Here is a 57671-nt window from a genome sequence, read left to right on the forward strand (position 1 = left end):
TTTTGATGAGTATGTTTGAATTAGGATTTACTTTTGATGTGGGAAAAAGAAACGCATTGTATGCCGCAATGTTTCTTGAAAATGGTTACGGTTCTATTCTGGATCAGGATAAAGATGAATCGTATATAGGATACAATCCAACCTCAGTTACAGAAAGAAAAGCTAATGGATTATATAGTACAGATAAGGATGCAAATATTCGGCCTCTAGCATTTGGTATCACTTTAGCATGGAATTTTAAATAAAGCTATTAGTAAATTTATATTTAAGGAAGCCGGATCAAAACAGATTCGGCTTCCTTTTTTTTGGTAATATAGTCAAAAATGGTTCGGATTTATTCGGTTGAAATCACGCACCAAACCCTTCAAAATCAATTATTTTAAAATTTTTATTCTTCTAATTACATTCCGAAATGCCCTCTTATTTAAGATATTTCTAAGTTCTATATTAACTCCTAGCCGTTTATTTTCAGTTTACATATTAAAAAATATCTCAAAAATACTTGACTTGATTGTAATCGTAATTAATTATACTTATTCGATTATTTTAAAACTCTTCAACATAAAAATCAAAAAGAAAAATACTAGGCATTTTACAACTAAAATCAGTCTTTTTTATCTTAAAAATTCGATACAAACAAAAAAGAAATCTTTTTCTTTCTTTTTTTAATTTAAAATGTATTTCATCGATATTTAAATACTTTTAATCGATTTTATTCGAAAAATAAATACTTTTACATTGTAAAAGACCCCAAAAAATCTATGAATTAATTATTGCTTCTGGATTGTCTTTAAAATACTATAAATAAAATAGTTATAATCTTAAATTCAAACTATGGAACAACTTTACCTAAGCAAAACAAATAAGCATTTTATACACCTGATTATTTTTCTAATTTTATTAGTAAAAACAAACAGCATTACTGCTCAAACAGTTACCGCTCCGCAGGTGAATTTTACGCAAAGAACTTCCACTGCAACACCTTCAAAAGTAATTTATAATATCAAAGGTGACTTTACCATGTTAGGGAATACTAACCTTACTCTCGTAAATTATGGTAACACAACAAACAACGAAAGTAACTTTATGAAGTACGTAGATATTGATGGCGATAGTGATACATGGAATTCCTCTAAGGCTACACTGGAACTTTCTAATGGAGGTGAAAACAGTGCCAACCCTGAATGTTCGACCGTAATTTATGCCGGATTGTATTGGACAGGAAAGTCACAGGATGCGGATACTTTTACTGTATCTAAAGAATCTTCTCTTGAAACCTCAAAAAATGTTACTCACAATGCAACTACAAACATTTCGAATACTAATTATAAATTAACAATAACTAGAGGAGGCTTATTGAATGATTATTATCCTATATACACTTTTACTAACTCCTCAGGAAACACTTATGCTTTCCATTTCACTAATAATAATGGAGGAAATAGGGTTAAACTTTCTATAAACGGTGGAACATTAAATAACATTTCAGTCAACCACAACTCAGGAACAGCTACATTTAGCACGCCTTACTCATTACCTTTAGATGGTACTATTTTAAAAATCAACAGCATAACAAGAAATACATCCCAAACATTAACCCAAGCAGAATACCAAGGTAATTCTATAGCAAACGTCCAAGTTTTTAATTCGATAAACAAAAACTACGACAAAAAAGTAATTTCATTAAAAGGTCCAGGTGCTACTTCCTACACAACGGTAACAGCAAATTCTAATGTTCTATTTCCAGGATCTGCTTACAGCGGCATATTTGTTGGTTATCAGGAAGTCACTGATTATGTTAAAGCACATGGTGCAGGAGCTTATACCGTTGCAGATATTGCCCTAATTGAAGGATCGAACACTCTTCCTGGTTATTCAGGCGGTTGGTCGATGGTCGTTATTTATGAAAACCCCGTAATGAAAAGCCGTGCTGTCACTCTTTTTGATGGTTATGCATACGTAGATGGACAACGTAGTGGTGGTGGTGAATTTGGAAACATTCCTATTTCCGGATTTACAACTGTTCAAGCCGGACCTGTAAATATGAAACTGGGGGTTATGGCTGCCGAGGGAGATGTAGCAACAAATTCCGGAAGTGATTATCTGGCCGTGCAAAAATTAAATTCAGACCCAACTGTTTACAATAGTACCAACTATTTAACCTTAAACCATGCAGGAAACACAACCAATAACTTCTTTAATTCTTCTATTTTTCCAGTTCCGGCATCTGGAACCAGCGATCCTATTTTGCAAAACAATACCGGAGTCGATTTTAGCATGTTTACCATACCTAACGCGGGAAATACTGTAATAGGAAACAATCAAACTTCTACCACTTTTAGATTTGGATCCACTTACGAAGTTTATACCATCTTTGGTTTCGCAATGTCGGTGGACTCTTATGTTCCAGACCCGCAGGGTTTAATTAGTGTCAATTCTATAAACAATGTTACTAATCCTACTGTTTTGAATGCTTTGCCGGGACAAGCAATCAATTTTTCGCTAAATATTACTAATGAAGGGACAGAAGCCACTAACAATACCATTGTTTCTATACCTATTCCTCCCACCGCTATTTTTGACACAGGAACTAATATTACCTATCACACCTATAATGGGTTTACTACAAGCAACATCCCCTATTATGACTCAGCTACCAATGCAATTGTTTGGGATTTAGGAACTTTACCCATCACTGCGAATCAACCTGATTTAATTTATGCTGATTTAAGTTTTGATCTCAATGTAACTACCGATTGTGCTATTTTATTAAGTGCAGGTTGTAATCCCGAAGTCTCATTAGAAACGGGAACAATAACAGGTACTGGTGCCACTTCAGGTACGGCATTTACCAACTATTTTTTCCAGGGTTACGACAATACCATCTGCCAGCAACCTATTGACGGATCCATAAAAGTAGCTATTGACAATAGTTCTTGTTTATCCAGTTTAGCCGGTCCTGATCAGCTAACTTATTGCGGAGGTGAAACAGTAACATTAAATGCCTCCTCAGATACTACAGGCTCATGGTCTATTGTAAGCGGTCCTTCGGGTGGTGAAGAAATTTTCTCTGATAGTACAAGTCCAACCTCTACTTTCTATAGCCCTAACATTGGTACTTATACTTTAATATGGACTACTAGTTGCGGAATCACAGATGATGTTCTGGTTACTTTAGAACTTTGCAATGTGGTTAATTTTGACGGAGTGGATGATAATATCAACTTTAAAAATAAATTCAGCTTAAACAGTGGTAACTTTAGTATGGAGGCCTGGGTAAAATCAAATGCTGCCAACGAAAATACTCAAACTATTCTATCAAAACATCTTAGCCCTACAGCTACTGATGGCTATGATTTAAGAATAACAAATAACATTGTTTCTTTCCATTGGAATAACAATTCTATTGCTGCCACGCATAGTATTGACACGGACAGATGGTACCATATTGCGGTGACTTTTGACGGAAGTAATTATAATTTATACATTGACGGAATACTAGAACAAACAACTTCGGGTACCAATCCGGCAATCAATAATGTTGATTTTATCATTGGTGCAATGAGCCAAAACACAGATGTTCCTTATAATTATTTTAACGGATGGATTGATGAACTTCGTATCTGGGATACTCCTTTATCTGAAGATCAAATCCGAAGAATGATGAATCAGGAAATAGAAAATGACGGAAGCGATAACGTAAAAGGAGCTGTCATCCCTAAAAACATCAGCGGATTGAACTGGACAAATTTATCCGGATACTATCAAATGAATAATACTGACGATGTAAGCAATGGCTATTTAGTCGATAAATCCGGAAATAATAATACCGGAAAATTAAAAGGAATCTATCTTCCTGAACCTGATACTGCCCCTATTCCTTATACTTCCGGAGCAGACGGTGCATGGGAAACTGATGCAACCTGGACACATCATGATGTTTGGGATCCTCCGTATAGTCTGGGAATTGACAACACCACAGTGATCAATTGGAACATTGTAGAAACATCGCATACTATTACTTCTGCGGGAAACAAAACTGTTTTAGGATTATTAGTAAACAACAATACAATTAGTGCTAACAATGATTCTAAAATTGAAATCTCGAGTTATCTGAAACTAAATGGAAAAATAGATTTGGTTGGAAAATCACAATTAATCCAGACCATGGACAGTGACTTAGAGGTAAGCAGTTCAGGTTCTATTGAAAGAGATCAGCAAGGACAATCCAATTTATTTAACTACAATTATTGGAGTGCACCTGTTGGCGCAATCAGCACCACTGCTAATAATGTGAATTATTCGGTAGGAAGCGTCATGAAAGACGGAACAACTTCCACTCCACAAAACATTCAATGGATTGGTGGATATAATGGTTCACCTACAACACCTATCAGTATTGCACGGTACTGGCTTTATAAATTCGATAATTATACCAATGCTTATGCTAATTGGGTACAAATGAACGAAAACTCATCCGTGAGAGTTGGACAAGGCTACACGATGAAAGGTAGTGGCGCCGCATCCAGTACTCAAAATTATACTTTTGTTGGAAAACCAAATAATGGATTAATTACTTCTAATACGGTAAGTGCTAATCAATTATTACTGGCAGGAAATCCCTATCCTTCTTCACTGGATAGTTACGCTTTTATTAATGACAACCAAAATTCAATTAACGGAACTATTTATTACTGGGAACATTATGCCAGCAATAACACCCATATATTGAGAGATTATCAGGGAGGATATGCCACACGTAACTTAACAGGAGGTGTTGCTGCTTCATCAGCAAATGTAGATTTTATAAGCAAATTAGGAACACCATCCAGAGGAATTCCTAACCAATTTATCCCTGTAGGTCAGGCTTTCTTTGTAATTGGAAAAGCTGATACCGGCGGAACAATAATATATAACAATAATCAAAGAGCTTTTCATAAGGAAGATGATGCTGCTAATTCTAATGTAATGTATAAAATTACAGCTCAGACTAAAGAACTATGGCAAAACAATAAAAACGATGAAGTAGTTGAGGAAAAGTATAAAAAAATCCGATTAGGATTTACTTCTCATAATGATTATCATCGTCAGATATTATTAGGATTCATAGACGAAAAAGCCACTGACGCAATGGATTTTGGTTATGATGCTTACAATATGGACAGCCTTCCTAATGACATGTTTTTCTTAATTGGAGCAGATCAATTTGTTATTCAGGGCGTTGGAGCTTTTGATAAAAATGCTTCCTACCCTATTGGAGTAAAAACAAATGCCGAAGGAATTGTAAAATTTATGATTGATGAAACCGAAAATTTTGATGACAATCAAACCATTTATATTTTTGACAGCGAAACCAATACGTATCATAATATCAAAAATCAGAATTTTGAAATTAACCTGCTTGCCGGTACAACTACTACCCGATTCTCTTTGCGCTTTTATAATCCTGCAGATGCACCTATTGAACCGGAAGAACCAGTAGAAATGCCTGAAATTAATTCTGATATTACCATTACACATATCCAAAAATCAGACAATATCAATATTAATAACCAAATTAAAGATTGTAGTGTTACCAAAGTGAGACTCTATAACGAATCAGGAATTGAAATTGAAAATTGGAAAATTCAGGAAAACCGAAACCAGTCAAATATTCAGGTTCACATCAAGAAAACAAAATTAGGAGTGTATATTGTAAAAGTAGAAACTACTGCAGGTGATTTTACTAAAAAAATAATTATTCAATAAAAAAGTTCTGTTATTTACATTCTAAAATAATCCCATAAAAACATCCCAAATTGATTCTTACATCAGTTTGGGATGTTTTTTTTCAAAAAATAACAGAGAACAAAACTCTGAAATCTCGTTTTTATTTTTACATTTGCACTATTTTTATTTATTCTAAATAGAATAACATAATTAAACTAAAACCTATAAATGTTTATCTAATCGAAAAACGATACCATAATGAAGAAAAATCTATTTGTTTCGTTAGCCCTGGCTGCTACTTTTCTGGCTTCGGCTCAACAAAAAAATTCGTTGTTAGAGCAATCTTTCTGGAAAACATCTCCGGATGTTGCAGCTGTAAAAGCAGCAATAGCTAAAGGAGATAATCCCTCAGAAAGTACACAAAATGCTTTTGACGCTGTTGTTTATGCTATAAATAATGAGGCGCCAAATGAAACTATTCAGTTTTTATTAGAACAACCGGGCAATTCTGTCAATAAATCAACTCATGACAACCGTATTTATCTTCACTGGGCAGCATACAAAGGAAATGTTGAACTAGTAAATCATTTGATTGCTAAAGGTTCTGATATTAACCTGGAAGACAGCCACGGTACAACTCCTGTAACTTTTGCTCTTAATGCGGGACAAAAAAACACGGCATTATATGATGCTTTTTTAAAAGCAGGATTAGATGTAAACAAAAAATATAAAGATGGTGCTACTCTTTTACTTTTGGCTGTGCCAAATGACCCCGATTTAACCTTAACCAATTATTTTATTGCTAAAGGATTATCATTAAAAGATACCGATAAAAATGGAAACACTGCTTTTAATTATGCTGCAAGAACAGGAAATATTGCACTTTTAAAAACACTTTTACAAAAAGGAGTAAAACCAACAGATAACGCTCTTATTATTGCTGCTCAGGGTTCGCGCCGTGAAGCAAATACAATTGAAGTTTTTAAATATTTAACTGAGGATTTAAAATTAAATCCGAGCGTAGTTTCTACAGATGGAGAAACGGTTTTACACAGTCTGGTACGTAAACCTAATCAAACTGAAATTATCAATTACTTTTTAAGTAAAGGAATTGACATTAACAAAGCAGATAATGATGGAAATACAGCGTTAATGAATGCTGCATCCGGAAGAGATACGGAAGCATTAGAATTAATCCTTTCCAAAGTAAAAGATGTAAATGTTCAAAATGCTAAAGGAGAATCGGCATTATCAATAGCGGTACAATCCGGAACTCCTGAAGCAGTAGTCCTTTTATTAAATAAAAAAGCTGACATAAATGTCTTGGATAAAGACAACAATAATCTTGGTTATTATTTAATTCAATCCTATCGTCCGCAAATGATGGGAGGACGTGGTCCGGAAGCTGGCGAGGCTCCTAAAGAAGATCCATTTGCAGCAAAATTAAAATTATTACAAGACAACGGATTGAACTTAGCTCAGGCTCAAAAAGACGGAAATACACTCTATCATTTTGCTTTACTGAAAAATGATTTAAATCTACTTCAAAAAATTGCTCCTCTAAATATTGATATCAACGCTAAAAACAAAGATGGATTAACCGCTTTACACAAAGCAGTTATGATTGCAAAAAATGATACTCTGATAAAATATTTACTGGAATCAGGTGCTAAAAAAGACATCAAAACTGACTTTGATGAAAGCGCTTATGACTTAGCTAAAGAAAATGAAACTTTAACCCAAAACAACATTTCAGTTGAAATTTTAAAATAACAAAATGAAAGCTATTATTAAAACAGCCTTAACAGGCGCCTTTATCCTTCTTCTTTCTTTTCAGGCTACTGCACAAAGCAGTAAATACAAATGTATGCTTCAAATGTCTAATTATATGGGCGAAGGTGCTTATGTAGTAGTTTCTTTGATTAATGCTAAAGGAGAATACGAAAAGACACTTTATGTAATGGGTGATGATAAAAAATGGTACAACAGTTTGAAAGAATGGTATAAATTCAATTCAAAAAAACCTTCTAATATTAGTGCTATCACAGGAGCTTCGGTTACTGGTGGTGACCGTAGTATCACAACTATAGAAATAGAAAATTCTAAGATTAATCATGGTTACAAATTGCGTTTTGAATCGGCTGTAGAAGACCAGAAATACCATGTTAATGATGTAGAAATCCCTCTTACTACAGCTGGAATTGCAGCAAAATCAGAAGGAAAAGGATACATCCGTTACGTAAGATTAAGCAAAATTTAAAAGTATAGCTAAATGACTCTTTCTTTTTGGCGGTACTCACATCTCGCTTTGGCGGTATTTTCTGCTGCATTTTTAATTATCGCATCCGTTACCGGTACTATACTTGCAGTAGATGCCATACAGCAGAAAATACCACCGCATCGGGTGGAAAATTTTGAGAATATTACATTGGGGCAAACCCTGGCTGTACTTAAAAAAAACTATCCCGAAATAACCGAAGTAAGTATCGACCACAATCAGTTTGTAACTTTACAGGCGATTGATAATGATGGAAACGATGTCAATGGATATATCAATCCTGCAACAGCGAAAATCATAGGCACTCCGGTTAAAAAAAGTGATTTTATTAATTGGGTTACCGGGCTGCACCGCTCTTTATTTCTACATGAAACAGGACGATTATTTGTAGGAATCAATTCTTTTTTATTAGTACTAATTGCTATTTCAGGTTTTGCCCTTGTTATCAACAGACAAAGGGGTTTACGTAACTTCTTCGCTAAAATTATCAAAGAATATTTCGCCCAATATTACCATGTTTTATTGGGGCGTCTGGCATTAATTCCTATTTTGATTATTGCAATTTCAGGGACTTATTTGTCTATGGAACGTTTTCATCTTTTCGAAAATAAAAATGAAAACCAAACAGAAACACCAACCACAACTGCTGCTAAAAAAACATTCGATTTAAAAAATACTTCTTTAGCCGAGGTTACTAAAATAGAATTTCCTTTTTCAGAGGATCCTGAAGACTATTATATTTTCGAATTAAAAGACCGTAAAATTGAAGTCAATCAATATTCTAACGAAATTATTTCAGAAGAACTTTTCTCCACAACTCAGTTATTATCTGATCTAAGTCTGGATCTGCACACCGGAAGAGCAAACGGCATCTGGGCATTTATCCTTGGATTAGCATCATTAAACATCCTATTTTTTATCTATTCCGGATTTGCTATGACCTTTAAAAGAAGAGCAAGCCGCATCAAAAACAAATTTACAGCCCAGGAAAGCAAATACATTTTATTAGTAGGTTCCGAAAATGGAAGTTCGCTTCGTTTTGCCAATGCTATTTTGAAACAAATCATTGATAATGGCGAAAAAGCACATTTGGCACAATTGAATAATTATACTAGCTATCCAAAAGCCGAGCATTTACTGATTTTCACTTCCACTTATGGTTTGGGCGATGCACCTTCTAACGCAAGTAAATTTGTAAGTCTTTTAGAAACAAACAACCAACAACAACATATTAATTATTCCGTTATTGGTTTTGGATCCAAATCCTATCCTGATTTTTGTGGTTTTGCCAAAGAAATTGATACTCTATTAGAAACTAAAAACTGGGCCAATCGCTTGTTAGCATTGCACACCGTAAATGACAAATCAGCCGAAGAATTTGTAAGCTGGGTAAAATCATGGAGTGCTCAAACCGATATTCCCCTTAGCACTACTCCATCGGTTTACAATCATATCCCAAAAGGTTTACAGCAAGTAATGGTTTTAGATAAAACTACTGTTTCCGAAAAAGAACAAACCTTTTTACTGACTTTAAGAGCCGGAATCCGAAGTAAATTCACCTCCGGAGATCTTTTAGCCATTTATCCTGCTAATGATAATCGCGAACGCTTGTATTCTATTGGAAAGCATACCGGCAATATCCAGCTAGCCGTCAAATTGCATCCTAACGGTTTGGGTTCAGCGTTTTTATACAATTTAAAACCAGGAGACACCATCAAAACTCAAATCATCAATAACCACGCTTTTCATTTTCCGAAAAAAGCGAGACAAGTGGTTTTAATTTCCAATGGAACAGGGATTGCTCCTTTTCTGGGAATGATTGAACAAAATAAAAAGAAGACTGAAATTCATTTGTATTCCGGCTTTCGCCAAAAAACCGAAATTACAGCACATTACGAAAAATTTGCCGCTGAAATGAGGCAAAAACAGTATTTATCACAATTTCATTTGGCTTATTCCCGTGAAGAAAACCACCATTATGTAATGGATTTGATCCAAATGGACGCTGATTTTTTTGCTATTTTATTGCAAAATGACGGCGTAATTATGATTTGTGGCGCACTGGCGATGCAATTTGATGTCGAAAAAGTATTAGATACTATTTGTATTGCTAAAAACAATACCACTCTTTCTGAATATAAAGCTAAAGGTCAAATCCTGACGGATTGTTATTAATTTTACAACTGTCTTATCCATCATTAAGAATAGGTGCACAGATGAAACTGATTTTAACGGATAATCGCAGATTATGGTTTACAAAAGCTCTGAAAAAATCCGTTTTTTATCTGTCCAATCAGTATCATCTGTGGGCTGTTTTTTTATTTAATTCTCTTTTTGCAAACTGTTATTAATTTATACTCTATTTGAATGAAAACCAAATCCTTATCAATCGTAATCTTTTTTACTTTTCTATTATTTGGTTTGTCTTGTCATTCACAAGTTTTACGAAAAAGAACCACTATGCTAATGGGTGGACGTTTTGATATTAGCATTATTGCTAAAGATTCTCTTGCTGCCGAACAAAATATTGATTTTATTATTACCGAAATCAGTCGAATTGAAAACTTAATCTCTGACTGGAAACCCACTTCACAAGTTTCTGAAGTCAATCAAAATGCCGGAATTCGTCCTGTAAAAGTAAATCAGGAAGTATTTGACTTAACAAAAAGAGCGCTCCATCTTTCAAAAATTACCAATGGAGCTTTTGATATAAGCTTTGCAGCAATGGACAAGATTTGGAAATTTGACGGTTCGATGACCGAAATGCCTTCGGCGGAAGCCATAAAAAAATCAGTCGAAAAAGTAGGTTATACAAACATCATTTTAGACAGTGTTAATTCGACTATTTTCTTAAAATTAAAAGGAATGAAAATTGGATTCGGTGCACTTGGCGAAGGCTACGCCACCCACAAATGCCAACAAATGATGCTTGCCAAAGGAATTGAATCCGGAATTGTAAATGCAACTGGTGACATGAGTGTCTGGGGAACACAAATGAACGGGAAGCCATGGAATATTGGTATTACTAACCCTTTCGAACCAAGCTTAATTTTAGCTACAATTTCATTAAAACAAGGCGCTGTGACCACCTCCGGCTCTTATGAAAAGTTTGTTGTTTTTAATGGAAAACGTTATTCTCACATCATCAATCCTGCAACCGGCTATCCATCAACAGGTTTGTGCAGCGTAACGGTTTTTGGTCCTAATGCTGAAACAGCCAATGGTTTTAGTACTTCGGCAATGGTTCTTGGTCAAAAACAGGCTATTCAGCTTCTGAAAAAATATCCTGACTATTATTATATTATGTTTACCGACTCCGGTAAAATGATAAAATCTGAAAACTTCCCTAAACACCAATTAAAAAGGTACAAAACAAAACAAAAATCCAATTAAGAACGGATTATTCATTTCCGCCATTTGGAATAATAAATGCAATTAATCAAGTAGTAAAAATCGTATTTTTTCTGTAAAAATAACGTAAAACAATACTTTCAAAACAATTCACTTCAAATTAAATGTACTTTATCGAGTTATACTACACATCATCGATTAAAGTATAATTACCAAGGTGTAATATCTAATTTTACATTGTTACTTAATAAGTAGACATCAACAAATTGATCCTAAATGTTTTATTGGATTTTACATTTATAAAACATCGCCTTTTCCCTAAGAAGTGAGAATTATTTTTATCTATCTCTTAACACATTTACAGGCTAATTAAAGCCTGTGAATTAAAAGTTGTTTTCTGAAATTTAATCCAATAAATTATGAAACAAAAATACCTACTATTACTATTTATCGTATTTAATTTAATTGGTTCTTATGCTCAGGTCAATGGTGATTTCAGATCTAAATCTTCCGGAGATTGGGAATCAGTATCCTCATGGGAAACATGGTCTGGTGGTTTATGGATTAATGCTACTAGTTATCCGGGTCAAATAAACGGAACCTATGCGATTACAATTAACACAGGCAATACTATTACGGTTACTACAAATCTGGTTACCGCTTCTATGGGGGATTTAACTGTGAATGGTGTTTTAAATTTATTAGCGGGTTCCAATCCCAAAAAAGTAGATTTAAAAACACCTCTTTTGTACCTGAGTGCTAGCGGTATTTTGAATTTTTCCAACCAAAAAACACAATTGTATTTACCCAACAATGGAATCATTAAAATCGATGCAGGCGGTACTATATCAGGTGCATGTTCGAATAATACTGAAATGTACATTGATAATAAACTTATTGCTGTTTGCAATGGATCAGGAAATAGTGATATTTTAACATTTGGAGAAATTGTTGCCGGTTCAGGAACATTAAATGCCAACATTACAACACCCGTTGGTTTTTCTTCAACTCTTTGTAATGGAACAAATATAGTACTAACCGGAGGATATACCGGAACTCCAAGCGGTGCCGTTACTTATCTATGGACAGTAAAAGATCCTGCTAATGCCGATGTTGTAATCGCCAATAATACCTCAACTTCAACTTCTTTTACTCCCACACTTTCTGGACTGTACAGCATTTCATTTACAGTTACTGATGGAACTGCTTTTTCTAATATCGAAACAAAAACAGTCACACTACAATCAGTTGTTAGTCCGGGAACTATAGGAAATACACAAATGATCTGTAGCGGAACAGCTCCTGATCAGCTTACTTCTACTATGGATGGAACTGGTGATGGAACGATTTCTTATGAATGGCAAACCAATGCCAGTGGTAGTTTCCAAACTATAGGAGGAGCAACAGCAGCAACCTATAGTCCTCCTGCATTAACTGCTACAACAACTTACCAAAGAAGAACGGTTGCTACATTAAACGGAGTAGCTTGTTATTCAGACTATACAACTCCTGTAACAATTACTGTTGGAGATACCACCAACCCGGTTTTAACTGCCGAAGCCAATCAGAATGTAACGCTGGATGCAAATTGTTCAGTTACAATTCCGAATCTAGTGGACGGTTCTTCTGCAACTGATAATTGTATTGGAACTACCATTACTCAAAGTCCAGTGGCGGGAACAACTCAGGCTGCCGTTCACAACGGAACTATTAATGTTACCGTAACCGCTATCGATGCTGCCGGAAATACAGACTCTGAAATTATTGTCATTACTGCAAAAGATTTGGCTGCTCCTGTTTTAACTGCCGAAGCCGCTCAGAATGTAACGCTGGATGCAAATTGTTCAGTTACAATTCCAAATCTAGTGGACGGTTCTTCTGCAACTGATAATTGCATTGGAACTACCATTACTCAAAGTCCAGCTGCCGGAACAACTCAGGCTGCTATTCACAACGGAACGATGAATATTACCGTAACCGCTACCGATGCTGCCGGAAATACCGATTCTGAAATTATTGTCATTACTGCAAAAGATTTGACTGCTCCTGTTTTAACTGCCGAAGCCAATCAGAATGTAACGCTGGATGCAAATTGTTCAGTTACAATTCCGAATCTAGTTGACGGTTCTTCTGCAACTGATAATTGTATTGGAACTACCATTACTCAAAGTCCAGTGGCGGGAACAACTCAGGCTGCTGTTCATAACGGAACGATTAATGTGACCGTAACTGCTACCGATGCTGCCGGAAATACCGATTCTGAAATTATTGTCATTACTGCCAAAGATTTGGCTGCTCCTGTTTTAACTGCCGAAGCTGCTCAGAATGTACCTTTAAACGCAAGTTGTTCAGTTACAATTCCAAATCTGGTTGACGGTTCTTCCGCTACTGATAATTGTCTTGGAACTACCATTACTCAAAGTCCAGCGGCGGGAACTACTCAGGCTGCTGTTCAAAATGGAACTATTAATATTACCGTAACCGCTACCGATGCTGCCGGAAATACAGACTCTGAAATTATTGTCATTACTGCAAAAGATTTGGCTGCTCCTGTTTTAACTCCCGAAGCCAATCAGAATGTAACTTTAAACGCCAGTTGTTCGGTTACGATTCCGAATTTGGTTGACGGTTCTTCCGCTACTGATAATTGTCTTGGAACTACCATTACTCAAAGTCCAGCTGCGGGAACTACTCAGGCTGCTGTTCACAATGGAACGATCAATATTACCGTAACGGCTACCGATGCTGCCGGAAATACTGATGCTGAAATTATTGTCATTACTGCAAAAGATTTGGCTGCTCCTGTTTTAACTCCCGAAGCCAATCAGAATGTAACTTTAAACGCCAATTGTTTGGTTACAATTCCAAATCTCGTTGACGGTTCTTCTGCAACTGATAATTGTACCGGAACTACCATTACCCAAAATCCAGCTGCCGGAACAACTCAGGCTGCCGTTCACAACGGAACGATTAATATTACCGTAACCGCTACCGATGCTGCCGGAAATACTGATGCTGAAATTATTGTCATTACTGCAAAAGATCTAACGGCTCCTGTTTTAACTGCCGAAGCTGCTCAGAATGTAACTTTAAACGCCAGTTGTTCGGTTACAATTCCAAATCTAGTGGACGGTTCTTCTGCTAGCGATAATTGTATTGGAACTACCATTACTCAAAGTCCAGCGGCGGGAACAACTCAGGCTGCCGTTCACAACGGAACGATGAATATTACCGTAACCGCTACCGATGCTGCCGGAAATACTGATTCTGAAATTATTGTCATTACTGCAAAAGATTTGGCTGCTCCTGTTTTAACTCCCGAAGCCAATCAGAATGTAACTTTAAACGCCAATTGTTTGGTTACAATTCCAAATCTCGTTGACGGTTCTTCTGCAACTGATAATTGTACCGGAACTACCATTACCCAAAATCCAGCTGCCGGAACAACTCAGGCTGCCGTTCACAACGGAACGATTAATATTACCGTAACCGCTACCGATGCTGCCGGTAATACCGATTCTGAAATTGTTGTCATTACCGCAAAAGATTTGACAGCTCCTGTTTTAACTGCCGAAGCCGCTCAGAATGTAACTTTAAACGCCAGTTGTTTGGTTACAATTCCGAATCTGGTTGACGGTTCTTCTGCAACTGATAATTGTACCGGAACTACCATTACTCAAAGTCCAGCGGCGGGAACCACTCAGGCTGCCGTTCACAACGGAACGATTAATGTGACCGTAACGGCTACCGATGCTGCCGGAAATACCGACTCTGAAATTATTGTCATTACTGCAAAAGATTTAGCTGCCCCTGTTTTAACTGCCGAAGCCAATCAGAATGTAACTTTAAACGCCAGTTGTTCAGTTACGATTCCAAATCTCGTTGACGGTTCTTCTGCAACTGATAATTGTACCGGAACTACCATTACCCAAAATCCAGCTGCCGGAACAACTCAGGCTGCCGTTCACAACGGAACGATTAATATTACCGTAACCGCTACCGATGCTGCCGGTAATACCGATTCTGAAATTGTTGTCATTACCGCAAAAGATTTGACAGCTCCTGTTTTAACTGCCGAAGCCAATCAGGATGTAACTTTAAACGCTAGTTGTTTGGTTACAATTCCAAATCTGGTTGACGGTTCTTCCGCAACTGATAATTGTATTGGAACTACCATTTCCCAAAGTCCAGCTGCCGGAACAACTCAGGCTGCCGTTCACAACGGAACGATTAATATTACCGTAACCGCTACCGATGCTGCCGGAAATACAGACTCTGAAATTATTGTCATTACTGCAAAAGATTTGGCTGCTCCTGTTTTAACTGTTGGTGGAAACCAAACAGCAAATACAAATGCTGGTCTTTGTACTGCTTCGGTTGCGGTAACTAACGTCACTTTCTCTGATAATTGTAGTGGCGCAAATCTTTCCTATAGCCTTAGCGGAGTTACAACAAAAACAACAACCGCGGGTCAAGTAGGGACTTACATCTTTAACAGAGGAGTAACCACCATTCTTTACACGGTAACTGATGCTGCGGGAAACAGTACCACCGGATCTCAAACAATAACTGTAACCGATAATATCAAACCTACAATAACAGCTCCTCCTGCAATTAATACAACTACAAATACCGCTTGTACTGCAACCGGAATAGTTTTAGGTACTCCTGTAACAGCTGATAATTGTGCCGTAGCAACAGTAACTAACAATCACCCATCAACAACTTATCCGTTAGGGAACACTACTGTAATTTGGACAGTAACCGATACTTCCGGAAATACTGCAACAGCTAATCAAATTGTTACCGTTACAGATACTATTCCTCCAAGCATTACTTGTCCCGGAAACATCAGTGCGAACACAAGTGCAAACGGAACTGGTGATTGTTACACAACTGTAAACATTGGTACACCTGCAACAAATGATAACTGCGGCATTGCCTCTGTAATTGCCAGAGTATCCGGAACTGTAATCGATACTGCTACTTATCAATTCCCAATAGGCAATACCACTGTAAACTGGACAGTTACTGATAATGCAGGATTAACTGCTTTTTGTAACCAAACCATTAGCGTAGTTGATAATGAAAACCCGTCTATAAGTTGTCCGGGAGATCAAAATGTGAACTACAATGCTAATTGTGCATTTTCATTACAGGATTATACCTCACTTGCCACAGCTTCAGACAACTGTGATACAAATTTAACTATTACTCAGACTCCTGCTCCCGGAACATTAATTACTGCTGCAACGACTGTAGTAACACTTACTGCTACCGATGATGCCAACAGAACAAATAGCTGTACCTTTAAAGTTAGCGCAATAGACAACATTGCACCAACAGCCGTTTGTAAAAACTACACCGCTATTTTAAGCAGCAACGGTACAGTAACCATTTCAGGATTGAATTTAGATAATGGATCATCTGACAATTGTGGAATTGCCAGTATAACTGTAACTCCAAATTCGTTTAATTGTAGTAATGTAGGCGATAATCCGGTTATTTTTACTGTGTATGATAATGGTGGAAATAGTGCCAGCTGTAATGCAATTGTTACTGTCGCTGACAACACAGCACCAACAGTAATATGCAAAAACTATGTTGTAGTGGTGAATGCTATTACACGGATTGCAACCATAAAAGCCTCAGATGTTGATAATGGTTCCAATGATGCCTGTGGAATTGCATCATTAACAGTCTTCCCTGCTACATTTGCCGAATCGCCTAATGTTTATACAACTACAACCACTTTGACAGCTGTTGATACTAATGGAAATTCAAATAGTTGTACAGCTACAATTACAGTGGAACCTCCTAAAAATCAATTTACTTATTTAACCGGGGTAATCGTAAATCCTGTGCCTGATAATCCACAACCGGCAAGTGCATTAGTAGAAGTCACAGCTTGTCCTGGTGGAATTACAGTTCCTAAAGACATCCAATTTACATTACAGGCTATTGGCACTTATAACTTGCAAGCTTCTGATGTTATTAATTGGGAGTACTCAAATGATAATGGTGAAACCTGGATTGTAATCCCCAATACTGCTGGTTTACTAACTTATACTTTAATTGGATTAACAAGCGATACCTTTGTTCGTTTAAGAATTTATGACAATACAAGTGGCACTCCTCAAATAAAAACTTCTGCCGAAGCTTATGCGAGATTCTTACCTCCTGATGAACCTCCTATCATTGTTAGTCATACGGCTTTAGATATTTGTCTGGGAGATTCAGTAACTGTAAATGCAGAGAGTTTTTACGATCAGCCCGAAGGCCAATTTGGTAAAGGAGGAAAATTTAATTATGCCCAACCTGACGGATGGCGTGTGGATGGTTTAGACGGATTTTTTCCTGCCAGCGGAAATACCAATAGTCAACCTACCTGGAAAGAAACCAATTCAAACAGCAATCCAAATACAACCTTTAGTGGCATTAATTACGATACTTCAGACAATACTAAATTTGCTATTGCTCATGCAGCTCAGGCTAACAGAACTACAACATTAGAAACACCTGTATTCAGCACGATAGGTATGACCTCCAGTGAAGCAATATTAACTTTTTACACAGCTTACTATTTTTGTAATGGTGGTTCCGGGAAAATCGAATTATCTTTTGACGCTGGAAATACGTACACAGTGACATTAAATACAATGCAAAATGATGTTTTAACAGCTGGAAACACTACAGGTGTACATACCTACAAAGGATCAAATTGTACCAAACAATATCCTGTAGCTGATGCGTTCCGATACACCTCCCTTAATCTGGGACCTTATGCTGGTCTTGCAGGATTGCGCGTTAAATTTACCTTTAATTCCGGTCCAAGCGGAGGAAGCTGTAACAATGTAATTTTTCCAAAACACGCCTCTAACAACTGTCCTACTAATCAATCTTTCAACGTAGGTAGTGGATGGGCTATAGATGATGTTGGTTTTACTTTTGGAACTGTTGATGATGAGTTAGAATGGACAGATGAAGACGGTAATGTTATAGCTAAAGGAACAACAGCAACTGTTACTCCTGTTACTCCCGGTATTAGAGAATATGGTGTAACTACGCTGGTAAATGGCTGTAGAACTGATAATGATGCCGGAACTAATTATGTTAACATCAATACAAGTTTAGCTTATGCAGGTGAAGATTATACACCACTAGCGAGTAATTGTGGAGAAAATACAATCCAGTTAAATGCTTACGACAACACGAAGTCAGCAGTAACTAATTACACTAAAGGAGCCTGGAAAACTAATCTTTATGTAGTTCCTGACACAGCTTCGGGAGATACTGATTATCCCGGAACAGGAATCACAGGAACATGGAGCATTATGAGTGCCAGTTCCAGTTCTTGTGGTAATTCTGCTGTTTTTTCCAGTGCAACCGATCCTGATGCTGTTTTTACAGCTGATCCCGGAAGCTACACCTTAAGATGGACGCTTTCTAATGGTTGCTTTGATGAAAAAAATATTACTATTATTGATTGTAAATCGGTGGATTTTGATGGTAGTAACGATTATGTTTCATTCAAAGACAATTACAATCTCAATAGCAATTTTAGTATTGAAACATGGGTAAAACCAAATTCTATCAACGGAATCCGAACTGTTTTCTCCAGAAAAAATGCTGGTGATAATACTAAAGGTTATGACTTAAGCATTGTAAATGGTCAGGTACAATTCAATTGGTATACCGCTTCCGGAGCTAATACTATAACAACCGGAAGTTATGGCATAGCTACTGACAGATGGTATCATGTAGCGGTTACTTTTGACGGATCAACGTATAAACTATATATTGATGGTCTTGAAATAGCGACTAAAAGCGGAGCTGCTCCTCTGCAAACATCAGCCAATGTGGAAGCGCTCTTAGGAGCAATGGATCAATTATCGACTAACATTCCGGTCAATTATTTTCATGGATGGGTTGATGAGGTTAAAATTTGGAATAAAGCTTTAGCTGTTGAGCAAATAAGACAAATGATGAATCAGGAAATTGATGCCTTAGGAACTGATGTTGGAGGTGTTGTTATTCCTTTACGAATATCGGGTTCTGACAATGACAATAATGGCGTTGAAGACAGTCCTTTATTATGGGCAGATCTTTCAGGTTATTACCGTATGACTACAAATTGTGGTAATCTGGATGCCTTCAAGGGAGTTAGTGGCCGACTTCACAACATCAACACCAGCGAACAACAAACCGCTCCTATTCCGTACACCTCAAGAGTTTCTAACCAAACCTGGAATACGGATAACACCTGGACCAATTTTGATGTTTGGAATTACCCTAACAGCACAGGTATCAACAACCAGCCTATCAATTGGAATATTGTAAAAATCAATCATAAAGTAACTTCAAACACACAAGATCTAACACTACTGGGGCTAATTGTGATGTCTAATGAATTAATTATTACTAATTCAGGAACACAGGATGAAAATAATATCGGACACGGATTATGGATTACACATTATTTAAAATTAGACGGCAAAATTGATTTGATAGGCGAATCACAATTAGTACAAAAACGCTATACTGCTTCTCAATTTAGTGAAAGTATTTTTGAAGAAAACAGTACCGGATTTATCGAAATAGACCAACAAGGCAAGAAAAACAGTTTCAATTATAATTACTGGTCTTCTCCTGTAAGCAATCGTGGAGCTGCAAATAATTCCTCTTATTCGATGTCAAATATTTTAAGAGATGGTACCGATACTGCTAATCCAAAAACAATCACTTTTGGTGATGGTGCTTATTTTGCCGATGGTCCATTGTCCAGTCCTATCAAAATTAGTAATCGATGGATTTGGACTTATAACTCTCTCAGACCGGAGTCTAATACACATTGGGAAAATTACTACCAATGGCAATACAAAGCCAATACAGGACTTATAGCTGCCGGCGATGGAATTACCATGAAAGGAACCGGAGGAACTGCCCCAATAAATACTACCCAAAACTATGTATTTACAGGAAAGCCTAATTCAGGAACCATCAATAAATTTATGGCCTTGACTCAAACTTATTTAATTGGAAATCCGTATCCAAGTGCACTGGATGCCGATGAATTTATAAAAGATAATTTAAAAGATTGTAGCGGTTGCCGAGGAACTATCAACTCATTTAATGGTGCGCTTTATTTGTGGGATCATTTTGGATTGTCTAATAATCATATTCTGGCACAATATGAAGGAGGCTATGCAGTCTATACATTAACGGGTGGTGTAGCAGCTATTGCTAACGATCCTCTTAATGTAAATAATGGCGCAACGGGATCTAAAATCCCGCAACGGTATATGCCTGTTGGGCAGGCATTTCTGATTGATGCAGCTCTAAACAGTACTGTTCAGGGTGGAACTTTTACCTTTAAAAACAGTCAACGTGCTTTTGTTAGAGAAACCTCAGGAAATTCTATTTTCATGAAAGTTGCCAACGATAAAAATTCTTTTGCTGCTAGAGAAACATTGGATAAAAGAATGAAAATTCGATTAGGATTTGATTCTGCCATTGGTAACCACCGACAAATTCTGGTAGGAACTGACCCCAACACAACTAACAAATTTGATTTGGGCTACGATGCTAAAATGATCGAAATTAAAGGCAACGACATCTACTGGGAATTAGAAAACCTACCGCTAATCATTCAGGGGATTCCTAATTTTGATACCGAACAAATTATTCCGTTTGGTGTAAAAATCACTGATGAAGGAAAAGCAACGATAAAAATTGATGCCTTAGAAAATGTCCCTAATAGTCTTGATATTTATATTTACGACAGTACAACAAAAAGCTATTATGATTTAAGAAAAGACAATTTTGAAATTTCACTTACTGCCGGAGAATACAACAATCGCTTCTCTTTGCAATTTGTAAACAAAACCAATAGTATCAACGAAACCAATGTTGAAAACGGTATTATTTGTTATTATACGAATGAAAATAAAATGTTGAATATCAAAAACTACTTGTACGATACAAACATCGAATCGGTTTCTTTGTTCAACATCAACAGACAAAAAATAGGCAGCTGGAAAATCACAACTGAAGAACAAAGCTTCCTTCAGATTCCAATAAATAATGTAAGTACTGCTGTTTATATTGTCTTAATTGAAACCAATAAAGGAGAATTCAGCCAAAAAATAATTATCAAATAAGTCCAAAACCAAACCCTGGAAACCGGAAACACTTTCATGAAACTTTTTCATGGAAGTGTTTTTATTTTTTCAATTTAATGGTCCATTCAAAATCCATTTCAGAAACGGCTTCTCCTTTTTCATTTGTTCCAATGGATTTTAACCAAAAAGTTTGTCCTTCTCCTGTACTTATCGTTTGGCTGATTGCATTTTCAATTTCATTGTTATTTTGACATGTAAAAGTAATTCTGCCTGTTGCTTTTTTAGAAAAACTGCTTTTATTAGCAGCCACCAGCATGGCAATATTTTGCTTACTATTTTGAATATGCAGCATTACTAAGGCTCCGGTAGATAATTCGGCAGCCATTGCCTGAACAGCAAAATACATCGACTTAAACGGATTCTGGTTTATCCATCGGTGCTTTACTGATACGACACATTTGTTATATACAATTTCTTTCACCCGCACTCCGCAAATAAATGCTGAGGGTAATTTGAATAATAAAAAACGATTAAAATTGGCCGCTGTGAGTTTCATTGTCTTTGATTTTGAACCAATATACAAAATAATCACAAGCTTTAAAAAGTTAAAATAATGTTAATTTTAAGTACTTTGCAATACATAATACCTTCTTAAAGATATATATTTGTATAAGAAATTACTAAAACCTATAAAAATGGAAACCAACAGTAACAAAACCACTGCAGCAATAACTCATTTGAGCGCTTTAACGCAATACTTTATCCCTTTTGGAAATTTTATTTTTCCAATTATAATTTGGAGCAGCAAAAAAGAGCAATCTGAATTTATTGATTATCACGGCAAACAAGTGCTTAATTTTCAATTGAGTATTTTTATTTACTCCTTAATTCTGGGAATTATTGCCATACCGGTATTGCTTTTTACCATTTTCAACGGAGTTTCATTAGAGGCTCTGATTAATGACAATGATTTTATATGGTCTCAACTGGATCTGGGTAATTTAATAGGCGAAATAACTTTTGGAATCCTACTCCTGATTGCTTTTTTTCTATTAAAAGTATTTGAATTTTTCTTAATAATCATTGCTGCTATAAATGCTTCAAACGGAGAAAGATACAAATACCCCATTACAATAAATTTCATCAAATAAGGCGCTCATGAAATCATTTTATATCAAAAAAACAATCAAATTCAATAACAAAATAAAATCATATGAACATTGAAAACACAAAAGCCCAGATGCGAAAAGGTGTTCTCGAGTTTTGCATCTTATCTGTCTTAAAACAGCAGGATGCCTATACATCCGAAATATTGGAAACCTTAAAAAACGCAAAACTGTTAGTCGTAGAAGGAACTATTTATCCCTTATTAACACGACTAAAAAATGACGGATTGTTAAATTACCGATGGGAAGAATCCACTTCAGGACCACCCAGAAAGTACTATGGTCTCACTGAAACAGGACAGACTTTTCTGGACGAACTTAATGGAACCTGGACCGAATTATCCAATGCCGTAAACCTAATCACAAATCAAAAAACGGAGTCATGAATAAAACTGTAAACATCAACTTAGGCGGAATGTTCTTCCATATTGACGAAGATGCATACCAAAAACTATCTCGCTATTTTGACGCAATTAAGCGCTCACTTTCAAATTCATCCGGAAAAGATGAAGTAATCAAAGATATTGAAATGAGAATAGCGGAGTTACTGAATGAAAAACTAAAAAATGATAAGCAGGTAGTTATTTTAAATGATATTGATGCCATTATTGCTGTGATGGGACAACCCGAAGATTATATCATTGAAGACGAACCACAATCATTTGAAAACACACCATACAACACTGCAATTAAGTCTAAAAAACTGTACCGCGATAGCGAAAAAGGAATGATTGGTGGTGTTGCTTCCGGATTGAGTTATTATTTTGGGATTGATGCAGTCTGGATTCGAATTATATTAGTGCTCTTTATCTTTGCCGGTTTTGGAACAGGAATTATCGCCTATATTATTTTGTGGATTGTAACTCCCGAAGCAAAAACTACATCCGAAAAACTGGAAATGACCGGAGAGGCTGTCAATATTTCGAATATCGAAAAAAAAGTGAGGCAGGAATTTGAAAACGTTTCAGAAAAAATAAAAAATGCCGATTATGATAAATATGGAAATCAGATCAAAACAGGTGCTAACAGAGTGGGAAACTCATTAGGAAATCTTATCATTGGTTTTTTTAAAATAATCGCTAAGTTTCTGGGGCTTTTCTTAATCATTGCAGGGCTTAGTACGCTGGCATTTTTACTGATTGGTGTTTTTACTTTAGGAACAAATTCTTTTATTGAACTGCCGTGGCAGGGATTTGTTGAATCAGGTAATTTTACCGATTATCCTATTTGGGTCTTTGGATTACTGATGTTTTTTGCAGCAGGTATTCCGTTCTTTTTCCTTACTTTGTTAGGATTTAAACTATTGGCTCCTAATACAAAATCGATTGGTTCTATTGCTAAATATACCTTGCTGGCTCTTTGGATTATCGCTATTTCCTTAGTAATTGCTCTTGGTATCAAGCAAGCCTCAGCCTTTGCAATGGATGGTCGTGTTGTTAAAAAAGAAACACTTACTCTGGCTGTAAAAGATACTTTGCTTGTTAAATTTAAACACAATGATTTTTTTGCCAAAGACATTTATGATCGTTCTGAATTTAAAATCACGACTGATTCAACTAATAATGATATCATCTATTCGAATGAAGTGCGTTTTCGAATAAAAAAATCAAACGAGAATTATTCTTATATTCAAATCGAAAAAGAAGCCAAAGGAAAGTCTTTTTCCGAAGCCAGAAAAAATGCGGATCAAATTCGTTACGAATATAAAATAATTGGAAACCAACTTGTATTTGACAATTACTTACTGACCGATTTAAAGAATAAATTTAGAAATCAGGAAGTTGAAATTACCTTATTTCTAACTGAAGGAACTGTTTTTAAAGTGGATTCTTCCGCTAATGATTACGATCGATCAGATGATGATTTCTTTGATTTAGATCACGACATGAACGAAGCTCTATATAAAGTGAATGCTTTTGAAGTATCCTGTTTAAATTGTACTGATAGCAACTTGGAAAACGACAACGAATCTGCTTCAGTAACTGTTAATGAAGATGGAATTACAGTAAAAAAAGATAGTGTAAATGGGGTTTCTAAACTAAAGGTAGATAAAAACGGTATCATTATTAAAACCTATTGATTATGCTAAAAACCAAATTTCATCCCTGTCTTTTGCTCTCATTTGTGATCCTATTATGTACTACTTCCTGTATCAACTATGATAGCAATGAAACCATAAAAACCGTAAGATCATCAGGAAATATAACTCATGAAACCCGACATTTTAACGAAGATTTTAATAAAATCAATGTAAGCAGCGGAATTAATGTAATTATTGAACAGTCAGATAATATTGAAGTTACTGTGATTACTGATGAAAATTTTCAGAAAAAAATAAAGACAAAAGTAGAAAACGGGACTTTGTATGTATCCAATACTACTAATACCACTACGTTCACCATTTTTGGCTACAAGCGTACTAAAATCTACGATGCAGCTACTAAAAAAGTGATTGTAAAACTACCCGTTATCAACAAACTGGAATCCAATTCGGCTTCAAAAATAGAAAATAAAGGGATTTTAAGAGGAAACCATATTACTTTAAATTCCTCCAGTGCAGGGGAAATAAAACTGAACTTAGAGTTTGAAAAAATTGAGTCCGAATCCAGCAGTGCCAGTAAAATTGATCTTAAAGGAATGGCTCTGGATTTACAGGCAAATACATCAAGTGCCGGCAGGATTGATGCCGAAGATTTACTTGTAAACAATGTTATCGCAGAAGCATCTTCCGGCTCAAAAATAAGTGTACATCCTATCGTGAGCCTAAAAGCAGATGCCAGCAGCGGAAGTAAAATTGAATATGATATCGCCCCTAAACAGATTGAAAAAACAAGCAGTTCCGGTGGAGAAATCAGCTTTGAAAGCAAATAATCAGATTAAAACAGAAATCGTCTCCTAATAAAGAGGCGATTTTTTTATATTTGTATATAAACATCTTATCAAACATGAAAAAAATCAGCATTGTCCTTTTAGTATTTTTATCGACAACCATTCTTTTTGGACAAAAGAAAGATAAAATAAGTGGCTCTAAAACAGTAGTCAAAAAACATAAAAACATAGGTAATTTTAGCAGTATTGAAGTCGAAGACAACTTAGAGGTCTCCTTGGAAAGAGGCGAATTTGCCGGAGTCGAAATTGAAGCCGATAACAATTTAATGGAAGTTATCGCTATTGAGGTTACCGATAATGTTTTACGCCTTTCTACATCTAAAAGAATTATAAAAAGTAAATCATTAAAAGTAAAAGTTACTTATACCGCCCAATTTAATTCGGTTATTGCTAAAAACGAAGCTGTTGTAAGTGCCATTCAGGAAATTATAACAGATAATTTCACCATCAAAACCTTTGATGATTCGAAAGTATTAATGAATGCCAGTACGAAAGCTTTTGCTTTACAGGGAGATGGTGATTCGGAAATTGAGCTGAATTTAAAAAGCGAAACATCAAAAATTGAACTGTCTAAAGATGCTGAATTAAAATCTTTACTAAAAACAGATAATTTAGCGCTGGATTTGTATCAGGACACAAAAGCGGAGATTGAAGGTGAAGCCAATACCGCTGTTATTCGCTTAGCTAACGATTGTGAATTAGAGGCTTCTAAATTAGAGACAGGAAAAATTGAACTGATTACAGAAGGAAAAAGCAAAGCTATCGTAAATGCTAAAAAAGATATTGTTATCAGTGCCAGCGAAGACACAGAGACAGAACTTTACGGAGAAGCAAAAATTGAAATGAACAAGTTTACGGATAAAGCAAAACTTTCTAAAAAATAAGCATCCAAAAAACGCTATTAAAAAAGGCTGTTTTCAAACAATGAAAACAGCCTTTTTTATGTTTTAATTAAAACGAAATTATTCTTTAGCAGCCAAATATCTTTCGGCATCAAGAGCAGCCATACAGCCTGTTCCCGCAGCAGTAATTGCCTGACGGTATACGTGATCAGCAGCATCTCCGGCTACAAAAACACCTTCAATATTTGTTTTAGATGTTCCCGGTGTATTGATAATATAACCTGTTTCGTCCAGCGTTAAATACTCTTTAAAAATATCAGTATTCGGTTTATGACCAATAGCGACAAAGAAACCAGTTGCAGGAATATCATACGTTTCATTAGTCGTTTTATTCAATACTTTGATTGCTTCAACCACCTGACCATCTCCTAAAACCTCAACAGTATCATGATTTAATAAAATCTCGATATTCTCGGTTTTACGTACACGTTCTTCCATGATTTTAGAAGCTCTGAACTTTTCGCTTCTTACTAACATAGTTACTTTTTTACAAAGTTTAGATAAATAGTGTGCTTCTTCACAGGCAGAATCTCCTGCTCCAACAATTACAACTTCCTGATTTCTATAGAAAAAACCATCGCAGACAGCACAAGCCGAAACTCCGCCACCCATTTGTAAATAATGTTGTTCAGAAGCTAATCCTAAATATTTAGCCGAAGCACCTGTTGAGATAATTACGGTTTCACAATGTAATTCAATCGCATCATTAATCCATACTTTATGAATACCTCCTGAAAAATCAACTTTAGTAGCCCATCCGTCACGAATATCAGCTCCAAAACGTTCTGCTTGTTTTTGTAACTGTACCATCATTTCGGGACCGGTAACTCCATCAACATACCCAGGGAAATTTTCAACTTCATTAGTGGTAGTTAACTGACCTCCGGGCTGCATTCCCTGGTATAAAACCGGATTCATATTGGCTCTGGCCGCATAAATTGCCGCAGTATAACCTGCAGGCCCGGAACCTATAATAAGGCATTTTATTTTTTCGATTGTATCAGACATAATAAATTGAGTTTAATTTTAAAAACACCACAAAAGTAAGTTTTTATTATTGGAAAATTAAACTTGAACAATCAGTTTTTATTATGTTGAAATAGACAGCTGTTTTCTTTAAAAAACGGATTTTTTTGAAGAAATGGAATTGGATTAAAAAAGAAAAATAGAAATTGGCTATAAATCAAAGCCGTAGGCGAATCGTACCATAATTTGTCCTAATCCATTATCAGCTACGCCATCTTTAATAACAGGAAAGTCTTTTAGAAATTCATATCGTACACTCATATCTACGTATTTAGTAGCATATCCCAGACTGGGACAAAAAAGAAGAGAATTGTTATTATAGGCTTTTGTAGTTGAAAAAGCACCACCAAACTCACCCATAACATAAAATTCATTACTAAAAATAAAGGTTTTATATCCAACTTTTACAGGAACATAACCAAAATTTGTTCCTTCATCCTCTACAAACAAATTGTTATAACCTGTTGTAAAACAAATAGAGTACGTTTCGGATATATTGTATTGAAGCCTGGCATCGGCTCCCAGATTAAAATTATACGGATCATTGAAAGGTAAACCCGCGTTGAGTCCAAATCCTAATTTAAAATTACGTTCGTAATTCTCTGATTTTAATTGCGCTACAGCAAAATTACTAAAAAGGAATACCAATAGTATTCCTAAAATATTAATTGATTTTTTCATGTTAATTAGGGATTAGGATTTGTTTTTTTTGCAATAAAAGTTGTCATGCCATATTGTAAAAGATAGCCGGCAATTTTTTTAAAAAAGGAATTTGATTTCCCTAATACTAGTTTTTTAGATAAATAACCACCTGTTATACTCACTAAAATTTGTAATAAATTGTTTTTTACATCAGGTGCATTATTAAAATCTTCCATTGATTCCCTTAGTATATTTACAGGTTTTATACTTTCATAAGTGAGGGATAACTGCTCTTTTAATTCTTCCAGTTTCAAGTCTCTATCCGTTTCTAAACGAGCAATTGCTTTATCTAATTCGGTATTTTGATTTTTATAGACTGCCATCTTGATTAGGATTAGAGTGTTTTAAAATTGATTTCTTTTTTAATAATTTTGCTATAACAACATTTGTTAAAGGCTCTTTTATTATTTTATCCCGATAATAATTTAAGATTATTGCAGCCAATAAATAAATACCGGAAACAATTAAGAATCCCAGATAATCTTGTCCCAGCAACTCTCCTAAATACAAGCTTAAAGCAATACTGAAGAATAAAACAAATATTGCAACAATCATAATCACTACTAATCTGGCTAATATAGAGGAAATCACATCGGCGGTTTTATCAACTGCATTTAGCTTTGCTAATTCGATATTAATTTCGGCATAATCTTTAGCTTTTTTATAAAGCAGTTCTATGTTTGTTGCAATTGTTTCCATTTTTTATACTATTTAATATTAGCTTTTGCGGTATCAAACTCTTTGTTTACAGTATTCATACCATTTACAGCCATATCTTCTCCTTTATGCAGTAAAGAATTGCATTTTTCGGATACATTGTCTAATAATCCGCTTAAGCTTTCGAACGCTTTGTTTTTAGCATCGTTACTTTTGTCAGCAATTTTTTTTCTGGTATTAGTTCCTTTATCAGGAGCAAATAAAATTCCTAAAGCAGCTCCAATTGCAACTCCGCCTAATACACCGATAATTGTTTCATTTGTTTTCATCTTTGTTGTTTTTTTAATTTAACGAATGTTTATTTATAACTGAACAGAATAAACTTAACTTCCTTTTTACCCATTAGTTTTTAATGGCCAAATCGTGATTTATGTACGTGATTTATTCTAGTTTGCACCTCATTGAGATAGTAGTTATGTGTTTTACAAAGATGCGATTCATTGACTTTAAGTTTCTTATAAAATATTTTAGATTTTTTACAGAATTTGCATTTTTCACGTTTTAGCAGGTGTTTGAGTTACAACAATTAAAATAAAACCCGTAGGTTTGACATACAAACAACAGATAAAAATGATTTATGATTTTAAAAAACAATAAAAATATTAAGATAATAATTCTTCTGGGAAGCTTTTTTGTAATAGGTTTTTTCGTAGCCCAATGGTGGGCAAAAAATTATATCAAAGATTTTTTGTCTAACAAAACCTCGTCGTTGTTTACCGTTCAATATTCTGATTTAGAGCTTAATTTATTACAGGGTACTATAGTTTTATACCGTCCGTCTGTTGCAATTAAAGACAGTGTTACATCAAAAAACCATACTTATTTAAAACTGGAAAAACTCCAGTTGAAAGGGATTGGGTACTGGGACTTATTATTTAATGAAAAGGTGTCTTTAAGAAATTTAACTTTAATAAATCCAAAAATTAATCACTATCCTTATCAACGCAGTAAATCGGAAAAAGATAAAGAAAAACAGCTTGAAAAAGGATTAAAAACCATAAGTATTGGGGAACTAAATCTTATTAATGGAGATTTGAATGTAATGAAAAACAAAGCCGATTCTATTTCCATTTCTGTTTCAGCCTATGATTTAAAAGCTTTAAATCTTAAAATAAATTTACAGACATTAGCCACTGTACCTGTAGTTTATAAAAACTTTCATGTAAAGGCAAAAAATATCCTGCTTAACCACAGTGATTACGAAAGCTTTAAAATTGACAGCATCAACACTAATAAAGAAGAGGTTGTTATAAAAAATCTACAACTCGTTCCTAAATATACTAAGCAGGAACTTTCGAAACATCTAAGTAAGGAACGGGATCATATGCAATTAAAAATTCCGGAGCTTGTTTTAGAAAAACCTGATTTTAATTATGCCAATAAACGTTTAGGAGTTACAGCAACAGCTGTTAAAATCACGGATCCAAAATTAGAAATTTACCGCGATAAATTAGTTCCGGATGATCTTACCATTAAACCATTATACAGTAAATCATTAAGAAAATTAAATTTCGACCTGAATATTCGTAAAACGCAAATCAAGAACGGATATATCTCTTATGCAGAGTTAGTGGAAGCTGATAAAAGCGCCGGTAAAATATTTTTTAAAAACGTAAATGCTGTTGTCAATAACATTTCTAATCTAAAAGATGCTAAAAAAACGGACATTCAAATAAATTCCAGATTTATGGGTGTAGCTCCTCTGGAACTCAAATGGAGTTTTGATGTAAACAATCAGGCAGACGCGCTTTATGTGTCAGGTTCAGTAATAAACTTGCCTGCTTCTGTTTTAAATCCCTTTTTTAAGCCAAATTTAAATGTCATTACCGAAGGTACTCTTCAACAAATGTATTTTACCTTTAATGGTAACAATAGTAAGTCATCAGGAATCATGAAAATGAAATATGATGATTTTAAATTCAATATATTGCGTAAAAAAACCTCTAAAATCAATAAGTTTCTCACTGCAATAGGGAATATTTTTATTAAAGACGGAGACAAAAACACCAATGTGGAAGGGTTTAGATACGGTACTATCGAAGCCGAAAGGGATCCCACCAAATCTTTCTTTAATTACCTGTGGATTAATGTAAAAAGTGGCGTGATTAGTACGTTAACCGGAGATGGCAAAAAAGAATAAAAACATATAAATCACTTTGAAAAACTGATTTTAATGATTAATAAATGAAAGTCGGTTTTTTATAATCACGACTATCATACTCGCCCTAAGTTTTCTGTTTTACAAAATACATTTTTTACTTTTTCTGCCTCTCAGTTTCATAGAGCAAAACTTAATCTGATTGGGTCAACAAATTTCTCTTTAAGGCTAATGACAGTTTTTTTTTATATATAACTTAGCTTTAATGGATTAGAAATCCATTGTACCCCTTAATCTAGCAACAACTCTATTAAAAACCTATTAAGATGGTGTAACAGTAACAAATTTTTTGAAATCATGAAACGTAATACAACTATAAGAACCAAGGCGAGTATTAAAGCCTTTAAAGAAGAAAACTTAAAAAACACTACTACTTTTAGCAAAAGTTCCAAAACATTACCTAAAATCCAATTTATAGCTACTTATCCTCCAAGAGAATGCGGAATTGCAACTTATACGTATGATTTGAAAAATACGCTGGAAAATAAATTTGACCGCTGTTTTGATATAAAAATTTGTGCAGTAGAATCCAATACCGAAAATCATAACTACACTACAGAAGATGTCAACATGGTTTTGAATACCGATAATCAGGAGTCCTTTAAGAAGATTGCTGAAAAAATCAATTCAGACAAAGGAACTAAAATAGTGATGATTCAGCATGAATTTGGTTTATTCAAAAACAATGAAGAAACATTTATCGATTTTTTAAAAAGCCTTACAAAACCGATCATTATTGCTTTTCATACCGTATTACCTCATCCTAATAAAGATTTGGAGAAAAACGTAAAAGACTTAGTTGCTTTGGCAAAAATGGTTACTGTTATGACGCAATCCTCTTCAGATTTATTAAGCCAGACTTATGGAGTTCCATTGGATAAAATAAAAATAATTCCGCATGGGACGCATTTGGTAAAACATCAGGAGAAATCCTTTCTTAAGGAAAAATATAATGTATCTGACAGAAAAGTTATTTCGACTTTTGGTTTTTTAGGTCCCGGAAAAAGTATCGAAACCACATTAGATGCACTACCTGAAATTATTAAGGAGCATCCTACTATTATGTTTTTTATAGTAGGTAAAACGCATCCTACACTGTTTAATAGCGAAGGAGACGCTTACAAAGATTTTTTACAACAAAAAGTAACCGCACTTCAATTAGAGAACCATGTAAGTTTTATAAATAAGTTTGTGCCACTATCGGAATTATTAGAATACCTGCAACTTTCAGACTGTTATGTTTTTACTTCTAAAGATCCTAATCAGGCTGTAAGTGGAACTTTTTCTTATGCTGTGAGTTGCGGATGTCCTATAATCTCCACTCCTATTCCTCATGCTAAAGAAGTCTTGCAGCTGGGTAACGGAGTATTATTTGATTTTGGAAATTCAGAACAACTGGCACAAAAAGTAAAGGAACTATTAAATGATGATGCCTTAAGACAGGATATGAAAATGAAAGGACTGCATACCTCGGCAGCGACTTCCTGGGAAAACTCGGCAATCTCTCATGCACATCTTTTCTCTGAATTAATGAAAAAAACGTTCCGACTAAAATATAAAAAACCGCTGATAAATCTCAGTCATTTGCAAGCAATGACTACAGAGGTAGGTGTGATACAGTTTTCAAAAATTAATACCCCGGATATCAACTCCGGATACACATTAGACGATAATGCAAGAGCATTGATAGCTGCCTGTGACCATTATAAAATAACACAACGCGAGGAAGATGTCAAACTAATAGAAACCTATGCTAATTTTATTCTGAAATGCCAGCGTGACAACGGACTGTTTTTAAATTATGTAGATAAGGATAAAAAGTTCACGAAACAAAACGAAGATGAAAACCTGGAAGATGCTAACGGAAGAGCTATCTGGGCACTGGGTTATACCTATTATCTGATGGAAGAAGACCTGGACCTTGATGCTACTCTGCTTCAAAATATATTGTTTGCCATCACGCAATTTAATTTAAAAATTCATTTATTTAAATCTCCTCGTGCTCTGGCTTTTACCATAAAAGGATTGTACTTTTTTAATGTAAAACTCAACAATACTAAAATCACCGGAATTATAAATGACTTAGCCAGTAAACTTGTTGATTTATATAATTTCCATTCAGAAGAAAACTGGAATTGGTTTGAAAACTACCTCACTTATGCGAATAGTGTATTGCCTGAATCGCTGTTATATGCCTGGAAAGCTACCGGAGAATTAAAATTTAAAGCGATAGCAAAAGAGACTTTTGATTTTTTACTTTCTAAAATATTTCAGGAAGATTCTATTCGGGTAATTTCTAACCAAAGCTGGCTCATCAAAGGTTTTGATGAAAAATTAGTCCTGAATGGCGGTGAACAGCCTATTGATGTAGCCTATACCATACTGGCGTTAAAGCAATTCCATCAGGCGTTCCCTGCTGAAGGTTATGATGACAAAATGGAAATTGCATTTAGCTGGTTCCAGGGTAATAACCAATTAAAACAGATCATTTACAATCCCTGTACCGGCGGCTGTCATGATGGTTTAGAAAGTTACAATGTAAATTTAAACCAGGGTGCGGAGTCTACCATAAGTTACTGTCTGGCACGATTTGCGTTTGAAGATATTGTTTAAGTGAAAGGGCTGTTTAAAAATTTTAAACAGCCCTTTTTTTATTATCACTCTTCTTTATAAAATCATTTTTCTTTAAGTGCAGCCAATAAATCATCCATATTTACAGTAACGTATGAAGATGCATAATCAGATACGGCATAAGGTAAAATTAAATGATTGTTGTGTATAATACTCCCGCAGGAATAAACCACATTAGGTACATATCCTTCTCTTTCCTCTTCTAACGGAGAAAGTAACGGCTCTTTTAATCGGCCTATTTCGATAGTAGGATCTTCTAAATCCAGTAAAGAAGCGCCGATACAATAGCGTCTCATAGCTCCTACTCCGTGCGTAATCACCAGCCAGCCATGCTCTGTATAAATAGGAGAACCGCAATTCCCTATTTGGGTGAATTCCCATGGATATTTAGGTTCCTGAATTTTAATGGGATTATTCCACAATGTAATCCGGTCAGAATAAAACAGATAATTATTTACACCGTCAATTCGGGCTAACATGGCATATTTCCCTTTAATTTTTCTTGGAAAAAGAGCAAAATTTTTATTTTGTGCACCATCACCATGCATCGGCATAATACGAAAATTGATAAAGTCTTCGGTGGTAAGCAATTTTGGAAGTATGGTAAAACCGTCATAAGCGGTGTAAGTAGCATAAATTTTTTCGGTTCCGTCATCTTCTCTAAAACGCACAAACCGGGCATCTTCAATTCCGCGACTCTCCGCTGAGGAAATTGGAAAAATAACCCTGCCGGAAATTTTAGAATTTTCATTAAATTCCACATCATAATAAGAATCTACCAACCAGGTCATTTCTTTAAGCGCTTTTCGCTTTGATTCGTCAATATCCATTTTTAATATACTTCTCACGGCTTCTTTTAATTCATAATATTCAAATCTGTCCGGCAAAGAATCCATAATAGGTAATGAATATTCTTTTGGAATATGCATCTCCTCCATTTTTTTTATAAATCGCTTTTTATTGTAGGCTTTTTTCTTTTTTATTGTCGGAAGGTGAATAAATTTATGGACTTCCATCATTTTTAAGTTATTGGAAGCATCCAGAATTCCTTTTCTAAAAACAATCGATGATAAATGTCCTTCACCTGTAGCTCTAAAAGAGATGATGACTCTTTTTTCTCCTTCAGCTAAAAAAGACTGATCAAAATCTTCTATCATCGAAGGATTAAACAGTGCCGCAGACTCAATTGAATACTCCATGGTACTATAAGACCCAATTAAAAGACGCCGTTCTAAAGAAAGGTCTTTATAATTGATTCCTATAGCCTCTTCAATAAGATTTTTATAGTTGTCAGCATGTTTCAAAAAAATCTCCGAAATATTCCTGTGCCTTCCTATAAATCCTTTAAAAGTAATGTCGAGTTCGTGCATCACTTCTGCTTCAGACAAGCGCATAATCCGGTTTACTAAATTAATAGTCCGGGCATCGCCATTATTGAAAAATCGGGCTACTACCCTGCTGGAATCTGGTTTAAAATATATTTTTTTTCGGGTTACAGGAACTGACATAGTATCTTTAATATTAAAGTTATTCGCTTTTTTAAGTATAAAAACAAATTAATTTACTCAAAAACAAGACTTTATAAAATTAAAAACAAAAACTGTCTATAAACAGTACAGGATTATAAAACCTATAAATTTATAGACAGTAATCGCTATTTAATTATACTTAACGAATGGTGTATTCATCAATTTTGCTTTCGGCTAATTTGTTCCGGTTCATTATCCACATTATATTTTAATGTTTTTTTCTAATTATCATCTTAAAGGTATTTTAAACAAAAGCAGGAAGTTAACCTCAAAAATAAAATTCTTAACGCAAATGATAATTTTAAAAAAAGAAGATAAAAATGCCGTATTCAGATTAGCAATACGATTATTTTTTTCTCTTTTAAAGTTAAACAAATAGTAAAGAGAGAATTAAATTTGGTATAACTGTACAAATTCCCACCCTTAGATATTACATAAAAGACACCAAAAATGATTGCTCACACAGATCCCTTCCAACAATTAATCACCGGACCTGAAAATATTATATCTCAATACAATCTGGTGTATGCCCATGAAGAAGATTTTTGTATTATCAGAAAAAAACAAGGCAAAAGCTTCTGTTATCTGAAGAATGGTATTTCAATTAAAAAAAAGACCGATTTACAACGTATTAAAGATTTAGTGATTCCGCCCATGTGGGAAAATGTTAAAATCAGTCATCTGCAAAACAGCCATTTACAAGCTGTAGGCAGGGATAATAAAAACCGAAAACAATATCTGTATCATGAAGACTGGAAAAAAATAAGAAACAATACCAAATTTTACAAAATGTATTCTTTTGGCAAAAAACTGCCTTTAATAAGAAAAAAAGTAGATAAAGATTTAGAAAAAAAAGGATGGCCTAAAGAAAAAGTGGTTGCCTTAATTATCCGCCTGATGGAAGAAACCCACATTCGTATTGGTAACAGCTATTATGAAAAAACCAATCGTACTTATGGTCTTACTACCCTTAGAAAAAGACACATTAACATTTACAAAGACAAAATGCGGATTGAATTTGTAGGTAAAAAAGGAAAGGAACACAGTGTTACGGTTCGCAACAAAAAGCTGATACGATTAGTCAATCGCTGTGAAGAACTCCCGGGTTGGGAATTATTTAAATTTATAGACGAAAATGGAGAGCGAAAAACCATCAAGAGCAATCATATCAATGAATATCTGCAATCCATTTGCGGAAAAATTTTTACTGCCAAAGATTTCAGGACCTGGTCAGCTTCTTTATCTTTTTTTAATACTTTGCTGGAACTCGACAAAGCTGAAACCGAAAAAGAAATAAAAGACAATATTTTAAAAGCTTATGAAATGACTGCTTCGGCTTTAGGAAATACAAAAAACGTCTGCCGGAAATATTATGTACATCCCATAATTGTTCAGGCCTATCAGGATAAGCAGTTGTATAAATCATTCGACAGAATAAAAAAAAGCAACAGCAGTAATCCTTATTTTTCACCATCAGAAAAAGAAATCCTGAAACTTTTTAAAACCTATACCCCTGAATTTGAAACCGGAGAACTATCTTAAGTTATTTCATAAAAAAACAGAGATGAAATCATCAGGATTCATCTCTGTTTTTATTTTTATAATTTTCATAAAATGCTCCTCAGCAGCAATTCACTTTACAGAAGATAAATAATTATTCATCCCAACAAAAGTTGCCTCAGTGCTATGTACTTCTTGATAAATAAAGCGTATTTTTATCCAATTATCTTCCTCTGATTATTGATATCAAAAACAATATAATGAAAATAAAGAACAAAACTTTTGCAATACTTGCAGCTCCTGCAGCTATTCCACCAAATCCTAAAACACCGGCAATGATAGCTAAAACGATAAATATAACTGTCCAACGTAACATAATTTCTATTTTTAAAAGGTTAATACTATTCAAAAAAAATGTTTAATTAAGAAAATTCTTTTTGACCTATTCTCAAATTTAGACTATAAAAAGGAATATAGTTAACTCTAATAAGAGAAATAATAACCCAAATAAATTAATATGATATTACTTTATAATAAAAAAGAGGAAAAAATTGTTTTTCCCCTTTTTGTTTAGCTGCTTCTTAAGCATTTTCTCTTAAATCTTCCAGTTTTTTTATGGCACTGAGACCGTTTTCAATTAATTCCTTGTGGCTAAGCAAAACAGCACGAATACCAATAGGCAGTGTGTCTTCACTTAGAATAGCATTGTAATCCTCCAGCAACACTTTCTCTCCATTAATAGCTTCTTCCAGCATAGACTCGTCATTGTCAAAAGAAAATAGTGCTTTTATATCCATCCAGGTTCTGTGGGCTGCACCGACAATACTTCCGCTGTGGTCATCATGAACCTCGTAGGTATTGATTACGTTATTCAGTTCCTGACTGAATTTTTCTCTTTCCAGAGACTTTTTTTCAAAATACCTCCTCAAAAACTGATGATCAGTATGTGTAGAGGCTTTTCTAAAACCTTTTTCACCATCATGAATTCTTTCTAAAAGATGGTTTAATTTATTATTCAAATGGGCTGTATATTTTTCCATGATTTCTAATTTTTAAAGATTATTTAATGATTGTTTATTTAAAATTACGTTTACTAACCCGTTGTGGGTGTAATTATTAAAAACGTCTGTTCGAGTGTTTTTTGTGCAGTCCCGACACTTCGGGACGAAACAAAAAATGTATCGAGAACCGTTTTTAATAAAATTTTTCTTGTTCTCGATACAATCCCGTCCGAAAACGGGATCATTCGAACTGACGAAAAATTATCATCAAAAACTAATTACACCCAACGGGTGTTTACTATATTTTTTTTAAACAGGAATCTTTTTTACCTCATCCATTCGATCCCAATTTCGATGTTGGGCAATAGCTTCAATAAAAGCCTGAGCTTCCTGATTAATGCTAACCGCTTTGTCATTTTTACAACTTACCACATAAGTAGCGTCCAGTAAATCCTGTCCTTGAGCATCTGCAGCAATTGCTTTACAATGCATAAAGGCTTCGTTGATGAATTTTATAAATTTAGCTTCTGTTTTTAATGTTGCTATTGATTTTGTCCCTCCGGGAATATATACGGCATCGTATAAAACGCTTTCGGTAGTCAGTATTGCGGCATCCACTTTATGTTCCATGTTTTCATCACAAATTACTTTTCCGCCATGAGGTGCTATAATTTTAACCATAGCCCCTTCCATTGTAAGGGCGTCACTCATTTTTCTGAAATTTTCCATTGAAAAACCATCCGCAACCAGAACGGCAACTTTACGGGTAGCAATGCTGTCAAACTTAGTATTAGCCTGACTTAAGCTTGGGGAAGCATCCAGATAATTTTTCTTTTGAGGTGGTTGGTGTTTTTCTACATCGGCATCAGCACCAATGGCCTGATTTATGGGTTGCTCAATAGATTTAGGCACTTCAAGACCTAATCCCTTGGCTACTTTTTGTGCTAAACCCTCATCGATTTGAGCAATAACCCAAAGCATTCGTTCCTGAATAGGCTGTTGCATGCATTTGCCCAATTCAAAAGTATAGGCATCTGCTACGTGCTGTTGTTCCCATTTTGACAAACTTCTGTAAAATAAGGCCGGTTGAGAAAAATGGTCATTAAAACTTTCGCTGCGGGTTCTGATTTTTCTGGCGTCAATTCGCTCTTCATAAGAAGTAAAACCACCTTCAGCCATTTTAGCCAAATGAGGGCATCCTGCACTGATACTATTTGGGAAATAAGCGGTTTGTCCTTTAGGAATTTCTGTTTGCATCATACCGTCACGCTGATTGTTATGAGTGGGAACTACCGGACGATTAATAGGAATCTGATGAAAGTTAGGACCGCCTAATCGCGATAATTGGGTATCACGGTAAGAGAATAAACGTCCTTGTAATAAAGGATCATTGGTAAAATCAATTCCCGGAACAATATGACCCGGTAAAAAAGCTACCTGTTCTGTTTCTGCAAAGAAATTTTCCGGATTTCTGTTTAGGGTCATTTTTCCAATAATTTGTACCGGAACTAATTCTTCAGGAATCAATTTAGTAGGATCCAACAAATCAAAATCAAATTTAAATTCGTCATTTTCCGCAACTACCTGAATTCCTAATTCCCATTCCGGATATTGGCCTGCTTCTATAGCGTCCCATAAATCTCTTCGATGAAAATCAGAATCGGCACCACTTATTTTAACGGCTTCATCCCATAAAACGGAATGCACCCCTAATTTAGGTTTCCAATGAAATTTTACAAAATGAGATACCCCTTCTTTATTTATTAATCTAAAAGTATGAATCCCAAAGCCTTCCATCATACGATAACTTCTGGGAATAGCTCTGTCACTCATTAACCAAATCTGGTTATGAAGCGTTTCAGTTGAATGAGATACAAAATCATAAAAAGTATCATGAGCTGAAGCTGCCTGAGGAATTTCCCTGTGAGGTTCCGGTTTAACCGAATGTATTAAATCAGGAAATTTCATAGCATCCTGAATAAAAAAGATAGGCATATTATTCCCTACTAAATCCCAGGTACCTTCATCTGTATAAAATTTAACAGCAAATCCACGTACATCACGGGCTAAATCAGTAGAACCCTTAGAACCTGCAACCGTAGAAAACCGCACAAAAACAGGTGTTTTACGACTGGTATCATTAAAAATTCCTGCTTTACTGTATTGCTCAATGCTATCATATAATTCAAAATAACCATGAGCTCCGCTTCCTCTGGCGTGAACTATTCGTTCCGGAATACGTTCATGATCAAAACTTGTAATTTTCTCTCTTAACAAAAAATCTTCCAGTAAAGTAGCACCTCTTTCACCTGCTTTCAGTGAATTATTAGTATCATTTACTTTTAAACCCTGATTTGTGGTCATCCCAGTATCTTTTATCTCTTTGTGATACGCTTTTAAATCTTCCGTTTTTTTAGTTTCCGGTTTGCTATTTTTTTCCTGATCCATGATTTTATTTTTTAAAATTTCTAAATAATTTAAAAATGAAGTCCATCATTTAATGAGAAGCTTCTACACGAAAATCCTAATTTTCAAATACATATACTGACGCTAATCATAAAAAAAAATGCCTCTAAAACAGAAAGTCTTTTAATAACAAAATGAGTACAGCCCATTCTGATAAAAGAATGGGCTGTACTCATTTTGTTGTAACTATAGCTAAAAAACTAACTGCTACAAATAAGACAAAACAGGAAGATTATTCAGGTAGTTTTGATAATGTTTAGGACTGCAATTGTACTTTGCTTTGAATATTTTAGAAAAATAACTTCTGCTGGTAAGACCAATGGTGTAAACAATTTCAGAGATATTTAACTCCGTAGTTCGTATTAGATTTTCGGCTGCTTCTACCCGTACATTTCTTATAAAATCAGTTACGGTTCTATTGTGCATTATTTTAAAACCTTCTTGCAATTTAAAAGGGGACAAACCTGATTTTTTGCTTAAATATTTTAAACTGTATTGAATTTCAGGATAGTTTTTTATAAATTCTGAGATGTCTTTTATGGCTTCCATATCAGCTTGCGAAAGGGAACTGCAGTAGGATTCTGTATGGATTAAATCGTATTTATGCTGCTCAATTTCTAAAGCCAGAATAAGATACACGGTGCTGTTAATTAATAAATTTCTAACCAGACCATTTTGACTAATGGTATTAAGATGTTCGATTTTTTCGGCAATTTTCAAGTTAAAAGAGCCTACGTATGAAAAGTCGTTATCCTCTTGTGTGGTTTGAAATATATTTTGCAATTGTGTTCTTAATTCGATATCAGAAACAGATAAAATATCTACGGTAATTATGGACACTTTGACTTCTTCATTCTTTTTAAAAGTTAAAAGAGTACTGGTTTCCGAAGAGCCTGAAAAAATCCCTGTCTGAAACTGGCTTAAATGATTTTGTATACCATCTTCACCAAAACTTTGTGCCATCTGACCTTTCGAACAATACCCAAAATGAATCAGATTAGAGTTTTGAAGTTTTCCTTCAAATGAAACATTTTCTTTAAAAAAAATATCATATTCCAAGTAGGCAATCGCATTTTCTATTGAAACTCCTGAAATAAAACCTTTAGCAATTTCATTATCAATCACCAGTTTGTATTCTTTTGATTTTATTTCAATTTTACCTCCTAGTTGTAGTTGCATTTGTTTAAAAATAACGGAGAGATTATTGGATGTTATTGATATCTTTTTCATTTTTTGTTTTTTAGGTTTATTAAAATTAAAGCTAAGGGGCTAACTTAGTTTGTGGGATTTAGGTGTGTTTTTTTCGTTCTAAAAAACCACTGTATCAACAATAATATTTAGCAGTTTTTGAGACAAAAAAGGCTTTTTTTAAAATAAAATAAGCTTCTGTTTTAAAGTTGACTTTTTCATCCTGACTGTGATTTAATACTATTATAAATTACTGTGGTTTACAAAGTTGCAATAACAACAGCCCTGTGTTGTTATATAATTTTTTCATTGTGTTATATAATTATAATAATAAATGATAAATGTGCTGAAAGCGACAAATTTTACGGGGATGTGACACTGTTCAATTTCCTTTTCAAATATTTAATTCAAACTGTTACAGTAAGTTATAATTACAGTAATCATTAAACAGCTGTTTTTGTGATTACGCTAAAAATTGTTTGCATTCGAGTTAAACTGAGCTGATTATTCCATTTAATTTTACCCTAAGCAGTTCTTTAAACAAAAAGCTGTCTTTAATAAAACCAACCATTTCAACAACCATTAAAATTTTAATATTATGAGAAATATTCTTTGGCTAGTAGCCGTAATCTGCATTATTATCTGGATTCTTGGATTTTTTGGATTTGCAGCCGGAATGGCAACAGGAAATTTAATTCACATACTGTTAGTAATTGCTATAATTGCCATCTTGTATAATATAATTTCAGGAAGAGGCATCTAAAAAAACGTAAAACAATCAATTTATAAATCATAAAAAATTTAGAAGATGAAAAGATATAGCACCGCCGTGTGGAGTGGCACTTTAAAAGAAGGAAATGGCTCTTTAATTTCAGAAAGCAGAGCATTGGAAAACATGCAATACTCGTACCACAGCCGATTTGAAGAGGGTACAGGAACTAATCCCGAAGAATTAATGGCTGCTGCACACGCTGGTTGCTTTACCATGCAATTAAGTGCCGATTTAACAAAAGCCGGTTTTACACCTGAAGTTTTAGAAACAAAATGTGAAATTACTTTAGAAGATGGTGCGATAACAAAATCAAACCTGACCCTTAAAGCAAAAATACCTGAAATTCAGGACGACCAATTTCAGGAAATTGCAAAAGGAGCTAAACAAAACTGTCCTGTAAGTAAGGCTTACAGCAGTTTAGAAATAAGTCTGGATGCCAATTTAGAAAAACACATACAATAATTTTCTTCACATTTAATCCATAAAAGTAATGATGACCTATAGACCACTCTTAATTTATCTAGCAGATGACGATCATGAAGACAGCATGCTCTTTGAAGAAGCGTTAACCGAAATTGACAGCAAAATTTGCATCGAAACATTTGATAATGGCGTAACGCTTATGGATGCGCTTTTAAATTCGCATAACGCCTTACCTGATGCCATTTATTTAGATTTAAATATGCCTTTAATGAATGGCGAGGAATGTGTGGAAGACATTAGAAATGAACCCAAGTTTTCAAAAATTCCTATAGTAATCTATTCGACCTACATTGATAATGAAATGGCGGAGAGATTAAGAGAAAAAGGAGCCAACTGGTATTTGATAAAACCCAACACTTTTACAGAACTAAGAAACCTGCTGGGGAAAAGTCTGGATTATGTTTATACTGATTTACAAAAAACATCCGATAGCCAATTTATAATAAGTACTACAAACTAGTTATAAATTGGCTATGCTGATGGTATAATTTGTTTTATATTCTAAAGTTTTCCTTTGTCTTCTTCAGCATATTCTTTTCGATAAATTCGAACAATAAGTAAAAACAGACTAATGAGCAAAGGACCAAAAACCAGACCTATAAAACCAAAAAGCGGAATACCTACAATAACTCCTAACAGCGTAATTAACGGATGAACATCATCTAATTTTCGAAGTACGTACAAGCGAATGAGGTTGTCTGTAATTCCTACTACTATGAATCCATAGAGTAAAATTCCCCATGCCTGAAAAGTATCTCCATTAGATATTGTTAATATAAAAACCGGAATGATTCCTAACATGCTCCCAATGAAAGGAACCATGGAACCGATGGTTACTACAATTCCCCAAAAAAACGGACTTTCAACATCAAAAATCAAAAATCCTATTAATGCCACAATACCCTGAGCAATAGCAACGAGCGGAATACCTAAAGAGTTAGATCGAACAGAGGCATGAATTTCCCTGCCTACTATTTTAAGATTCTCTTTGCTTATGGGTATATATTCCATCAGTGTATCCCGAAACTCTTTGCGGTTTGTAAGCATATAATAGAGTAAGAAATACATAATTGAAACTGCTATAAAGGTATTAACAGCACTTCCCAGGACACTAGTAATTCCATTTGTTATTCGATTAGAAATTGAAGATGCATCAATTTGATCTGTAATATTGTACCCTAAATGATGTTCCCAGCTTTCCATTTGGGTTTTTACTGCTTTTACCACTTTTTCTGAATTTTGAGCTGCTTTGCCTATTTTATCTCCCAGCATTAATCCGGCTCCCGCTATAGGGATCAAAATAGCTATAAAAGAGACAAACATTAAAAATCCCGCAGCCCAGTTAGGCTTCCAGCCTCTGTTTACCAGTTTGCTCATGGCTCCTTTTAGCAATACATATAAAGTAATAGCTCCTAATACACCTGAAAAATAGGGTGTCATCTCATATAATATCATACCTCCGGTTAGTAGAATTAAGAGTAGAGTAAAAATTTGACGGATTATTTTTGGGTTTATAGTGTTCACAAGTATATCGATGTTATTTATTTTAATTATTTCTCAAAGCATCAATAAGTGCTTCTTTATTCATTTTAGACCTTCCCGGAATACCTACTTTTTTAGCTTGTTCATACAAGTCTTGTTTATTCCATTCTTCATAAGCTTTGCTCTTTCCTCCTTTTTTTCCAGCATTAGGAGTATTAGCAATTCTTGCTGATTTTTCTTTGCTGTAACCTTTATCACGCAGTGCTTCATATTGCTTTTCATTTTTGACCGTTGGAATATCCATAATTTTCAATTTTTAGAATTATACTTCATTTTTCATATAATTCAAATATGCCTATAAAACAGAAAATCACTTGACCTTATCACACAATATATTGACTTAAAAAACACAGTAGCTTTTTTAAATGCATCAATAACACTTTGATTTGAGTTAATGAAACACTATTAAATCTAGTACTTTTATTTAATAATAAAAAACATTCTTTAATTTAAAATTTAATATCATGAATACAGATCAATTAGAAGGAAAATGGAAACAGATTAAAGGTACCTTTAAACAAAAATATGGCGAACTTACCGATGACGATGTAACTTATTCTGAAGGGAAATTTGACGAAATGTTAGGTCGAATTCAGGAAAAAACCGGAAAAAAAATGGATGATTTGAAAAAAGAAATTAATGATTGGCAAAATTCCTAATTAGTATTAGTTCTAATCATTAGTAATCAAACCCTACTATGCGGCTGCTTTATCAATAGATAGAGCAGCTTTTTTTTGTCCTTTCGAAAATAAAAAAACTGTTTCTCAGCATTAAAGAAACAGTTTTTACAATAAAATATTTTCGAAAAAAGAATTTTGTTCCTTATTTAAAAGGGTGGTATTCAAATTTTTGACCTCCCACAGAAGCATCCACCATAAGTCCGGCTTTAGGCAAAGCAAAAACAACAACACCATCTTTATAATTAGCGTTTTCTGCCTGACCTTTATCTGCTGCAACAGCAGACATTTCTGCCGAAAATTCATAATTTCCCTGTTTAAATTTCGCTAAAGCTGCATCATTCTGGAAAAAGATAACTTCAATTAAAGCCTGTCCGCCAGCCTGAAGCCCAATGTTGACCTTTTTTAAAGAAGTCATCCCTATGGCAGTTCCGTTTTCATAAACTACTCCGTTACCGCTTGCTCCGCCAATAACAAAACCACCTTTCCCCACATTGGGAAAAATAGCATAACCGGATGCGTCTTTAAAGAATTTTTTCAACCCCATATCTTTACTTAAAAGGGTTTCTTTAGCTCTTTCGGCATCGTTTATTACCTTCTTGTCTTTGGTGTTTTGAGCCACTATCCCTACTGTTACGAACAGTAAAGAAGTCATTATTATTTTTTTAAATGTTTTCATGATTTCTATGCTTAAAATTTAGAATAAATTTACAGCAATTGCTTTTTTCAAAATACCTCAATCCTTTAGATTATTAACTCAAAAAAGCTTGGTTTAAAAGAGGACTAGGTTATTTCTTTTCGGCGTTCTTTTCAGCTGCTTTTTCCGCTGCTTTTTCAGCCTCTTCTCTTGCTTTTTCTTTTTCTCTTTCTTTCTTTTTAAAATAACCTCTTAAAAGAAAATTATGCTTTGCGGCTTCCATATTTTGTTCTAAACCTTTAGATCCTTTTCTTAAATTTTCCATGGTTCTTTCCATGTCTTTCGCCACTTCATCATCATTTAATAATTTACCTAAAGTTCCTTCACCATTATTAATTGATATGAGTGTGGTAGCTAATTCATCGGTAATAATTTCGGCATTTTCGGCAGTAACTTTAATGGAGGAGAGAATATTATCAAACTCTAATGGCTCCACCGATTTGATAGAACTGCCATCTTTAATTTCGGCAGCTTTAGCACTTCCCTGAGAGATTACCAGAATTTTATCTCCAATAACACCTTCTGACGCAATAGATGCTTTACTGTCTTTTTTGATAAACTTTTTAACTTTGTTGTCCATCATTGCCATGACATTCACAGTAGAATCATTAATTATTTCTATATTTTCAATAGTTCCTACAGCAATTCCTAAAAAACGAACCTGTCCGCCCACATTTAATCCGCTCACGTTTTGAAATTGTGTATTTATCTTGAATTTTGAGCTGAATAATTTTTGGTTACTACCAATAAAAAAAATAATTACAAACAGAATTAATATCCCTAAAGACACAAAAATGCCCAGTCTTATTTTATATGCGTGAGTATTTGTTTTCATGATTTTTTTATTTAAAAAATGATTTAATATAGGGATCCTCGTCATTCAGGAATTCCTCTAAACTTCCTTGTTTATAAATTTTACCTTCTTTGATCATTGCAATTCTGTCGGCGACTGTTTTTACACAGTCTATATCGTGTGTGATTATTATAGACGAATTGCGAAATTTGGCTTTTGTTTCGTTTATCAAATCACTTATTTCTCTTGAAGTAACGGGATCTAAACCTGTTGTGGGTTCATCAAATAAAATGATTTTCGGGTTTACGACTAATGTTCTGGCTAAACCAATTCTCTTTTTCATTCCTCCCGATAATTCCGAAGGCATTTTATCAATGGAATCCGGTAATCCTACATTTTCTAAAGCTTCCATAATTTTTTGGTCTGTTTCTTCTTTAGAAAATTCTTTACTGAGTCTGGAAAGTGCAAAAGCCAAATTTTCTCTTACTGTCATCGAATCATAGAGAGCGGCACTTTGAAAAAGGAATCCAATTTTTTTTCGAACTTCGATTAAATCATCTTCTTTGATATCAGTCAATTCGTGTTTACCTACTTTAATACTTCCCGCATCGTGTTTTAATAAATTAACAATGCATTTTATTAAAACTGATTTCCCGGAACCCGACTTTCCCAATACCACTAAATTTTCTTCTTTATGAAGCTGAAGCGTGATGCCATCAAGCACTTTTTGATCTCCAAAACTTTTCCTGAGATCTTTGATATCGATAACTACCTTATCATTTACTTCTTTTTTCATAATAAGTCGGTTATTTGTACGGCAATTAAGTCTACAATAATTAATAATAAAGAAGAGGTTACTACGGCAGAATTTGCTGCAATACCTACACTTTCGGTTCCTCTTCCTGCATTAAATCCTTTATAACATCCCACTAAACCGATTACGGCTCCAAAAAAGAAAGATTTTATTACCGCCGGAATAATATCTATGAACTCTACATTATCAAAAGCCTGAGTCATAAAAAGTTTTAAACTCACATCATCTTTGATATTCACACCTAACCAGCTGCCAAAAATCCCAATAGCATCAGCATACAGCGTAAGTAACGGAATCATAAATGTTACCGCCAGTAATCGGGGAATAATTAAAAAATTTATCGGATTAGTATTAGACACTTCCATAGCGTCAATTTGCTCTGTAACCCGCATAGAACCTAATTCGGCTCCCATGCTTGAACCTATTTTTCCGGCACAAATTAAGGCTGTAATTACAGGTCCCATTTCTCTGATAATAGAAATAGCTACCATACCTGGTAACATTCCTACTGCCCCAAATTCTACTAAGGGAGGTCTGGATTGAATGGTTAAAACCAGTCCTACAATAATTCCTGTAATCGAAATTAAGCCTACTGATTTATTCCCGCATTGATAAGATTGTTTTAAAAACTCCTGAAATTCAAAGGAATTGGTAAAAAGGTTTCGGACTATTCTCTTTAAATAATCCACCACATTGGCTACGTCAATAAAAAACGCAACACTTTTTTCCTTTATAAATGTAAAAAAAGAAGACTGCTTTGCAAGCGCATTTTCAGATGGATACGTAGTTTTAGACATAATTTTACTGTTATGATATTTCAATAAAATTACATCCTTTTCTTAAGGTTAAGTTTACAAGATTTTAAGATTTTATTATACAATACCAGCCGTTAAAAAGGATAACCAATGGCAAGATTAAATATCAGATTTTCTTTTCTCCAGCTTCTGTCACCAAAATTAATATCGTCAATTACCCATTCCTGCCCTTTAGGCAAATAGGGTTTTCTTAACGGAAAAGCCAAATCAGTTCGAAGAACTAAGAAATCAAAATCAAAACGCAAACCAACACCTGTCCCAATAGCGAGCTGATTCAGGAATTTACCGCTAAACTTAGCACCGGGTTTATCGCTGTTTTCATTCAGAAGCCAAATATTTCCGGCATCTACAAATACAGCGCCTTTGACTATTTTATATATTTGCCCTCTTAACTCAGTACTGAATTCAAATTTAATATCTCCGGACTGATCAGGCAAAAATGTGTTGGATGTCTGACTGCCATCAAAAGTTCCCGGTCCAATTGACCTTGCTCTAAAAGCGCGAATACTACTGGTTCCTCCTATAAAAAATTGCTTGATAAAAGGAAGTTCTTTTGAATTTCCATAAGGAATTCCGGCACCTATAATAATTCTGCTGGCTAATTTTGTTTCCTTGTCAAAGTTCAGATAATGACGAAATTCCACTTCGGCTTTGGTATATTGGCTAAAAGGAACACTTAAAATATTTTTAGGATTATTGTAATCATTAGCACCTAAAATCAAGCCCAATGAATTTCCGGATAAATCTATTCCTCCTTTAAAATAAATATTGTGTTTTTTATTTTGCACCATCGTATTAGTATAGGTATACGAATAAGTGGTTCCAAAAATTAACTGTTTATCAATTACTCTTTGCAAAGAAGGATTAGCTGCTATTTGTTCCTTGTACAAATCAGACACATTATTGGGGGAAGTATACGCTATATTAAGAATATTAAGATTATGTTCCTTTCTTTCGTTTTCTTTCCAGATGTAACCAAAAGATGCATTTAATGTTTTTAAGGAATATAATTTAGTTCTCAGTTGATATTCATACCCAATAGAAGCTTTTGTATTAGGAACATAAGCGCTTCCGGAGTTCATCCTGAAAGGAGAAATAAACCGTGGCCAGATCAGGCTGGCATCTCCTCCAAAACGGTATACATTAAAACCATTATTTTGTCCGGAAACCTGAACTTCTAAACCGGCAAAAGCGGATATTTTTAGCAATTCAGCACCTTTAAAAGTGTTGCGGTTACTCCAGTTTATGTTTAATTCGGTTCCTGAATAATTAGCCGAGTTTGTTTTAGCTAAAGTTTCCACCTGAATGGATTTTTTAGGTAACGGAGTTAAATAATAATAGGTATCCAATTGATTTTCTATAGAATCATTTACTCCGAATTCATTTTTAACAAACTTGAAAGTTCCCAATGTAATTAATCGGTTTAAGGACAAGTTATGAGTGGTTCTGTTGTACAAATCGCCTTTATTAAACAACAAGGTTTTATCAAAAATAAAAGGCTTGAAAACAGTTTTGTTATCAATAACTTTTAAATCCTGATACTTAATAGTGTCCTGTTTTCTTCGGGCAATAGTATCTCTTCTTAAATTAAAACTGGGATAAACAAAAATATCATTGATTCGGTATTGTTTTTTGGCATTTTCCGGAGTCTCCTTTTTTATTTTTACAAATAAATCTACTTCATGATTGGCAACCGTACTGTCTACCTGAATTAATAAATAATTTTCGTTAAAATAGTAAAACCCTTGTTCTTTCAGATTAGCATCAATACGCACTCTTTCGTTTTTAATATCTTCCAGATCATAGGTTTTTCCCACTTTTAAAAGGCTCTTTTCTTTTAACTTATTAATTTCCTGACTCAGAACCATGGAATCTTTTGGAAAAACAACCGACTTTATTTTGTATTGATTGTTAAGTTTAACCGTATAATTAGCTTTGGCTTTTTTACCTCTTGTTGTAGAATCCGCTTTTGTTTCTGCATTAAAAAAACCTTTGTTTTCTACATAATTCTGAACCACCTGTTTGTTGTATTCTAAATCCACTTTACTCATTAAAACAGGTTCTGCTCCTAATTTGTATTTGACCCAATACTTAAATCCTTTTTCTTTTTTTACTTCTCCAATCAAATTATAAAAAAAGATTTCCGGACGCATTCCTAATATCGATTTATTAGGTACAGGCCGAATCAATCCATCCAGTTCTGACTTAATTTGTTTTCTTGTTTTTTTAGATTCCTCGCCTTTTTCTATGTCAATAGTATGCCCAATATACAATAAATCTCCTTTAGGAATTTTACCCGTTCCGCTACAGCTCAATAGTATTGAAACTGAAAAAAACAGCAAGATGTAATTATTTAGTCTCATTTCGTTTATTGTCTTTTCTGTTGTCTCTTTGTCTGTTTTTTCGTTTTTTATGAAATAATTCTCTAAACTTATTGTAGTCCATCGTAATAATAAAGGCTACACCCGTTTCAATAACCTGACCTTGCAAAGCTACCTGATAATTATTTTTTCTATAGGCTCTCAATTTATAACGACCGTCTTTGGTTATCAGATAATCGGCTGAAACATCTCCTGCAATGTTTGTAGATTGCTCGTTTTGCTGCGGAGCTCCTTCCAGACCAAAACTGCTTCCCACAGTAACTTTTAAACGGTCATTTAATAATTTTTTAGAAAGCCCCACATTCAAATCAGTACGCTCTTGTTTTTGTCCTGAAGTATAATTTTCGGTCGCTTCAAGATCAAAATCCAGCTCAAAACCTTTTATTAAATCACCTGCCAAATTGTTTAACTGCTGTGATAAAATTTTACTGGCACTCTGTTTTGCTAAGAAGGCACCGCTTACACCGCCGGTTTCGCTTTCAAAAGGGTTTTCACCAATAAACCGGTTTAATAAAAGCAATGCAAAAACCTGTTTGTTTAACGCGTCTTCATCCCGTCTGATCTGTTCTAATTTAGCCTGAGTTGTATTGATTACTTCAGCCGAAACCGTATTGTTTCCTTCCGGTAAAACAATATCAAAAGTGATTTCAGGCTTTAATAATTCGCCCTTCATTTTCAACTCTGTTTCAAAAGGAATTCTTTGTTTGTAAGTATTACGGGCTTCAGCAGTAATGCCTTCAATCTGATCACTAACTAAGTCTAAAGGTGGTGCATCCACTTTATACACTGCAGTCACATTTACATTTGCAGTGGTAGGTTCTCCGGTCCAAAGAATATAACTGCCTGATTTTATATCAAATTTTCTCTTAATCAGGTTTAAATTCATTTGATAAGCACCATCGGTAAATTCATATTTTCCTGTTAAAGTGGTTTTTCCTGATGGATCAATACCGCCTGTCAATTCGGCTTCTCCTTTTAACTTTAGATAATCGCCATTAGCTTCATCAATAATAATCGAAATTTCAGCTTCTTTGTCAATCCCAATATTTACCGAAGCATCAATTCCTTTAAATTCAGTTTGTGTAATTTGTTTGGTCGGGTCTTCTTCAACAGTCACTAAAACAGGCTGATCCTGATCAATAAATTGTACAATACCTTCTCTGTCAGCAATCGAAGGATCGTTTTGAGGCAACACAATAGTAAACTTAGTATCTTCATTTATTTTAACGGTTCCATCAATCACCGGACTATTTAAAGTTCCCTTTATTCCCAGATTATTGTCTAAATACAATTCCCCATAAAATAATTTATTGTCTTTAGCGGTAGAATTTATGGCTCTGAAATTTCGTGCTGTAAGATTTAAATCCAGTCCCAAATTAGTATAATCCCTGCTGTCAACGGAACCTTTTACACTTAAAGGATTTCCGTCTTCATCCTGTAATTTAAAATCATCAAATACAATTTTATTCTGCTGGAAATTAATATTATCATTCAGCAGTTTAAACTTAGAATTTAAAGGAACAACAACAAATCCAACCGAATTAAATTTAATAGTCCCATTCACATCGGGATTAGATGCTTTTCCGCTCACATCCAGTTTTCCGCTTAAAAATCCTTCGCTTTCTTTGAGATTTTCTAATGTAAACGCCTGTACTGATTTCATTTGAAGTTTTTGAATATCAACGACAAAATCCAGACTCTCAGTACTGATATTGTAATTTCCGTCAATGTTCAATTGGTTTTCTAAACCTGTCAGCGTCACATTAGCATTATATAAATTAGTGGTTTTATTATCCACTTTTGCATTGATATTCCCTATAGTATCCTTTTTTATTTTTAAATTTTCAATGTCTAAATCAGCCACAAATAACGGACTTGAAGTAACATTCTTTATCGTGGCTTCCCCATTTATTTTTCCTCCAATTTCAAAATTTGATTTGGCAATACTGGTTAATGATTCCAATTCAAAATTCTTAAAACTGGCTATAATTGGTGAAGCAGCATTATTTTCCTCTGACTGAATACCAAAAGACTGCTGGTCTTTTTGAAGTACAAAATCCCGAACAACAATTCCGTTTTTTTCTAATTTTACTTCGTTGTTCGCATTTACTGCCCAGTCTTCATAATTTAACAGCAGTTTTTCCGGATTAAGATGCACAATTGATGCTCCCAGACTGTCTTTAAAAACACCTGAAATTAAATACTTGTCTTTATCTTCTACATCTTTAATATTTAAAGCATAATCAATGGTGTTGTTTTCTAATTTGCCAATTAATGTCGTTTTTGGAATTTCAAACTGCTCATTTTTAATTTGGCCTAAAGACAAATCATACAACAATGTATTTTCCTTTGTAGTAACTTTTAAAACGCCGGCAGAAATTTCATTGTTAGCATAATTTAAACTGGGAACTGCAGCATTAATCACTATTGAATCATTAATAGAATTGTATTTTCCGTCAAGAGTAATTTCCGATAATTCTATAATTTGAGGAACTATTTTTTTTAATAATGGTTCGTCTTTTATAGTAAATTGAAAGGCCAGTTGCTGGTTTTCTTTATTTGCAACATACTTTTTATCTAATTGGTAGTATTTTGAAACTGAATTCGTAAGGGCATTACCAATAGTCGAAAGCTTGTAATTACCTGAAATTAATCCACTTACAAATTGCGATTTAATAATAATCGAATCTTTCTCCACAGTAGAAACTGCTCTTACAGAAATAGTATCTAGCGGAAATTGTTCTTTTTCTAAAGCGACTAAAAAATTATTAACGTTTAATATTCCATTTAGATTATCCGGATTTAAATCATCAAAATTAGCGGTAATGTTACCTCGTATTTTTAATGGACCGGCATGTAGATTGAGCTTATTCAAATCAATAAATTCAGCATTTAACTCCAAATCTATTGTTGGTTTTTTAGAATTTGAAGAACCTTCGGCATCTAATTTAAATTTTAAATTGGGATCACTGGAGCTCACATTAGCTGCATACACACCATTTTTAACAGTGCCATCAATATTTATATTCTGATAATTATAATCATTAAATTGAGCTGCAATAATTTTCGAAGTGAGTTTTGCCGTTGCCGTTGAAGGATCCAGACTTCTTCCGTTTACAGTTGCATTAGCTGTAATTTTTCCAAGTTGCTTATTTTTGATTAATGTACCTACATCAAAATTAGTAACACTGGCATCAGCTATGTATTTTTCATTATTTTTTCTGGTTTGATCAAAAGTTGCTTCCACAATGGCATTTCCTAATGAGCTTTTTAAATCTAAATTGGTTTGAAATGCAGCGACACTTCCTTTAAAATTTCCTTTTAAATTGAATTTCTGAGGCAATTGAATGCTGTTCGGAACCGTATTTTTAGGAGTAAAAGCATAAATATCTTTTGCAGTACTTTCAAAGTTTGCAATAGCCAGATTAAATACTGATTTATCAACATTGGGTAAACCTTTGATGGTTCCCTTAACATCAACCTTAGTATTTCCAATCCCGTCAGCCTTGAAAGTAGTAATTTTTAAATCATCAAGTTTCCCTGTTACCGTCGCATTAAAATTGACAATTGTATTAGGATTGTTTTTAAAAATAGTATTCGATTCCAGTTGGGGTACTAATAACAAAATATCTTTAAATGCCAGTTTGCTGTTTTTTAAATGAACATCTAAAGTTAGGTTTTCGGGATTTTTACTAATGGATTCTATGGATGGATAAGTGGCAAAAACATTATCCTGTAAAATGGTCTGAGGTGTTTTTACAGACAGGTTTTTAAGAGAAGCCGCTTTAGAAGTATACTTAAATTCTGTTTGTAATGCATCTAATTGAAAACCACTTTTTTCCTTAAAAGTAAAAGCATTAATAATACCGCTGTAATCATTATCTCGTATAGCAATTGCTTTTCCGTCAAAATTTAAGTCATTTATTTTCAAATGATTATAATCCATTCCCTTTTTAATCGGAATTTCATTATTATTATCGAATACAAAATTGAATTGAGCGATTGAAACAGCATCAGCATCAATTTTCCAGGCTAAACCGGAAGATTTTTCGGCAGCATTAGCTTCTTCTTTTTGATTTTCTTCTTTTGGAGCATTTGTCAAAGCAAGCTGACCATTCGTTTTATTTAATTCAATGGAATGTAACGCAATGATTTGTTTTTCCAAATCAATGGTTTTTACCTTAGTTTTTAATTTTTCAAATTTGATTTTGGTTTCCAAATTTGTGATGGCATCCTTATAAGTAACATCAATGTTTTCAAGATTGATGTTTTGTAAGTTGAGCTTTAACACATTCGTTTCTGCTTCTTTTTCAATCTTTTCAGCTACTTTTTTAGTTGCTTCAACCAAATCCTGATCTAAATTAAACCGTAGGCCGTTTAAATTTATTTCAGGGACATCAAAAAACAACTGGTCCAAGTCCAATTTCCTGATTTTAGTATCAAAATGATGTACTTTCAGAGCAATATTATTTTTTGCAACAGCATCTTTATAACTAAATTTAATAGTGTCAAGCTCTATACTTTTAACAGCAATTTCCATCCCTTTCTCATTGGTTTTGGGTTCATCCGCTGTTGCAAAAGCATTGACGATATAATCAAAATTGTAAACAGAATCTTTATCTACTTCAATATTGGCAGTTATTTTCTCCAGTTTGATACTATTAATTTCAACTTTACTATTAAATAATTCAAATAAACTAATATCTATTTTTAATGATTTTCCGGCTAGTAAGGTATCTTTAGACTGATCTTCAAAATAAAAATCATGCAGGACAATTTTCTTTGGCAAACCAATTTCAACACTTCCTACTGCTACTTTTGTCTTGATTTTTTCCTGTAAATAACTAACTGCTTTGTCTTTTATAAAACTTTGTCCGAACGGAGTTTGCAATGCAATAACTATCAGTAAAAAAAGTGTTATAACAAACAATATAAAATACAATAGAATTTTAGCGACCTTTTTCAATTTTGAGATGGATATTATTTAAAATAAATCATATCGATTTATTTGTAAACAGTTCAATTAATTTGTGTTGTTCCCTGTGTTTTTAAATTATCGTTATTTTAATAACTATCCGGTTTTTTACCCCGTAAACTCTAACATCTTTTCACTATAAAACTACTGCTTTGATGGCTCTTTTCAAAACACAAAAAACACTTTGGTGAAGATATTGCAAAGTGGGTTCCCTGTCTTTATAGAATTATAGAAAATTCTTTTAAAATTATAACGTAGAAAAGGGATACACTCACTTGTTTGAGCTTGGAAACAGAAGGGTAAAATAAATAAGAGTGCGTGCAAAAAGATTTTTAATCTGCGAGATTAATGCTTCAGCTGAATCTTTCAATGCAAAAATTAAAGCCTTTAGATCGCAATTCAGAGGAGTCAGAAATGTGGAATTCTTCCTTTTTAGACTAACTAATATTTATGCTTAATTTTATCTCTCCACAGGTTTTTGGATTGATCCCTTTTGAACTTGATCCCATAAAACATATTGGTCGGAAATAAAAAAACCTTCCTGAATAATCAAGAAGGTTTTAGTCGGGGTGGCAGAGTCTATTCCGAAAACGGAAATTCGAACCTGCGGCCTTCCCGATTTTCAATCGGGACGCGATAACTCGTTATAATTTTGAAATTAATGCTTCAATTTTCACTTTACTTTTCCACTTTTTTATTTCCTGCTCACGCAAAATGGCATTAGTTTTAGTATCAAAAGATTCAAAATACACTATTTCCCAATCTTTAGCTCTTCCGGTAAAACCTTTATGGGAACTTAAATGACGACGTAATCTTTCTTCTAAAGACATAGAAGAAAAACCAACATAATAGTTAGCAATTGATTTTGAATATAAAATATAGACATAAAACATATTGGGCGGAAATAAAAAAACCTTCCTGAATAACAAGAAGGTTTTTTGTCGGGGTGGCAGAGTTTATTCCGAAAACGGAAATTCGAACCTGCAGCCTTCCCGATTTTCAATCGGGACGCGATAACTCGTTATAATTTTGAAATTAATGCTTCAATTTTCACTTTACTTTTCCATCTTTTTATTTCCTGCTCACGCAAAATTGCATTAGTTTTAGTATCAAAAGATTCAAAATACACTATTTCCCAATCTTAGCTCTTCCGGTAAAACCTTTATGGGAACTTAAATGACGACGCAATCTTTCTTCTAAAGACATAGAAGAAAAACCAACATAATAGTTAGCAATTGATTTTGAATATAAAATATAAACATATTGGTCGGAAATAAAAAAACCTTCCTGAATATCAAGAAGGTTTTTTGTCGGGGTGGCAGAGTTTATTCCGAAAACGGAAATTCGAACCTGCAGCCTTCCCGATTTTCAATCGGGACGCGATAACTCGTTATAATTTTGAAATTAATGCTTCAATTTTCACTTTACTTTTCCATCTTTTTATTTCCTGCTCACGCAAAATTGCATTAGTTTTAGTATCAAAAGATTCAAAATACACTATTTCCCAATCTTTAGCTCTTCCGGTAAAACCTTTATGGGAACTTAAATGACGACGCAATCTTTCTTCTAAAGACATAGAAGAAAAACCAACATAATAGTTAGCAATTGATTTTGAATATAAAATATAGACATAAAACATATTGGTCGGAAATAAAAAAAACCTTCCTGAATATCAAGAAGGTTTTTGTCGGGGTGGCAGGATTACCTACCTATTCCTTAAATTCGTTGATTTTATTGGTGTTTCCAAGCGTACCACAAAAAAGGGTAGCCGAATAGGTCTCATTTATAATGATTTACTTTACAGCCCTTTGTTTTCTTAATCAATCTAATATCAGTAAGTCAATGTACTTTTATATATGTAAATGTATTAAAAACTGAATTAGAACACAAGTTAAAAATAAAGTTTCTACTACTTTACTTTTAAATTTTCCTAATATTTTTTTTTGATATTACTTTTTTTTACATTAACTCATTTGGTAAAATTATCAAACACGTTAGTTAGATTTTTTACATGAAATAAAGCAAACAATGCCTATCTGCCACAGGCATATATCGAGAACTTTTTGATGTTAATTTTTTTTGTTCTCCATAAAAATCTCCTAACGATTTAATTCGTTCTCTTTGGTATCGTTTACAAATATCTGAGGATACTATCTTACGTAAAATGATTCTATTTCTATCCAAGGTACGTCTATTTCTCTTGTCACATTGAACCATTTACTCAATGCCTTTTTCATCGCTTCCACTGTTTTTTATTCAAGAGCCAGTATGCTGTTTTGTCCCATTTCAAGAGCAAAGGTATTCTAGTGTTCTTAACGCAGGAACAAGGTCATGCCCTACGGGTTTGTCAAAAAATCTCCACCCATTCGGGTTGTATTTGTTTGCCAA

Annotated in this window: 42 protein-coding genes; 20 read left to right on the forward strand and 22 right to left on the reverse strand. The window is 34.2% G+C overall.

Features of this window, described 5'->3' with window-relative positions; genetic code table 11:
* The 7 genes from BUB89_RS18120 to BUB89_RS16875 form a co-directional block, all read left to right on the forward strand.
* On the forward strand, positions 1–245 hold a 245-nt coding region (locus BUB89_RS18120; protein WP_159434593.1), incomplete at its 5' end, for a hypothetical protein.
* Positions 246–834: 589 nt separating this feature from the next.
* Positions 835–5748, forward strand: coding sequence for a LamG-like jellyroll fold domain-containing protein (locus tag BUB89_RS16845; protein ID WP_073247234.1), 4914 nt, complete (start codon positions 835–837; stop codon positions 5746–5748).
* 219 nt (positions 5749–5967) lie between these two features.
* Complete coding sequence (locus BUB89_RS16850) at positions 5968–7482, forward strand: ankyrin repeat domain-containing protein (protein WP_073247236.1); 1515 nt, start codon at positions 5968–5970, stop codon at positions 7480–7482.
* A gap of 4 nt (positions 7483–7486) precedes the next feature.
* The gene (locus tag BUB89_RS16855) at positions 7487–7969 is read left to right on the forward strand and encodes a DUF2271 domain-containing protein (protein ID WP_073247238.1); all 483 of its coding nucleotides are present in this window, start codon (positions 7487–7489) and stop codon (positions 7967–7969) included.
* Positions 7970–7981: 12 nt separating this feature from the next.
* Positions 7982–10162, forward strand: a complete 2181-nt coding sequence (locus tag BUB89_RS16860) for a PepSY domain-containing protein (protein ID WP_073247241.1) — start codon at positions 7982–7984, stop codon at positions 10160–10162.
* A gap of 192 nt (positions 10163–10354) precedes the next feature.
* Positions 10355–11380, forward strand: coding sequence for an FAD:protein FMN transferase (locus BUB89_RS16870; RefSeq protein WP_073247246.1), 1026 nt, complete (start codon positions 10355–10357; stop codon positions 11378–11380).
* Between the two features lie 377 nt (positions 11381–11757).
* Entirely contained in the window at positions 11758–21498 is a 9741-nt protein-coding gene (locus BUB89_RS16875) for a LamG-like jellyroll fold domain-containing protein (protein ID WP_073247248.1), read from the forward strand.
* Between the two features lie 61 nt (positions 21499–21559).
* Here BUB89_RS16875 and BUB89_RS16880 read toward each other — a convergent pair whose 3' ends face one another.
* Entirely contained in the window at positions 21560–22015 is a 456-nt protein-coding gene (locus BUB89_RS16880; protein WP_073247250.1) for a DUF4442 domain-containing protein, read from the reverse strand.
* Positions 22016–22154: 139 nt separating this feature from the next.
* On the opposite strand from BUB89_RS16880, the gene BUB89_RS16885 reads away from it, so the two are divergent.
* The 5 genes from BUB89_RS16885 to BUB89_RS16905 all read left to right on the forward strand — a co-directional run bounded on the left by BUB89_RS16885 (position 22155) and on the right by BUB89_RS16905 (position 26398).
* Entirely contained in the window at positions 22155–22610 is a 456-nt protein-coding gene (locus BUB89_RS16885) for a DUF4870 domain-containing protein (RefSeq protein WP_073247252.1), read from the forward strand.
* Positions 22611–22672: 62 nt separating this feature from the next.
* On the forward strand, positions 22673–23011 hold the full coding sequence (locus BUB89_RS16890) for a PadR family transcriptional regulator (RefSeq protein WP_073247255.1): 339 nt from the start codon (positions 22673–22675) through the stop codon (positions 23009–23011).
* Positions 23008–24705, forward strand: coding sequence for a PspC domain-containing protein (locus BUB89_RS16895; RefSeq protein WP_073247257.1), 1698 nt, complete (start codon positions 23008–23010; stop codon positions 24703–24705). The genes BUB89_RS16890 and BUB89_RS16895 overlap by 4 nt, the downstream gene beginning before the upstream one ends.
* Positions 24706–24707: 2 nt before the next feature.
* A complete protein-coding gene (locus tag BUB89_RS16900; protein WP_073247259.1) occupies positions 24708–25496 on the forward strand; it encodes a head GIN domain-containing protein in 789 nt (262 codons plus the stop codon).
* 74 nt (positions 25497–25570) lie between these two features.
* The gene (locus tag BUB89_RS16905) at positions 25571–26398 is read left to right on the forward strand and encodes a GIN domain-containing protein (protein ID WP_073247261.1); all 828 of its coding nucleotides are present in this window, start codon (positions 25571–25573) and stop codon (positions 26396–26398) included.
* Between the two features lie 78 nt (positions 26399–26476).
* Here the strand turns inward: BUB89_RS16905 and trxB are convergent, their stop codons facing one another.
* From trxB to BUB89_RS16930, 5 genes are all read right to left on the reverse strand, one after another.
* Positions 26477–27424 (reverse strand): thioredoxin-disulfide reductase, encoded by a 948-nt coding sequence (trxB, locus tag BUB89_RS16910; RefSeq protein ID WP_073247263.1) that lies wholly within the window; start codon positions 27422–27424, stop codon positions 26477–26479.
* 168 nt (positions 27425–27592) lie between these two features.
* The gene (locus BUB89_RS16915; RefSeq protein ID WP_073247265.1) at positions 27593–28123 is read right to left on the reverse strand and encodes a hypothetical protein; all 531 of its coding nucleotides are present in this window, start codon (positions 28121–28123) and stop codon (positions 27593–27595) included.
* Positions 28124–28128: 5 nt separating this feature from the next.
* Positions 28129–28467, reverse strand: coding sequence for a hypothetical protein (locus BUB89_RS16920; protein ID WP_073247268.1), 339 nt, complete (start codon positions 28465–28467; stop codon positions 28129–28131).
* Positions 28454–28843 (reverse strand): phage holin family protein, encoded by a 390-nt coding sequence (locus BUB89_RS16925; RefSeq protein ID WP_073247270.1) that lies wholly within the window; start codon positions 28841–28843, stop codon positions 28454–28456. The genes BUB89_RS16920 and BUB89_RS16925 overlap by 14 nt, the downstream gene beginning before the upstream one ends.
* Positions 28844–28851: 8 nt before the next feature.
* Positions 28852–29130, reverse strand: coding sequence for a YtxH domain-containing protein (locus BUB89_RS16930; RefSeq protein ID WP_073247272.1), 279 nt, complete (start codon positions 29128–29130; stop codon positions 28852–28854).
* 308 nt (positions 29131–29438) lie between these two features.
* On the opposite strand from BUB89_RS16930, the gene BUB89_RS16935 reads away from it, so the two are divergent.
* Together BUB89_RS16935 and BUB89_RS16940 are read left to right on the forward strand one after the other, a co-directional pair.
* The gene (locus BUB89_RS16935; RefSeq protein WP_073247274.1) at positions 29439–31001 is read left to right on the forward strand and encodes a DUF748 domain-containing protein; all 1563 of its coding nucleotides are present in this window, start codon (positions 29439–29441) and stop codon (positions 30999–31001) included.
* 315 nt (positions 31002–31316) lie between these two features.
* A complete protein-coding gene (locus BUB89_RS16940) occupies positions 31317–33632 on the forward strand; it encodes a glycosyltransferase (protein ID WP_083552964.1) in 2316 nt (771 codons plus the stop codon).
* A gap of 62 nt (positions 33633–33694) precedes the next feature.
* On the opposite strand, the gene BUB89_RS16945 is transcribed toward BUB89_RS16940, so the two are convergent.
* Positions 33695–35158, reverse strand: a complete 1464-nt coding sequence (locus BUB89_RS16945) for a glycoside hydrolase family 130 protein (protein ID WP_073247276.1) — start codon at positions 35156–35158, stop codon at positions 33695–33697.
* A 471-nt stretch (positions 35159–35629) separates the two neighbouring features.
* On the opposite strand from BUB89_RS16945, the gene BUB89_RS16950 reads away from it, so the two are divergent.
* Positions 35630–36721, forward strand: coding sequence for a DNA topoisomerase IB (locus BUB89_RS16950; protein ID WP_073247278.1), 1092 nt, complete (start codon positions 35630–35632; stop codon positions 36719–36721).
* A gap of 181 nt (positions 36722–36902) precedes the next feature.
* On the opposite strand, the gene BUB89_RS16955 is transcribed toward BUB89_RS16950, so the two are convergent.
* The 4 genes from BUB89_RS16955 to BUB89_RS16970 form a co-directional block, all read right to left on the reverse strand.
* The gene (locus BUB89_RS16955) at positions 36903–37055 is read right to left on the reverse strand and encodes a DUF1328 family protein (RefSeq protein WP_073247280.1); all 153 of its coding nucleotides are present in this window, start codon (positions 37053–37055) and stop codon (positions 36903–36905) included.
* 205 nt (positions 37056–37260) lie between these two features.
* Entirely contained in the window at positions 37261–37719 is a 459-nt protein-coding gene (locus tag BUB89_RS16960; RefSeq protein ID WP_073247282.1) for a ferritin-like domain-containing protein, read from the reverse strand.
* A gap of 270 nt (positions 37720–37989) precedes the next feature.
* The gene (locus BUB89_RS16965; protein WP_073247285.1) at positions 37990–40128 is read right to left on the reverse strand and encodes a catalase; all 2139 of its coding nucleotides are present in this window, start codon (positions 40126–40128) and stop codon (positions 37990–37992) included.
* A 225-nt stretch (positions 40129–40353) separates the two neighbouring features.
* The gene (locus BUB89_RS16970; RefSeq protein WP_073247288.1) at positions 40354–41376 is read right to left on the reverse strand and encodes a helix-turn-helix domain-containing protein; all 1023 of its coding nucleotides are present in this window, start codon (positions 41374–41376) and stop codon (positions 40354–40356) included.
* 556 nt (positions 41377–41932) lie between these two features.
* On the opposite strand from BUB89_RS16970, the gene BUB89_RS18030 reads away from it, so the two are divergent.
* Genes BUB89_RS18030 through BUB89_RS16980 form a run of 3 tightly spaced genes read left to right on the forward strand, consistent with a single transcriptional unit; the run spans position 41933 to position 43049 of the window.
* Positions 41933–42097: a lmo0937 family membrane protein gene (locus BUB89_RS18030; RefSeq protein WP_141384572.1), complete on the forward strand. Its 165-nt coding sequence runs from the start codon at positions 41933–41935 to the stop codon at positions 42095–42097.
* 45 nt (positions 42098–42142) lie between these two features.
* On the forward strand, positions 42143–42568 hold the full coding sequence (locus BUB89_RS16975; protein WP_073247290.1) for an OsmC family protein: 426 nt from the start codon (positions 42143–42145) through the stop codon (positions 42566–42568).
* Between the two features lie 28 nt (positions 42569–42596).
* A complete protein-coding gene (locus BUB89_RS16980; RefSeq protein ID WP_073247293.1) occupies positions 42597–43049 on the forward strand; it encodes a response regulator in 453 nt (150 codons plus the stop codon).
* Positions 43050–43090: 41 nt separating this feature from the next.
* Here the strand turns inward: BUB89_RS16980 and BUB89_RS16985 are convergent, their stop codons facing one another.
* Both BUB89_RS16985 and BUB89_RS16990 read right to left on the reverse strand, forming a co-directional pair.
* Positions 43091–44113: an AI-2E family transporter gene (locus tag BUB89_RS16985; protein WP_073247295.1), complete on the reverse strand. Its 1023-nt coding sequence runs from the start codon at positions 44111–44113 to the stop codon at positions 43091–43093.
* 22 nt (positions 44114–44135) lie between these two features.
* Positions 44136–44375 (reverse strand): DUF7218 family protein, encoded by a 240-nt coding sequence (locus BUB89_RS16990; RefSeq protein WP_073247323.1) that lies wholly within the window; start codon positions 44373–44375, stop codon positions 44136–44138.
* A gap of 220 nt (positions 44376–44595) precedes the next feature.
* Between BUB89_RS16990 and BUB89_RS16995 the strand changes: the two genes are divergently transcribed.
* Positions 44596–44790 carry a CsbD family protein gene (locus tag BUB89_RS16995; protein WP_073247297.1) on the forward strand — a complete coding sequence of 65 codons (195 nt, stop codon included), beginning with the start codon at positions 44596–44598 and terminating at the stop codon, positions 44788–44790.
* A 163-nt stretch (positions 44791–44953) separates the two neighbouring features.
* On the opposite strand, the gene BUB89_RS17000 is transcribed toward BUB89_RS16995, so the two are convergent.
* From BUB89_RS17000 to BUB89_RS17025, 6 genes are all read right to left on the reverse strand, one after another.
* Positions 44954–45487, reverse strand: coding sequence for a lipid-binding SYLF domain-containing protein (locus BUB89_RS17000; protein WP_073247299.1), 534 nt, complete (start codon positions 45485–45487; stop codon positions 44954–44956).
* A gap of 109 nt (positions 45488–45596) precedes the next feature.
* Positions 45597–46340: an MlaD family protein gene (locus BUB89_RS17005; protein WP_073247325.1), complete on the reverse strand. Its 744-nt coding sequence runs from the start codon at positions 46338–46340 to the stop codon at positions 45597–45599.
* A gap of 7 nt (positions 46341–46347) precedes the next feature.
* Positions 46348–47094, reverse strand: a complete 747-nt coding sequence (locus BUB89_RS17010) for an ABC transporter ATP-binding protein (RefSeq protein ID WP_073247301.1) — start codon at positions 47092–47094, stop codon at positions 46348–46350.
* Positions 47091–47909 carry an MlaE family ABC transporter permease gene (locus BUB89_RS17015; protein ID WP_083552971.1) on the reverse strand — a complete coding sequence of 273 codons (819 nt, stop codon included), beginning with the start codon at positions 47907–47909 and terminating at the stop codon, positions 47091–47093. Before BUB89_RS17015 ends, BUB89_RS17010 begins: the two co-directional genes overlap by 4 nt.
* Positions 47910–48001: 92 nt before the next feature.
* Entirely contained in the window at positions 48002–50290 is a 2289-nt protein-coding gene (gene tamL / locus BUB89_RS17020) for a translocation and assembly module lipoprotein TamL (RefSeq protein ID WP_073247303.1), read from the reverse strand.
* Positions 50277–55274 (reverse strand): translocation/assembly module TamB domain-containing protein, encoded by a 4998-nt coding sequence (locus BUB89_RS17025; protein ID WP_441316640.1) that lies wholly within the window; start codon positions 55272–55274, stop codon positions 50277–50279. Before BUB89_RS17025 ends, tamL begins: the two co-directional genes overlap by 14 nt.
* Positions 55275–55597: 323 nt before the next feature.
* Here BUB89_RS17025 and BUB89_RS18390 point away from each other — a divergent pair, with 323 nt between their 5' ends.
* A complete protein-coding gene (locus BUB89_RS18390; RefSeq protein ID WP_234982687.1) occupies positions 55598–55741 on the forward strand; it encodes a transposase in 144 nt (47 codons plus the stop codon).
* 186 nt (positions 55742–55927) lie between these two features.
* Here BUB89_RS18390 and BUB89_RS17035 read toward each other — a convergent pair whose 3' ends face one another.
* The 3 genes from BUB89_RS17035 to BUB89_RS17045 form a co-directional block, all read right to left on the reverse strand.
* Positions 55928–56176 carry a GIY-YIG nuclease family protein gene (locus tag BUB89_RS17035; RefSeq protein ID WP_073247310.1) on the reverse strand — a complete coding sequence of 83 codons (249 nt, stop codon included), beginning with the start codon at positions 56174–56176 and terminating at the stop codon, positions 55928–55930.
* A gap of 235 nt (positions 56177–56411) precedes the next feature.
* Positions 56412–56639: a GIY-YIG nuclease family protein gene (locus BUB89_RS18355; protein ID WP_317048481.1), complete on the reverse strand. Its 228-nt coding sequence runs from the start codon at positions 56637–56639 to the stop codon at positions 56412–56414.
* 34 nt (positions 56640–56673) lie between these two features.
* Complete coding sequence (locus BUB89_RS17045) at positions 56674–56922, reverse strand: GIY-YIG nuclease family protein (protein WP_073247312.1); 249 nt, start codon at positions 56920–56922, stop codon at positions 56674–56676.
* Positions 56923–57671 lie beyond the last annotated feature (749 nt).

The sequence above is a fragment of the Flavobacterium flevense genome, from assembly GCF_900142775.1.
Lineage (GTDB): Bacteria > Bacteroidota > Bacteroidia > Flavobacteriales > Flavobacteriaceae > Flavobacterium > Flavobacterium flevense.

Coding starts and splice junctions, on each gene's coding strand:
- BUB89_RS16845 (WP_073247234.1), top strand. CDS start 835: ATGGAACAACTTTACCTAAGCAAAACAAATAAGCATTTTATACACCTG.
- BUB89_RS16850 (WP_073247236.1), top strand. CDS start 5,968: ATGAAGAAAAATCTATTTGTTTCGTTAGCCCTGGCTGCTACTTTTCTG.
- BUB89_RS16855 (WP_073247238.1), top strand. CDS start 7,487: ATGAAAGCTATTATTAAAACAGCCTTAACAGGCGCCTTTATCCTTCTT.
- BUB89_RS16860 (WP_073247241.1), top strand. CDS start 7,982: ATGACTCTTTCTTTTTGGCGGTACTCACATCTCGCTTTGGCGGTATTT.
- BUB89_RS16870 (WP_073247246.1), top strand. CDS start 10,355: ATGAAAACCAAATCCTTATCAATCGTAATCTTTTTTACTTTTCTATTA.
- BUB89_RS16875 (WP_073247248.1), top strand. CDS start 11,758: ATGAAACAAAAATACCTACTATTACTATTTATCGTATTTAATTTAATT.
- BUB89_RS16880 (WP_073247250.1), bottom strand. CDS start 22,015: ATGAAACTCACAGCGGCCAATTTTAATCGTTTTTTATTATTCAAATTA.
- BUB89_RS16885 (WP_073247252.1), top strand. CDS start 22,155: ATGGAAACCAACAGTAACAAAACCACTGCAGCAATAACTCATTTGAGC.
- BUB89_RS16890 (WP_073247255.1), top strand. CDS start 22,673: ATGAACATTGAAAACACAAAAGCCCAGATGCGAAAAGGTGTTCTCGAG.
- BUB89_RS16895 (WP_073247257.1), top strand. CDS start 23,008: ATGAATAAAACTGTAAACATCAACTTAGGCGGAATGTTCTTCCATATT.
- BUB89_RS16900 (WP_073247259.1), top strand. CDS start 24,708: ATGCTAAAAACCAAATTTCATCCCTGTCTTTTGCTCTCATTTGTGATC.
- BUB89_RS16905 (WP_073247261.1), top strand. CDS start 25,571: ATGAAAAAAATCAGCATTGTCCTTTTAGTATTTTTATCGACAACCATT.
- trxB (WP_073247263.1), bottom strand. CDS start 27,424: ATGTCTGATACAATCGAAAAAATAAAATGCCTTATTATAGGTTCCGGG.
- BUB89_RS16915 (WP_073247265.1), bottom strand. CDS start 28,123: ATGAAAAAATCAATTAATATTTTAGGAATACTATTGGTATTCCTTTTT.
- BUB89_RS16920 (WP_073247268.1), bottom strand. CDS start 28,467: ATGGCAGTCTATAAAAATCAAAATACCGAATTAGATAAAGCAATTGCT.
- BUB89_RS16925 (WP_073247270.1), bottom strand. CDS start 28,843: ATGGAAACAATTGCAACAAACATAGAACTGCTTTATAAAAAAGCTAAA.
- BUB89_RS16930 (WP_073247272.1), bottom strand. CDS start 29,130: ATGAAAACAAATGAAACAATTATCGGTGTATTAGGCGGAGTTGCAATT.
- BUB89_RS16935 (WP_073247274.1), top strand. CDS start 29,439: ATGATTTTAAAAAACAATAAAAATATTAAGATAATAATTCTTCTGGGA.
- BUB89_RS16940 (WP_083552964.1), top strand. CDS start 31,317: ATGAAACGTAATACAACTATAAGAACCAAGGCGAGTATTAAAGCCTTT.
- BUB89_RS16945 (WP_073247276.1), bottom strand. CDS start 35,158: ATGTCAGTTCCTGTAACCCGAAAAAAAATATATTTTAAACCAGATTCC.
- BUB89_RS16950 (WP_073247278.1), top strand. CDS start 35,630: ATGATTGCTCACACAGATCCCTTCCAACAATTAATCACCGGACCTGAA.
- BUB89_RS16955 (WP_073247280.1), bottom strand. CDS start 37,055: ATGTTACGTTGGACAGTTATATTTATCGTTTTAGCTATCATTGCCGGT.
- BUB89_RS16960 (WP_073247282.1), bottom strand. CDS start 37,719: ATGGAAAAATATACAGCCCATTTGAATAATAAATTAAACCATCTTTTA.
- BUB89_RS16965 (WP_073247285.1), bottom strand. CDS start 40,128: ATGGATCAGGAAAAAAATAGCAAACCGGAAACTAAAAAAACGGAAGAT.
- BUB89_RS16970 (WP_073247288.1), bottom strand. CDS start 41,376: ATGAAAAAGATATCAATAACATCCAATAATCTCTCCGTTATTTTTAAA.
- BUB89_RS18030 (WP_141384572.1), top strand. CDS start 41,933: ATGAGAAATATTCTTTGGCTAGTAGCCGTAATCTGCATTATTATCTGG.
- BUB89_RS16975 (WP_073247290.1), top strand. CDS start 42,143: ATGAAAAGATATAGCACCGCCGTGTGGAGTGGCACTTTAAAAGAAGGA.
- BUB89_RS16980 (WP_073247293.1), top strand. CDS start 42,597: ATGATGACCTATAGACCACTCTTAATTTATCTAGCAGATGACGATCAT.
- BUB89_RS16990 (WP_073247323.1), bottom strand. CDS start 44,375: ATGGATATTCCAACGGTCAAAAATGAAAAGCAATATGAAGCACTGCGT.
- BUB89_RS16995 (WP_073247297.1), top strand. CDS start 44,596: ATGAATACAGATCAATTAGAAGGAAAATGGAAACAGATTAAAGGTACC.
- BUB89_RS17000 (WP_073247299.1), bottom strand. CDS start 45,487: ATGAAAACATTTAAAAAAATAATAATGACTTCTTTACTGTTCGTAACA.
- BUB89_RS17005 (WP_073247325.1), bottom strand. CDS start 46,340: ATGAAAACAAATACTCACGCATATAAAATAAGACTGGGCATTTTTGTG.
- BUB89_RS17010 (WP_073247301.1), bottom strand. CDS start 47,094: ATGAAAAAAGAAGTAAATGATAAGGTAGTTATCGATATCAAAGATCTC.
- BUB89_RS17015 (WP_083552971.1), bottom strand. CDS start 47,909: ATGTCTAAAACTACGTATCCATCTGAAAATGCGCTTGCAAAGCAGTCT.
- tamL (WP_073247303.1), bottom strand. CDS start 50,290: ATGAGACTAAATAATTACATCTTGCTGTTTTTTTCAGTTTCAATACTA.
- BUB89_RS17035 (WP_073247310.1), bottom strand. CDS start 56,176: ATGTTTTATGTCTATATTTTATATTCAAAATCAATTGCTAACTATTAT.
- BUB89_RS17045 (WP_073247312.1), bottom strand. CDS start 56,922: ATGTTTTATGTCTATATTTTATATTCAAAATCAATTGCTAACTATTAT.